Origin of the sequence: Thermogemmatispora onikobensis (genome assembly GCF_001748285.1) — a bacterium.
GTDB lineage: Bacteria > Chloroflexota > Ktedonobacteria > Ktedonobacterales > Ktedonobacteraceae > Thermogemmatispora > Thermogemmatispora onikobensis.
The window spans coordinates 1-57671 of the sequence record NZ_BDGT01000018.1 but is presented as its reverse complement, the minus strand read 5'-3'; the positions used below and the strand labels follow the sequence as shown (position 1 = coordinate 57671).

43 protein-coding genes and 2 tRNA genes (1 of these 45 running past the window's edge) are annotated in these 57671 nt (G+C 59.2%); 15 read left to right on the top strand and 30 right to left on the bottom strand.

Annotated elements, in window-relative coordinates; translation table 11 throughout:
* From BGC09_RS10010 to BGC09_RS09985, 7 genes are all read left to right on the top strand, one after another.
* Positions 1 to 913: the 3' portion of a DUF2705 family protein gene (locus BGC09_RS10010; RefSeq protein ID WP_069803848.1), read on the top strand. The gene continues 734 nt to the left of window position 1, outside the view; the window shows 913 of its 1647 coding nt (coding positions 735-1647); the start codon falls outside the window, past its left edge; its stop codon occupies positions 911 to 913.
* A 263-nt stretch (positions 914 to 1176) separates the two neighbouring features.
* Positions 1177 to 1842 carry a DNA-3-methyladenine glycosylase family protein gene (locus BGC09_RS10005; protein ID WP_069803891.1) on the top strand — a complete coding sequence of 222 codons (666 nt, stop codon included), beginning with the start codon at positions 1177 to 1179 and terminating at the stop codon, positions 1840 to 1842.
* 38 nt (positions 1843 to 1880) lie between these two features.
* A complete protein-coding gene (locus BGC09_RS23400; RefSeq protein WP_069803846.1) occupies positions 1881 to 3308 on the top strand; it encodes a DnaJ domain-containing protein in 1428 nt (475 codons plus the stop codon).
* A gap of 183 nt (positions 3309 to 3491) precedes the next feature.
* Positions 3492 to 4265, top strand: a complete 774-nt coding sequence (locus BGC09_RS09995; RefSeq protein ID WP_069803844.1) for a glycosyltransferase family 2 protein — start codon at positions 3492 to 3494, stop codon at positions 4263 to 4265.
* Between the two features lie 158 nt (positions 4266 to 4423).
* A complete protein-coding gene (locus BGC09_RS09990; protein WP_069803842.1) occupies positions 4424 to 5419 on the top strand; it encodes a 2-hydroxyacid dehydrogenase in 996 nt (331 codons plus the stop codon).
* A gap of 223 nt (positions 5420 to 5642) precedes the next feature.
* A complete protein-coding gene (locus BGC09_RS22535) occupies positions 5643 to 5930 on the top strand; it encodes a hypothetical protein (protein WP_141727721.1) in 288 nt (95 codons plus the stop codon).
* 341 nt (positions 5931 to 6271) lie between these two features.
* Positions 6272 to 7201, top strand: coding sequence for a hypothetical protein (locus tag BGC09_RS09985; RefSeq protein ID WP_069803840.1), 930 nt, complete (start codon positions 6272 to 6274; stop codon positions 7199 to 7201).
* Between the two features lie 156 nt (positions 7202 to 7357).
* Here BGC09_RS09985 and groL read toward each other — a convergent pair whose 3' ends face one another.
* Together groL and groES are read right to left on the bottom strand one after the other, a co-directional pair.
* A complete protein-coding gene (groL, locus tag BGC09_RS09980) occupies positions 7358 to 8983 on the bottom strand; it encodes a chaperonin GroEL (RefSeq protein ID WP_069803838.1) in 1626 nt (541 codons plus the stop codon).
* A 114-nt stretch (positions 8984 to 9097) separates the two neighbouring features.
* Positions 9098 to 9388: a co-chaperone GroES gene (gene groES / locus BGC09_RS09975; protein ID WP_052887780.1), complete on the bottom strand. Its 291-nt coding sequence runs from the start codon at positions 9386 to 9388 to the stop codon at positions 9098 to 9100.
* Positions 9389 to 10807: 1419 nt separating this feature from the next.
* On the opposite strand from groES, the gene murI reads away from it, so the two are divergent.
* Together murI and BGC09_RS09965 are read left to right on the top strand one after the other, a co-directional pair.
* The gene (gene murI / locus BGC09_RS09970) at positions 10808 to 11752 is read left to right on the top strand and encodes a glutamate racemase (RefSeq protein ID WP_176728896.1); all 945 of its coding nucleotides are present in this window, start codon (positions 10808 to 10810) and stop codon (positions 11750 to 11752) included.
* Positions 11749 to 12426 (top strand): phosphatase PAP2 family protein, encoded by a 678-nt coding sequence (locus tag BGC09_RS09965; RefSeq protein WP_141727720.1) that lies wholly within the window; start codon positions 11749 to 11751, stop codon positions 12424 to 12426. Before murI ends, BGC09_RS09965 begins: the two co-directional genes overlap by 4 nt.
* 359 nt (positions 12427 to 12785) lie before the next feature.
* Here BGC09_RS09965 and BGC09_RS09960 read toward each other — a convergent pair whose 3' ends face one another.
* The 14 genes from BGC09_RS09960 to BGC09_RS09890 form a co-directional block, all read right to left on the bottom strand.
* Positions 12786 to 14180: a complex I subunit 1/NuoH family protein gene (locus BGC09_RS09960; protein WP_069803834.1), complete on the bottom strand. Its 1395-nt coding sequence runs from the start codon at positions 14178 to 14180 to the stop codon at positions 12786 to 12788.
* 200 nt (positions 14181 to 14380) lie between these two features.
* Positions 14381 to 15532 carry an NADH-quinone oxidoreductase subunit D gene (locus BGC09_RS09955; protein WP_069803889.1) on the bottom strand — a complete coding sequence of 384 codons (1152 nt, stop codon included), beginning with the start codon at positions 15530 to 15532 and terminating at the stop codon, positions 14381 to 14383.
* Between the two features lie 611 nt (positions 15533 to 16143).
* Positions 16144 to 16869 carry an NADH-quinone oxidoreductase subunit C gene (locus tag BGC09_RS09945; RefSeq protein ID WP_069803830.1) on the bottom strand — a complete coding sequence of 242 codons (726 nt, stop codon included), beginning with the start codon at positions 16867 to 16869 and terminating at the stop codon, positions 16144 to 16146.
* Positions 16860 to 17228 (bottom strand): NADH-quinone oxidoreductase subunit A, encoded by a 369-nt coding sequence (locus tag BGC09_RS09940; RefSeq protein WP_069803828.1) that lies wholly within the window; start codon positions 17226 to 17228, stop codon positions 16860 to 16862. The genes BGC09_RS09945 and BGC09_RS09940 overlap by 10 nt, the downstream gene beginning before the upstream one ends.
* A 247-nt stretch (positions 17229 to 17475) precedes the next feature.
* Positions 17476 to 20181 (bottom strand): protein phosphatase 2C domain-containing protein, encoded by a 2706-nt coding sequence (locus BGC09_RS09935; protein ID WP_069803826.1) that lies wholly within the window; start codon positions 20179 to 20181, stop codon positions 17476 to 17478.
* 59 nt (positions 20182 to 20240) lie between these two features.
* Positions 20241 to 22040, bottom strand: coding sequence for a serine/threonine-protein kinase (locus BGC09_RS09930; RefSeq protein WP_084658333.1), 1800 nt, complete (start codon positions 22038 to 22040; stop codon positions 20241 to 20243).
* A 414-nt stretch (positions 22041 to 22454) separates the two neighbouring features.
* Positions 22455 to 23786, bottom strand: a complete 1332-nt coding sequence (hisD, locus tag BGC09_RS09925) for a histidinol dehydrogenase (protein WP_069803823.1) — start codon at positions 23784 to 23786, stop codon at positions 22455 to 22457.
* A gap of 93 nt (positions 23787 to 23879) precedes the next feature.
* Entirely contained in the window at positions 23880 to 25646 is a 1767-nt protein-coding gene (locus BGC09_RS09920) for an MFS transporter (RefSeq protein WP_069803822.1), read from the bottom strand.
* A 76-nt stretch (positions 25647 to 25722) separates the two neighbouring features.
* Positions 25723 to 26571 (bottom strand): DNA repair protein RecO, encoded by an 849-nt coding sequence (gene recO / locus BGC09_RS09915; RefSeq protein ID WP_069803819.1) that lies wholly within the window; start codon positions 26569 to 26571, stop codon positions 25723 to 25725.
* Positions 26572 to 26642: 71 nt separating this feature from the next.
* Positions 26643 to 26713 (bottom strand) — tRNA-Cys (locus BGC09_RS09910).
* A 5-nt stretch (positions 26714 to 26718) separates the two neighbouring features.
* A tRNA-Gly gene (locus BGC09_RS09905) sits at positions 26719 to 26793 on the bottom strand.
* A gap of 276 nt (positions 26794 to 27069) precedes the next feature.
* Complete coding sequence (locus tag BGC09_RS09900; protein ID WP_069803817.1) at positions 27070 to 27879, bottom strand: 16S rRNA (uracil(1498)-N(3))-methyltransferase; 810 nt, start codon at positions 27877 to 27879, stop codon at positions 27070 to 27072.
* Between the two features lie 14 nt (positions 27880 to 27893).
* Positions 27894 to 28814 (bottom strand): 50S ribosomal protein L11 methyltransferase, encoded by a 921-nt coding sequence (prmA, locus tag BGC09_RS09895; RefSeq protein ID WP_069803815.1) that lies wholly within the window; start codon positions 28812 to 28814, stop codon positions 27894 to 27896.
* A 305-nt stretch (positions 28815 to 29119) separates the two neighbouring features.
* Positions 29120 to 30853: an acyl-CoA mutase large subunit family protein gene (locus tag BGC09_RS09890; RefSeq protein WP_084658331.1), complete on the bottom strand. Its 1734-nt coding sequence runs from the start codon at positions 30851 to 30853 to the stop codon at positions 29120 to 29122.
* A 195-nt stretch (positions 30854 to 31048) separates the two neighbouring features.
* On the opposite strand from BGC09_RS09890, the gene BGC09_RS09885 reads away from it, so the two are divergent.
* Positions 31049 to 32383 carry an MFS transporter gene (locus tag BGC09_RS09885; RefSeq protein WP_069803813.1) on the top strand — a complete coding sequence of 445 codons (1335 nt, stop codon included), beginning with the start codon at positions 31049 to 31051 and terminating at the stop codon, positions 32381 to 32383.
* A 78-nt stretch (positions 32384 to 32461) separates the two neighbouring features.
* On the opposite strand, the gene BGC09_RS09880 is transcribed toward BGC09_RS09885, so the two are convergent.
* The 12 genes from BGC09_RS09880 to BGC09_RS09825 form a co-directional block, all read right to left on the bottom strand.
* A complete protein-coding gene (locus BGC09_RS09880; protein ID WP_141727719.1) occupies positions 32462 to 33826 on the bottom strand; it encodes an AGE family epimerase/isomerase in 1365 nt (454 codons plus the stop codon).
* Positions 33827 to 33848: 22 nt separating this feature from the next.
* On the bottom strand, positions 33849 to 37076 hold the full coding sequence (locus BGC09_RS09875) for a glycosyltransferase family 39 protein (protein WP_069803809.1): 3228 nt from the start codon (positions 37074 to 37076) through the stop codon (positions 33849 to 33851).
* Positions 37077 to 37164: 88 nt separating this feature from the next.
* Positions 37165 to 38571, bottom strand: coding sequence for a tetratricopeptide repeat protein (locus tag BGC09_RS09870; protein WP_069803807.1), 1407 nt, complete (start codon positions 38569 to 38571; stop codon positions 37165 to 37167).
* Positions 38572 to 38639: 68 nt separating this feature from the next.
* Positions 38640 to 39968: an efflux RND transporter periplasmic adaptor subunit gene (locus BGC09_RS09865; protein ID WP_069803805.1), complete on the bottom strand. Its 1329-nt coding sequence runs from the start codon at positions 39966 to 39968 to the stop codon at positions 38640 to 38642.
* Positions 39969 to 39971: 3 nt separating this feature from the next.
* Complete coding sequence (locus BGC09_RS09860) at positions 39972 to 41174, bottom strand: lysylphosphatidylglycerol synthase transmembrane domain-containing protein (protein WP_245688581.1); 1203 nt, start codon at positions 41172 to 41174, stop codon at positions 39972 to 39974.
* A gap of 55 nt (positions 41175 to 41229) precedes the next feature.
* On the bottom strand, positions 41230 to 42255 hold the full coding sequence (locus BGC09_RS09855) for a GDP-mannose 4,6-dehydratase (protein WP_069803801.1): 1026 nt from the start codon (positions 42253 to 42255) through the stop codon (positions 41230 to 41232).
* A 153-nt stretch (positions 42256 to 42408) separates the two neighbouring features.
* The gene (locus BGC09_RS09850; protein ID WP_069803799.1) at positions 42409 to 43203 is read right to left on the bottom strand and encodes a class I SAM-dependent methyltransferase; all 795 of its coding nucleotides are present in this window, start codon (positions 43201 to 43203) and stop codon (positions 42409 to 42411) included.
* The gene (locus BGC09_RS22160; protein WP_084658327.1) at positions 43200 to 44498 is read right to left on the bottom strand and encodes a glycosyltransferase; all 1299 of its coding nucleotides are present in this window, start codon (positions 44496 to 44498) and stop codon (positions 43200 to 43202) included. Before BGC09_RS22160 ends, BGC09_RS09850 begins: the two co-directional genes overlap by 4 nt.
* An 84-nt stretch (positions 44499 to 44582) precedes the next feature.
* On the bottom strand, positions 44583 to 45569 hold the full coding sequence (locus BGC09_RS09840; RefSeq protein WP_069803797.1) for a glycosyltransferase family 2 protein: 987 nt from the start codon (positions 45567 to 45569) through the stop codon (positions 44583 to 44585).
* 378 nt (positions 45570 to 45947) lie between these two features.
* On the bottom strand, positions 45948 to 47135 hold the full coding sequence (locus tag BGC09_RS09835; protein WP_069803795.1) for an acetyl-CoA C-acetyltransferase: 1188 nt from the start codon (positions 47133 to 47135) through the stop codon (positions 45948 to 45950).
* Positions 47136 to 47291: 156 nt separating this feature from the next.
* Positions 47292 to 48338: an anti-sigma factor family protein gene (locus BGC09_RS09830; protein ID WP_069803793.1), complete on the bottom strand. Its 1047-nt coding sequence runs from the start codon at positions 48336 to 48338 to the stop codon at positions 47292 to 47294.
* Positions 48335 to 48961, bottom strand: coding sequence for an RNA polymerase sigma factor (locus tag BGC09_RS09825; RefSeq protein ID WP_069803791.1), 627 nt, complete (start codon positions 48959 to 48961; stop codon positions 48335 to 48337). Before BGC09_RS09825 ends, BGC09_RS09830 begins: the two co-directional genes overlap by 4 nt.
* A gap of 572 nt (positions 48962 to 49533) precedes the next feature.
* Here BGC09_RS09825 and BGC09_RS09820 point away from each other — a divergent pair.
* The 5 genes from BGC09_RS09820 (at position 49534) to nfi (ending at position 56048) form a co-directional block, all read left to right on the top strand.
* A complete protein-coding gene (locus BGC09_RS09820; RefSeq protein WP_069803789.1) occupies positions 49534 to 50169 on the top strand; it encodes a HEPN domain-containing protein in 636 nt (211 codons plus the stop codon).
* Between the two features lie 226 nt (positions 50170 to 50395).
* Positions 50396 to 53143 (top strand): pyruvate, phosphate dikinase, encoded by a 2748-nt coding sequence (ppdK, locus tag BGC09_RS09815; protein WP_176728897.1) that lies wholly within the window; start codon positions 50396 to 50398, stop codon positions 53141 to 53143.
* Positions 53144 to 53546: 403 nt separating this feature from the next.
* Entirely contained in the window at positions 53547 to 54260 is a 714-nt protein-coding gene (locus BGC09_RS09805; RefSeq protein WP_141727718.1) for a hypothetical protein, read from the top strand.
* 252 nt (positions 54261 to 54512) lie between these two features.
* Positions 54513 to 55292: a class I SAM-dependent DNA methyltransferase gene (locus BGC09_RS09800; protein ID WP_084658320.1), complete on the top strand. Its 780-nt coding sequence runs from the start codon at positions 54513 to 54515 to the stop codon at positions 55290 to 55292.
* A 3-nt stretch (positions 55293 to 55295) separates the two neighbouring features.
* Positions 55296 to 56048 (top strand): deoxyribonuclease V, encoded by a 753-nt coding sequence (nfi, locus tag BGC09_RS09795; protein WP_069803781.1) that lies wholly within the window; start codon positions 55296 to 55298, stop codon positions 56046 to 56048.
* A gap of 81 nt (positions 56049 to 56129) precedes the next feature.
* On the opposite strand, the gene BGC09_RS09790 is transcribed toward nfi, so the two are convergent.
* Positions 56130 to 57455, bottom strand: coding sequence for an ATP-binding protein (locus tag BGC09_RS09790; protein ID WP_141727717.1), 1326 nt, complete (start codon positions 57453 to 57455; stop codon positions 56130 to 56132).
* Between the two features lie 15 nt (positions 57456 to 57470).
* Positions 57471 to 57671, bottom strand: a 201-nt coding sequence (locus tag BGC09_RS09785) for a winged helix-turn-helix domain-containing protein (protein ID WP_141727716.1), incomplete at its 5' end; no start/stop codon positions are given.

Below are 57671 nucleotides of genomic sequence, written 5' to 3'. Positions count from 1 at the left end.
CCTGATCGTGGCCAGCACCGTGATCTTTGCCCGCCGCGATCTGGGCGGCGTGGCGCTTCAGCTCGCCCTCAACGGACGACGGCAACCGTCCACCGTCGAACGAGCCCGCTCTCTGGCGCGCGCCGCTGGCGACCCCTTCCTGCGCTCCTTGGGTCTGCGCACCCTGCGCGCGCAGTTCACCGCCCTCTTCTGGTGGACGGTGATCACGGTCTTCTTCGCCGATTTCCTGACCGCGCTCATTCCCAACCTGCTGGATGTCTTCAGGAAGGCGGTCCAGGGCAATGCTGTCATGAGCCAGCTCTTCAGCGGCTACAACGTCGCCACCAATCAGGGTCTTCTGGGAGCGACCGTCTTCACCTTTATTCCCGTCGCCCTGACCATCTTCGCCCTGACGCTGGCCCACAGCTGGAGCCGCGATCTGGATAACAACCGCCTGGAGCTGATCCTGAGTACGCCTCACTCCCGTATCCGCTTGCTCGGCGAGCACGCCGCGGCTGTGGTGGTGGCCTCGCTGATTCCTCCGCTGGGGATCTGGCTCAGCCTCCTGGTGACGGCCAGCAGCATCAATCTGCGCATCGATGTTGGTGACACCGCTGCCGCCTGCTTCGGTATCTTGCCGTTGGAATGGCTGGCAGCCGCCCTGGTCTACCTGCTTGCAACGCGCCTCTCCGCTGGTCTAACCACGGGTCTGGCCAGCCTTCTCGTAGCTCTTTCCTTCTTAATGGAGTTTCTGCAGCCGATGCTGAAACTGCCTGACTGGCTGATCAACCTCTCGATTTTCCACCTTTACGGTGACCCAATCACAGAAGGTATGCGTTGGGGTCCCACCCTGACGGTCCTCGGCCTGGCCATCGCGGTGGCCCTGGCTGCTCTCTTCCACTTCAAGGAAAGCAGCCTCATGGCCAGGGCCTGACGAGCGCCTGCAATGCTCCACAGGCGGAGGAGGAAATCGCATCTCCTCCGCCTGTCTATCTACTTCTTCAGTCATTATCTGCTCCATTGCATCCATCGCCTGCCAGGCCAGAGCGCGCCAGCGGCAGGAGGCCAGCATGTGCTACAATATCAGCGGCTGTGCTGTTTGCCTCAGCGGCCAGCCCCCGGGCGGGGCTAATCCGCCTGGCAATCAGCGAGCAAGCGACTGGTATGAGAGCGTTGAGCGAGCAGAAAGACGGAGAGATGACAATCCAGCAATCCTGGACCGACCTTGTTGCTACAGCCACCCTGGCGCTGCAAGCCGGTGATCCTGTTCTGGCCAGCGCCATTGAGCGCGTAGGGCCGTGTACCCTGGTGCCGGACCCTAACCTTTTCGAGGCGCTGGTCGATGCCATCATTTCACAGCAGATTTCTGTCCAGGCCGCCGACGCCATTATGGCGCGCTTACGCGCTCTGCTTCCTCCCGGCCCTATCCAGGCCCAATTTCTTGCCACCCTCGATGAGCGGCAACTGCAGGCAGTCGGTCTTTCTATGCAAAAGATTCGCTACATACGCGATCTCTGCACCCATGTTCTGAGCGGCGAGCTGGACTTGCAGCAGCTCCCGGAGCTTGACGATGAGGCTGTTATCCGTGCACTGACCGCTGTCAGAGGTATCGGGCGCTGGACAGCCGAAATGATTTTGATCTTTTCGCTGGGTCGCCTCGATGTCTGGCCCGTTGATGATCTGGGCCTGGCCGAGGGCCTCCGCCTCCTCTACGGACTAGAGCAGCGCCCAACGCGCAAAGAGCTGCTGGTCTTCGGCGAGCGCTGGCGGCCCTATCGCACTCTGGCAACCTGGTATATCTGGCGCACGCGACGCCTGTTGATACAAAGCAACCGCGTCAAAACACGCATTGTATCGCTCTAGTACGAGCCGCTTACCTTCAGCAGGCAACAGAGCTGGCTATGGAGAGGGACGAACTGGAAAACTACTACGCCATTCTGGGCGTACCAGCGGATGCCGATCAGGAGACGATCAAACGCGCCTATCGACAGCTGGCACGGCGCTACCACCCTGATCTGGCTGGCCCCGAGGGGGCAACCCAGATGAAGCGCATCAATCGCGCCTACGCTGTCCTGGGTGACCCCCAGAAGCGACAGCAGTATGATGTGGCCCTGCGGGGTGTGCTGGATGTACGCGGCGGCCTGCTGCGACCTCGCCGGCACCCTCAGCGCGTTGACCCACAGGAGGAGCTAGAGTTTGCCAGCCTGAGCATCTTCAGCACACGCGGCCCCTTGCGCGCTGGTGCTCGTCTCCAAACGTCCCTGGGAGTGATCTCGGCCCTGGGTAGCCTCCAAACCGAAGATAAGGACTTGTACATCGCCGCCGGCACACTGGATGGCCAGGGAGCCATTTGGAGCGTGGCCCACAGCACTCAGCTCGCTCAGTTTCGCACTGATCCCGCCCTGACAGTCGAATCGCTGCGCGAACTGCGCTTTTCCCCTCATGGGGAGCTGCTGGCCGGTTGGGGACGCCTCGGCCTGCACGTCTGGCATACACAGAGCGGCTCGCTGATCTGGAGCTATCCTCTGCAGCAGCGCACCGTTTTTGACCACTACACGCTTGATCTGGCTTTCATGGAGGAAGCAAGCGTTGCTCAGCCCTCGCCGGATTCGACAACGGACTCTTCTTCGCCGTGCCTGCGCCTCGCTCTTCCCTATCAGGCCGAGGACCCGCGCACCCCGCGGAAAGTGGGAGCGCGTGCCACCGATGTCCTGCTCTACCAGCCCGGGCAGGGCGCCATTCCCCAGGAGACCCTGGTCTGCATCGAGGAGGAAATCGAGAAGCGCCAGTTTTGGGCCATCCGCCTGCGCGCCCTCTCGCGCGATACGCGCGCCCTGCTGACGCTTTCCTGTGGGCACAGCCCAGGCAGCCGGGAGGAGGTGATTGTTGTCCGGCGCTGGGATCTAACTGCCCGCACCCGCTTTGGGAACCGTCCACGCCCGCGCATTGTCACCTCTGTGCTGGCTGGAGCGTGTAGCGATTGTGCTCCGCCCTATGCCGTCACACCCGATCTGCAGACGGTGGTCTTCGCAGCGCGGCAGGAGCGTAATCGCGTGCGCGTGCAGGATTTGCGAGCCGCCACCTACTACGATCTCGCTGTCGGCACCCTGGGAGGCACTTCGCGCCTGGCGCTTTCCGATGATGCCAGCTGGCTGGCCGTGGCCCGCGAAGATAGCGAGATCAACGAGGGCGTGGTTGAGCTTTGGTCGCTGACAGCAGGGCAACTTGTCCAAAAGCTCTACCACCCCTGGCAGATCAGCGCCCTGCATTTTGCCGATCGTCGCCTGCTCGTCGCCTTGACCGATGGTACGATTCAGCTTTGGGAATGAGTCGAGATCAGGCGGCAGACCTGATAAAGGGCCGCGGTCTGGAGAGGAAAGCGCTCTATTCTTACACCTTACCATCCAGAGACTCGTCATCCTGGATTGGATAAGGAGAGAGAGAAGCAAAAGGGCAGACTGCGCCCCCATGCTCTCCGCTCCACAGCATCGGGAAGTGAGGTTACTGCAAGCATGCGCGTTTCGGTGGTTGTACCCGTCTACAACGAGGAAGCCACGGTGGCCCGGCTCCTGGAGATGTTGGCCCATGTCCCTCTGGATCTGGAGGTGGTCATCGTCGATGATGCCTCCACTGACCGTACCTGGGAGATCTTACAGAGCCTGCGCCAGCAGCCGCCCTTTGATCGCTACCACTACCTACGCCACAGCACCAACCAGGGGAAAGGCACGGCTCTGCGCACGGGCTTTGGCTATATCACGGGCGACCTGGTCCTTATTCAAGACGCCGATCTGGAGTACGATCCTCAAGATATCCCCTTGCTCGTGGAACGTTGGATCTCGGCGGGCCACCCCCTCGTGGCTGTGTACGGCTGCCGTGATCTCTCTCAACAGCCCTGGCTGACACGCTGGGGCAACCGCTTTTTGACAGTGGTCACAAACCTACTCTACGGCTGCCGCCTCTCTGACATGGAAACCTGCTACAAGCTCATGCCACGCGCTGTGGTGCAGGCCCTCCCTCTCCAGGGGCGCCGCTTCGAGATTGAGCCAGAGATCACCATCTATCTCGTACAGGCCGGCCTCACTATCCTGGAAGTCCCCATTCGCTATACCCCCCGCCAGGCGAAAAAGCTCTCTCCCTGGCGTGACGGATGGCCTGCCCTCCTGATGCTCCTGCGTCGCCGCCTGGCCAAACCCTTCCGCCTACCCGCTCCTCCGGCTTACCAACCGACTGATCGCGCCGACGACCAGAGGGATCAGACGAGAGGCTTGTCAGAGGTTATACAATAAAAGGAAAGTTCTAGCCGGCATGGCCAGCGGTCATGCACAGACCGTCTGCGCCTGGTCTGTTAAGCAAGGCTTCCCAGCTTCAATTTATGCTTCAGGCAGGCCGTTGCGCCAGCAAGTCAGCAGCAGCAGCAGTCAAGCAAGATCGGCAGGAGAGTGCTATGGCAGAACGTCCCAAAATCCTGGTGACCCAGCGTGTACCTGATGTCGCCTACCCACCTCTGGAGGCCATCGGCGAGGTAGAGGCCAATAGGGAGGAAGGCGTTATCTGGCCCTACGAAGAGCTGCTCCGCCGCGGCCCCGGCCATGACTATATTTTTTGCTTGCTCACCGATCAGATCGACGCCCGCTTTCTGGAGGCTTGCGCCTCAGCCACGCCACGTCTGAAGATGGTGGCCAATATGGCCGTTGGCTACAACAATATCGATGTCGAAGCTGCCACCCGCCTCGGCATTGCCGTCAGTAACACTCCCGGCGTCCTCTCCGATACTACCGCTGACCTGGCCTTCGGCCTCCTGATCGCCGTCGCTCGTCGCATCCCCGAGGCCGAGCGCTTCGTACGCGCCGGGAAGTTCAAAGGCTGGGGTCCCTTGCTCTTCTGCGGCGCCGATGTGCATCATGCAACCCTGGGACTGATCGGCGTCGGACGCATCGGGAAGATCGTTGCCAAACGGGCCAGCGGCTTCGAAATGCGCGTCCTCTACTACAATCTCTACCGCCTGCCACCCGAGGAGGAAGCAGCCCATCATCTGACCTATGCCCCGCTAGACGAGTTGCTGCGCGAGTCCGATTTCGTCAGCATCCATACTCCCTATCTGCCTTCAACCCACCACCTGATCGGCGAACGGGAGCTATCATTGATGAAGCCAACAGCCTATTTGATCAACACTTCTCGCGGCCCCGTTGTCGATGAGAAGGCCCTGGTCCGTGCTTTGCAGGCGAAGCAAATCGCCGGCGCCGGCCTGGATGTCTATGAGCACGAGCCGGCCATCGAACCAGAGCTTTTGACGATGGAAAACGTGGTATTGCTACCGCATATTGCCAGCGCTTCCTACGCAACACGCAATCAGATGGCGCTGGTGGCCAGTAATAACATTGTTGCCCACCATGAAGGGCGCCGCCCCCCCAACCTGGTCAATCCCGAGGTGCTGGGCTAAGGACCCCGCTCACTAAGGCCCAGCCCAGTACTCCCAGGCACTGGCCGCCGAGGAGAACGAGCAGCCCCAGGCCACCCTGCTCCCGCTTCCTCAAGAAGGGCCGGGAGCAGGGCAGGTCAACAGAGAAGCGCCTTGGTTGCCGGGTGGCAGCATCGTTGACTTTTGCTGCAGATTCTTCTACTATGTCTTTAGCAGGTTGCCATCCTAGTGGGAGAGGAGGACGGTGAGTGAGAGGATTCCCAGAGAGGGGGGCCAGGGGACGGTGAAGCGCACGGGAAAGTTACTCGCTAAGGAATCCGGCTTACGGGCCTCTATTGGCGGTGAGGAGCGTTCTTATGTGCGTTGCGTCATTGCCGATCTCAATGACCCAACACGCCATTTTGAGTGCCGCGTGCTCGATGAGAACGATCTGCCGGTCGCTATTGGCGAGCCAATTACACTGGAGATCATCAGAGCCATCACCGATCGTCGCAGCGGACAGGTTCGCTTTGACTGCCGTTGGGTTCACTAGCTCGCAGCTCATCGGAAGGGGCCAGGAGCGCCTGACGCTCAGTGAGCAAGAGCCCTGATGAATCGCCTGGACAGAACCGGGCCGCACCGATCAGGCAAGGGACTCTGCCCCCTGGTGGAGGAGGCCAGCATCCAAGCCGAGATAGCGCTCGCCGACTAGCCAGCTGGCCTGGCTGGCCAGGGAGAAGCGGCCAAGCGCGAGCGAAGAAGGGGCGCCGGAGCAAGAGGAACAGCCTCACCCGGCTGTAGCCACCCTATCTACCCATCCATTCATCTCTTGAACAGAGGTCATTCTCCGACAACAGCAGCTGTTGTCGGAACGAACACGAGAGAGGTGCAGCCATGACCTGCACACAATGCAAGATAGAACTACCGGTCTCTGCCGTGGTCTGTCCTCAGTGTGGCACGGCAGTCTCATCAGGAGCACAGGCATATTATTCGTACCTCCCTGCCGATACGCCTGCCTGGCCACGTGACCCGCGCGAAGTCTCCAACCCCTTGCTGCTGGCCAACGGTCTTGCTGGTCAGAGCACAGCTATCGCTTTTCCGGGCCAGGCTCGACCAGCAGGACGTTCCAGCCGCTGGCTCACGGTGGTCACCGTGCTGCTCCTGAGCTGTCTGCTCGGCGCTGGTTTTGCCGTGGGACTGTTGTGGGTCCACGGCTATTTCGCCCCCAAAGCGCCCGCGCACAGCGTTCAGCTCCCCAGTCAAGCGCCAGCAGCAACCGCCACGGCAGGCAGTCAGAGCTCGACCACGAACGTTCTGCCCACACCATCCTCTTTCAAGCCCTTGAGCAATGCCAGTAGCCAATCTCTGGGTCTGACCATGAACCTTCCCCAGGATTGGCTTGAGGGCCAGCTCAACACTTCCAGCAGCGGGGTCAAAACGCTCACACTCGATCCTCCTCAGAGTCTCTCAGTTCCATTGAGTCTGCTCGTTGTTCAATTTCCTAGCGATGCCAACCAGGCCTTTTCCAGCGCGCACGAGCTTGACCAGTTTCTGATTCAGAACTTCGCTCAGGCCACCAGCCTGAGCAATCCACAAACGCTGACCAATACGCCCCAGACACGGACCGTCGGGGGCCAGGCCTGGAGCGAGGACGACGTGAGCTTTCCCCTGAACAACAACCAGAGCTTGCACCTCGTCACTCTAAGTGTCATGTATAAGCAACATTACTATAGTCTTCAGTTCTATGCCAGCAACAACGTTTTTGACGAGGCAATGCAAAAATACTACAATCCGATGCTCGCCTCGCTGCACTTTATCGCCTGAGTAAAGCCAGCGTCGGCAGCCAGTCCAGTCAGCGCTCCCACAGCCAGCGAGGCCCTCATCCTCTCCAAAAAGGAGCATCGGAGAGGAAAGAGGGCCTCGCTAGAACCTGGTCCCGCTCCCGTTGCAGAGAGTCGGGGTGAAGCGGTTCGAAGAGTGCTAGTACTCAGGCATAGAAGGAGTAGCAGCTTTCTCTTTCTCAGGCACGTCGGTGATGAGGGCCTCGGTGGTCAGGATCATGGCCGCGATGCTGGCGGCATTCTGCAGGGCCGAGCGGGTCACCTTAGCGGGATCGGTGATACCAGCGGCGATCATGTCCTCATAGCGATCGAGCAGGACGTTGTAGCCATAGTTGCGGTTATTATGCTCGCGCTGGGTGCGCAGGATGCCCTCGACCACCACCGAGCCATCCTTGCCACCATTGATAGCGAGCTGGCGCACCGGCTCCTCCAGGGCGCGGCGCAGGATCTTCACCCCGGTCGCCGCATCGCCGGTCAGTTCCAGCTTGTCCAAAGCTTCGATTGCATTGAGCAGAGCCACACCGCCGCCGGGGACGATGCCCTCCTCAACCGCGGCCCGAGCCGCCGACAGGGCGTCCTCGACGCGCGTCTGACGATACTTCTGCTCGACCTCCGAGCCGGCCCCGACTTTGATCAGGGCCACGCCTCCGGCCAGCTTCGCCAGGCGCTCCTGCAACTTCTCGCGATCGTAGTCGCTGGTCGTCTCCTCGATCTGGGCCTTGATCTGACGGATGCGCGCCTGGATGTCAGCCGGATTGCCGCGGCCCTCGACGATGGTGGTTGTATCTTTGGTTGCCACCACGCGGCGGGCCTGCCCCAGATCGGCCAGCGTCACCGAATCAAGGCGGCGGCCCATCTCCTCGCTAATCACCTGGCCGCCAGTCAGCGCCGCGATATCGCGGAGCATCTCCTTGCGGCGATCGCCGAAGCCTGGGGCCTTGACGGCCAGCACGTTCAGCACGCCACGCACCTTATTCACCACCAGCGTCGCCAGGGCATCCCCATCGACATCTTCAGCGATGATCACCAGCTCGCGCCGCCCCTGCTGTGTGATCTTCTCCAACACTGGCAGGATATCCTGGACAGCACTGATTTTGCGATCGGTAATCAGGAGATAGGGATTCTCAATGGCGGCTTCCTGCTTCTCATTGTTGGTCACGAAGTAAGCCGAGACAAAGCCTTTATCGAGCTGCATGCCCTCGACAAACTCCGTCTCGAAGCTGGTGCCACGAGAAGCCTCGACGGTGATGACGCCATCCTTGCCAACCTTGTCCATCACATCGGCGATCAATCTGCCGATCGTCTCATCCGCCGCGGAGTTGGTTGCAATGTGGGCAATATCTTCGCGCGTCTGTACCGGTACTGCTACCGAACGGATATAGTCGACAACAGCCTCGGTGGCGCGATCGATACCATACTTGAGCTGCATCGGATTGGCACCAGCGGCCAGGTTCTTCAAGCCTTCCGTGACGATGGCCTGCGCCAGGACGGTGGCCGTTGTCGTGCCATCACCAGCCACATCGTTGGTCTTGGTGGCCGCTTCCTTCAGAAGCTGAGCCCCCATATTCTCAAAGGGGTCCTCCAGCTCGATCTCCTTGGCCACCGTGACACCGTCGTGCGTAATGGAGGGAGCACCAAACTTCTTATCGAGGGCAACATTTCGGCCTTTGGGGCCGAGGGTTACTTTGACCGCGGCTGCGAGCAGGTCGATTCCTCGCTTCAGCGAACGACGCGCCTCACTATCAAATACTAACTGTTTGGCCATTTATCGCTTGTTCCTTCCTCTCTATCTCGGCTAAGCGATTGTTCGGTCGACCGCAGCTCTCCCTCTTCGGAGGGGGGAGCGCGAACACATGGGAGAGTTCACAGCGGGGTCCAATCAGCTCAGAACGGCGAGAATATCGCTCTCTTTTAGTACCAGGTATTCCTCGCCATCGAGCTTGAACTCAGTGCCACTATACTTGGCAAAGAGCACCCGATCGCCCTCGCGCACCTCCAACGCCGCCCGCTCGCCATTATCAAGCAGCCGACCGCTCCCTACGGCAACGACGGTCCCTTCCTGGGGCTTCTCCTTAGCTGTATCAGGAATGACGATACCACTCTTAGTGACCTCTTCTTTGGCCGCGGGCTTCACCACCACGCGGTCGCCAACAGGACGGATCTTCGCCACGAACGTCTTCTCCCTTTCTTCCGCTAGTTTTTTAGGGTTGCGCACTTCTCTTGTACAGGACCCATCGCGTCTCTCGCGTAGGTACACAAGCGAACAAAAGGGGCTACCAGGCGAGCTTCCACTCTCAGAAAAGCTTCGCGCCTCCTCGCCGGCCACCTTGTCACAGACCAGACCGCTTCCCTCACGTTGCCTATGGCCTCAGATCGGCGTGGGACGATGCAGACTCCGATTCCACACTCTGTGCGTTCAATCGGCAGCTGCTGCAGGACGGGGAGACAGCAGAACCAGGGGCCACTGGAGCCAACGAGCCTCTCACAAGTACCCTTCTAGCAGCTCAGGACGGGCTTGTTTCCATCCCATGCGGCTGAGTAGAATCTTGCCCCTCATGCTCAGGCATGTAGTGGATCACACCAGCAATGTTGACTGAGCGATACTGTGAATAATCACAGCTGCAAGGGCCCCCAGCAGCACACCCACTACAGCAATAAGCCTTGCCCTGCACGATCGTTGGAGACCAGCGAATCTCGATGTCGCAGTTCGCACAGCGCAACGGCTGCGGTTGCGGCGCCCGCTGAGCACTCTGACCAGCGTTCCCTTGTGACCGATTGCTCGCTGCGTACATGGGTCCTCGCCTCTCCTTGCTGTCCAAGCAACACCTGAGCCTGCTTCGAGTATGCCATACCCCCCATTAGAGCTACGTAGGAAAAGCATTAGAGAAGCGTAGGAAGAGTGTTAGAGAAGCGTTAGAATCACCGCCCGGCTGCATGCAGAATGCACGGCTGCGTTGCGACCTCCCTCTCCTTTCCCAGCGCCTGCTACTGCCGCGGCTCGCGGCTGAGTCATTGATCAAACGGACCCTTGCGACGAGTGGGACAGGTGTCGCCAGTGTGGTTGATCCCTCGTCTGGATCGTTTTATATAGAGTACCCTGACTGATACAACCGGCGTTTGCGGCCCCTGGACGGATGGATCGCTTCACTTGAGAGAAGCACCGCCCCAGGCCGATGGCCACATCCAGCGAAGCGTGTCCTTCGCGGAAATAGCCAATGTCGTCAGTCAGGCCAGTCCGGCTGAGTCACTGCGGCTCGCCGGAAGGGTCTGAGCCAGCCTGCGTGCAAGCGAGCAAGGTAAGGACCAGGCGAGAGCGACAGCCACGCACCTGGATTGCATGGCCTGGGACAGGGGAGTATTCTAACAAAGAGGCCCTGGCACCTCTCTGCTCGCCTCTATCTGGGCCACTCTCCTGACCTTACGGTTGAGAAGCCTGGCTCTTCTGGTCAGCATCCCACCTGCCAGCGCCTCCAGCATGAGACCAGGCGATCGCTATCAGGAGACGTACTTTTCCATGTCATGACTATGCTGGTGAATCTGCAGTAGTGTTATGCACAATAGTGAGTTGAAACAAGCATCTGAGACACCATTGAGTAGTAGACTACAAAGTGCCCATCTCCAGCAGGGGATAGAATCCCAGCCATCAAAGCAGCCGACCCTGCAAGCCCCGGGAGCCGGTCAGGCCAGCGCTCCCATCGGGGTTTTTGATTCGGGAGCCGGCGGCTTGACTATTCTCAGCGTCCTGCGGCAAGAGCTACCCGGCGAGGACTACCTCTACGTCGGCGATACGGCTCACTGCCCCTACGGCCTGCGCAGCGAGGCTGAGATCACCCAGCTGGGGCTGGAGATCAGTCGCTTCCTGGTAGAGCGCGGCGTGAAACTGATCGTTGTTGCCTGCAATGCCGCCTCACAAGCGGCCCTTGCCACTCTGCGCGCCACGTTCCCTGTGCCTTTCGTCGGGGTAGTGCCCGCCGTGAAGCCCGCAGCACGCCTGACACGCAAGGGACGCATTGGTATCATTGCTACGAATCAAGCGGCACGCTCGCCCTATTTGCAGCAGCTCATTGCCGACTTTGCTCGCGATACTGAGACCTATAGCCACGGCTGCTCTGAGCTGGTGACTCTCGTCGAACGCGGCGAGTTGGATACGCCAACGGCGGAGGAGGTCGTGCGCCAGGCTCTGAGGCCCGTGCTCAGCAAAGATATCGATGTGCTGGTCCTGGGATGCACCCATTTTCCGGCTTTGCGCCCGCTGATCGAGCGCGTGGCTGGCAGCGGCGTCCAGGTTATCGATAGCGGAGCGGCGATTGCTCGCCGGACACGCTCGGTGTTGGAAGCCACCGCGCTCCTCAAGCCCTCGACGAAGTCACAGGGCCAGCACCCCAGCGGCAGACTGGAAGTGTGGTGCAGCGGTGACCCGACCTCCTTCCGCCAGGTCGCCTCTAGCATTCTGGGCTATCCTGTCGTGGTGCACCAGGCCAGCCAGCTCGCTCAGATCACAACTGCCGCCGCTCACGAGGAAGGGAAAGAGTGATCGTGATGAATAGCCGCCGTCTGACTCAGGTACTCAAAGAAGACGCCGCCGGCCCTCAACCTGGTGAATTTGGTATGATTGATAGCGAGTCTTTGCGTCTACGGATTGCGCGTCATGTTTCCAATATCCTTGCGCCTTTTTCTATCTCTTTGCCACTGGTAACACTAGTAGCACTTTACCATAGCGCCGACCCGCGCCATGCACTGGCTTGCGCCTTTATCGCTCTTTTTTTCCTAAGCCTGGGTCCCCTGCTCTATATCGCCATCGGCGTTCACACTGGTCGGCTCTCCGATCTGGAGATCACACGCCGTTCCGAGCGCATGGGCCCTTATGTCTTCTCTATCTCTTCCGCCACCGTTGGCCTCTTTGTCTTGCAAACTCTCCACGGCCCCTATAACTTGATGACGCTGCTGATCATTACCATCGCAAGCAGCATCGTGATGCTCTTCATTACACTCTGGTGGAAAATCAGCGTTCATGCCTCCTCAATGGCCAGTGCTGCAACCCTGCTGACCGCCATGTACGGCTCAGTGATGCTGCCGCTTTTCCTGCTGCTCATTCTGGTAAGCTGGTCACGGGTGGTCTTACGCCGGCATACGGTGGCCCAGGTGACCCTCGGCGCTCTCCTGAACATCCTGCTCACCACTGTCATTCTTAAGCTGCGGGGTTTCTAGGAAGGAGCCACTTGCCTGCCCTTCGGCTCGCCTGAGCGGCCTCTTTTCAGGGGAGAATGGGGGAGGGAGAAAAGCAGGACACCAGGATAGGTTAAGGGCATCCCGGCGGGAGAGGCAAGCAAGAACACGGGCCCTGATGAGCAGGGCAGGATGCCTGTCTAGCCGCGTCGGCTCTGACAGGCTCCTGCCCTTTCTTGATCATGCCGCTCTCTTGGAGAGATACCGGCCTGGCGCAGCAGCAGCAGCAGCAGCAGTAGCAGCAGGCCGAACCAGTAGCAATCATCCGCCAGTCGCAACCCTCTTGACTGAAGCCTCTTCCAGCGCCCGATGGTATCTCACTGACTACTGCTGAGCGAACTTTACCTGCCGCCGCCGGCGGCGCCGGTCACGCCGGCTCGCTCTGGCTCAGGGAGCTGGGGTGCGACGGGAGTCGTCGTAAGGGCCGCCAGGCGCTGGCGAGCGCGAATGGCTGGCGCCACCGCACGTCGCGTCGAGGCTGTCGTCGCCCGGCTGACCACCCAGAAGAAGCCAAAGAGCATCAGCCAGTTGACGACCCCCAGGACGATCAGGAAGACCAGGTTCGAGGCCCCCAGAGCGTTCAGAACCAGATAGAGCGCCCCAGTCAGGACAATGTTGACCAGGGTCGTGGGGATCAGAATCAGCCAGGCAAACTGCATCAGCTGATCGGCGCGCAGGCGCGGCAGAGTCGTCCGCACCCAGATGAAGACGCCACAGAGCAGGTAGATCTTGAGGATAAAGTAGAAGAGCGCCAGCAGATTGCCCAGGACTTGCCAGCCAATGGCCATACCGGGAGCCGTCAGGAAGGCCACGCCCGGACCCGACCAGCCACCAAGGAAGAGCATGGCCGTGATCGCTGAGACAATGGTCATGTTGCCATACTCGCCGAGGTAGAAGAGCGCCCAGCGCATGCCGCTATACTCAGTGAGGTAGCCGGCCACCAGCTCCGATTCGGCCTCGGGCAGATCAAAAGGCGAGCGGTTCGTCTCGGCCAATCCACAGGTATAGTAGATCAAAAGGAGCAACGGCTGCACCAGAATAAACCAGGCCCAGGGGGTGAAGCCCTCGAAGATGAAGTCCCAGACTGGGTTGCCCTTGCCCGGCCAACTCTGCGCCATCTGGAGATTCATAATGTCCTTGATAGCGATGGTGCCGAGGCCGTTGTCAAGCAGGATGCTCGTCAGCATCACAATGCTGACCAGAGAGAGAACGAGCGGTAGCTCGTAAGAGATCATCTGGGCCGCAGAGCGCAGGCCCCCAATGAGGGCATACTTGTTGTTCGAACCCCAGCCTGCCATGACCACGCCCACCACATCGAGCGAGCTCATAGCGATCAAGTAGACAATGCCCGTCGCCAACGGCCCCCCTGGCAGGCTAATATAGGGCGAGAAGGGCAGCACGGCAAACGAGGCAATCACCGGGGCGAGAAAGACCGAAGGGGCCAGGATAAAAACAGCCTTATCGATTTTGCCAGCATGAATATCTTCCTTAAGCAGCAATTTGCCCACATCGGCCACTGTCTGCAACAAGCCCCAGGGTCCCGTGTGCAATGGGCCATAGCGATCCTGCATCCAGGCCATGACCTTGCGCTCGGCCAGGATCAGAATCACTGCACTTGTCAACACGAAGCCAAAGATGGAAACAAACGCCACCACGAACTGGAGAAACTCCCAAGAAAGGATGCCGTGGAGGAGCTGCTCCCACCAGACTTCGGCTAATACAACTCCACCGGACATAGGATACACTCCACTCTCTTACCTTGCATCAGCGGGCTTACAAGCAAGACACGCGCACCCTTCTTTCTTCAGAGCAGGCTACCAGCCGTGGTCACCGCTGCCAGGCAGGAGCGATTGCCCAGCCTGGAGCCAGCAAGCGTTTGAACAGCTGGCAGCTCTTGCCTCGCGAGAAGAGCGGCTTATGGCCTTGCCCGCGCGCGTTAACGATCGACCTCTCCCAGCACAATATCCAGGCTTCCCAGAATGGCCACGACATCGCTCATCTTGTGGCCGCGCAGCAATTCGGGCAGAATCTGAAGATTGACAAAGGAAGGCCCACGAATCTTGGCCCGCCACGGGTACTCACTGCCATTGCTGATAAAGTAGATCCCCAGCTCGCCCTTGCTGCTCTCAATGGCAAAGTAGGTTTCGCCGCGTGGTGGACGGAGCGCAATTGGTGTCCGCGTCGAGATTGGGCCACCCGGCAGCTGATCCATTGCCACCCGTACCAGGCGCAGGCTCTCCGCCATCTCCTGCATACGCACCCGATAGCGCGCATAGCAGTCACCTTCCTGCCGCACCTGGGGATTGACCTTGACTTCCCGATAGGCCATATAGGGGCGATTGACCCGCAGGTCCCAATTCACGCCACTGGCGCGCAGCATGGGACCAGTCAGTCCATAGGCAATGGCCTGCTGAGGATCAACATAGCCAACGCCCTGGGTACGCGCCTCGAAAATCTCGTTTCCCGTGATCAGGGTCTCTAGCTCTTGCAGGTTCTTTTCGAACTGATTGCACCAGGCTTCACACTGCTGAAGCCAGCCCTTGGGAAAATCATGGAGGACGCCGCCCACGCGCATGTAGTTGACATTAAAGCGGCTTCCTCCCAGGGCCTCGAAGAGCGAGAGAATCCCTTCACGATCGCGAAAGGTCCATAGAATCGGCGTAAAAGCACCCAGGTCGAGCAGATAGGTGCCAATGGCCACCAGATGGCTGGCGATGCGCTGCAGCTCATTGGTGATCAGGCGAATGTATTGGGCGCGGCGCGGCGGCTCAATACCCATTAACTGCTCGACCGCCCCTACATAGGCGGTCTCGTTGAGCATCGGTGAGAGATAGTCGGCATTGTCCATATAGCGAATGCCGGCCATCACCGTGCGATTCTCCAGAATCTTCTCAATGCCCCGATGGAGGTAGCCAATAACCGGCGTACAATCCACCACCGTCTCACCTTCGAGGGTGAGGACAAGACGGAGCACGCCGTGAGTGCTCGGGTGCTGCGGCCCCATGTTCAGGATCATTTCCTCGGAGCGCAGCTCACCGGGCGCAACCCCTTCGAGAGGAGGTCTATTCACACCTTGATTGGTCGCCATAGCTTCCTCGCAGCTCTTTGTCTCACTCAGCAGGTAGTAGAGGTAGTCAGTGTTCAGTGTCCGCAGTGAGCAAGCCTGGCCAACGTATCGCTCCACTAACTGCACTGTACCTGAACCTCGATGCAGCTCTCCAGCCACTCAGAGCAGGATGACTCTTCCCTCTTGGTTTTTCGCTGCTAGCTGGCTGGCCGACCGCTTGACAGGCAGGGCAGCAACCAGGCCCAGATGATGGGCGAGGCAAACCTTGCTTTAGATAGCTACCGGGCGAGCGCCTCAGCGCCCTCGCCTTCGGGAGAGGCGGAGACAGAAGTTGACAGTCCAAAGCAGTCCCAGGAGCGCCGCCATTGCAGCGTAGAGAACGCGGTTCGGATCTCGCTCCAGGCTCACATAAAAGATGATCGCCAGGCACCAGAAGGCCAGCGCCAGAAAGAGAGACCAGAGCAAGCTCCGTAGCTCGGACGGCGAGCGGGCAGGCAGCGGTCGCTCCCGCTGCGCTGATAACCCTCGCCCCGAGCTTGGCCCTTGTGAAGGCTGCTCCTCCTCAGCGCGCCGGGCGGCCTTCGCTGAGGCTCTGGCTTTGGTTCCTTTGCTGCTCCCCCTGCTGCTGGCCATTAGCGAGCCTGGCCCTCCGTCGAACTCGAACGCGCCTCTCCTTCTTCCTCTTCGTGCTCGTGAGCATGGGAGGCATGGCCAAAGGTTGGCGTTCCTGGATGCAGTCGCTCTAGTTTGCCCTGGCCAAACTTCTTCTGCACCACATGCTCGACCCCACGCTGTTGATACTGGCCAGCAACCGCCATATTGGGATCAACCTGGGTCGTGGCTGGCGGTTTGACCGTCAGAGGCACCTGATGGAAGCTCTTCAGCAGGGGGTACCCCTCAAAATCGTCATCTAGCAACATGCGCCGCAGATCGGGATGCCCCGTAAAACGGATGCCGAACAGATCGTAGGTCTCCCGCTCCAGCCAGTTCGCCGTCGGCCAGACCGAAACTACGCTATCCACCTCCGGGTTCTCGGCCTCCAGGCGCACTTTGATCTGCAAGAGCGAGCCGCGCGTGGTCGAACGCAAATGATAGACCGTTTCCAGATGGTCAAGCATGTCAACCCCGGAAACGCAGCTGAGCAGGTCAAAGCCAAGCTGATCGCGGAGAAAGCGACAGACAGCCACCAGATGGGCGCGATCAACCTCGATGCCCAGATAATTGCCTTTCATCACCCGCGACACCACCGGCTGACCGGTGATCTGCGCTAGCGGCGCCAGGTCGCGCGCAAGCTCGTTTAGCTCGTCACTATAGTCGGAGGCGCTCGGAATCTGCGAAACACGCGGTACTATATCCATCGGATCACTCCCTTGCGCCAGGCATAGACCAGACCGAGCGCAAGTACAATAATAAAGAAGAGTATCTCAAAAAAGCCAAAGATACTCAGGCTTTTGAAAAGGACAGCCCAGGTGACAATAAAGACAATATCGACATCGAAGGCAACGAAGAGCAAGGCAAAGATGTAGAATCCCAGCGGATACTGGACCCAGGCCGAACCGATCGGCACCTCGCCCGACTCATAGGTCTGCAGCTTTTCTGCTGTCCTACGTCTGGGAGCCAGCAGATTCGCGACCGTCATTGTGATCAAGACAAAGGTGAAGCCAGCGGCCAGCAGAATCGCGGCATAAAGATAACCAGTACTGGTAGTTAGTGACACACGCCTTCCTCCAGCTGTCGGACCCTTGTTTACAAAGGAAAAGAGGGTCAGAAGATGCTGCAAAGATTATAGCACAGGGTTGAACAGGCGACAAACTGACCGGCTGACTCTACCCCTCTCTGGCCTGGCAGAACCGGACCACTCCCCGACCCAAAAAGCAAGCGCCAGGAGGATGCTTCTCCTGGCGCGCCTCTGCTCGCCTCTGCTCGCCTCTGCTGCTTTCGATCGCCGCCGTGCTGCTGCGGTGTCAGCTCTGTGGCAAGGTAGGTAGAGCAAACTGATCCGGCTGAGCAAGGACTTGCAGGACTGTCGAGCCTTTCGCGCGTGTACTTTCGACGAGCTGGACGACAATGACGGAAATGTTATCCTCTCCGCCACCATCGAGCGCGAGCTGCACCAGATCGTTAACGAGCTGTTGAGGATCAGCGGACTTGCGCAGCACAGACTCAATGTAGGGATCACGAGTCATATCCCAGAGACCATCGGAGCAGAGCAAGAGTTTATCGCCAGGCAGCAGCTCCTCGCGGAAAGGATCGACCTCGACGATTGGCTTTTCGCCTAAGCTCCGATAGATCTGATTGCGCTTCGGATGGGTGTAGATATCCTCTGGTTTGATAATGCCTGCTTCTACCAGGCTGGCAACTACCGAATGATCTTGTGTGACCTTCTTGAGGCCTCCACCCTCTCGATAGAGATAGGTGCGGCTATCACCTACATTGGCAACATAGGCCACGGAGCCGACAATCAAAGCTGTGGTCATGGTGGTTCCCATGTCGGCATGCTCGCGCTGGTTCTGCTCGTGAACAGCCTGATTGGCCGACTGCACTCCCTCTACCAGGAGGCGCTGGTAGTCATTGCTACTCAGCTCGTGCCCGCGTAGGAGCGAAGGGAGTACGTAGTCGACAATCGTTTGAATGGCCAGGCGGCTGGCATCCTGTCCATTGGCATGGCCCCCCATGCCGTCAGCCACAACGAAGAGGCCCCAGGGCTGCACCTGCCCACCGCCGAGTTGCCGCCCCCCAAGAATGGCCAGCAGACTGTCCTCATTCGGCTTATGGCGCCGTTTAATGCCTGGATCAGTGCGATGACCAACCACCAGCTGAAGGCTCTTCATCCGCTGTCTTCCTCTTATGACCTGAGTTTTGCCCTCTGACCTCGAAGCGGCAGGGGCAGCGATCGCTTGCGTTGGTTGATCGCTGAGTGGGGGCAAGACAAAGGTGGGTTGATCGCTGAGCGGGGTCACCGAGGCGGATTGAGCAGGGGAAGGGGACGTCGAGAAAGCCGCCGCCGGCATCTCGTTCTCGGTCGGCGCCTCTGTCCCCGGCATGGGTGCTGCTGGCTGAGGAGCCGCAGCCTCGGGCGGCACGAGCGCACGGAGGCGCAGGCCCGAGGTCGATGGTGAGAGCAACACACCACATGAGGGGCAATATTCGACACCACGACTGACCTGCTGCTTACAGCGCGGACATTGCAGCAGGGCCGCGGCTCCAGCTGTCGACGCCGAGGCCACCGCTCTTTCTTCCCTCTCCAGCTGGCTCTGTTGGGGTCTCGCTGCAGGAACTGCGGCTTGCGGCTGCGGCTGCGCCTGGAGAGTTCTGACCCGCTGCCGTTGACGCTCCGCTTCCAGATCTGCCTGGCGCTTGGCTTCTTCCTCTTCTTTGCGGAAGCGCTCCAGCTCCTTGCGCCTCTTGACGCGCCCCACCGTGAGAGTGATCAACAGCAGAATGACTACCAGGAGGAGCAAGCCGACGATGCCTCCCCAGACAAGCAGCGGGAGCCCCGCGAAACCGACCTCGCTGCCTGCCCCCTGCGGCTGGGCCTGACTACTTGTTGGAGTCTGCAGACGCTGGTTGATGAGCTGGAGGAATTGCTGGGCCCCTCGCAGCTGGTTTTGGCTGAGCGTGAGGGTTTGCTGAAACTCCCCTTTGGCCTGCTGATACTGGCCACGATAATAGTCCTGGATGCCAGCTCGCCAGTGAGCAAGGAGCGGATTAGCGGGCGCCTCTAGCAGGTTGAAGCTGTTGAGGAGAGCACGCACTTGACTGGCGTCGCTGGCCTCGCCGCTGAGAAGCTGCAAGCCAACGACCTGCCCAGCCTGATTAACGATTGGCGTCCCCCCCTCCTGCGGCTCACCAGGTGTCGAGGTGGCGGTGTTTACAGGTCGCTCCTGGCCCCCAATCAGCTCGGGAGTGAGAAAGTTTGGCGCCTGGCTGGCCTGAGCAGGCAGGGCGCCGCTGGCGTCAGTAAGCTCCAGTCCAAAGGTCGTTGTCTGCTCCCCCGAGGAGAGCGATGCCAGGTCGGCAGAAGGGAGAGCATAGGCGCTATGGAAAGGAACAAGCACGAGAGTATGAGCACAATTATCGAGTGCTATCGGGCAACTACTGCCACCCTCTGGGAACAACGGGCCACGATTCGAGCAGCTCAGCGGTAAGCCAGCACAAGCAATGCGAGTCAACAGGGTTCCCAGCCCGGTTGAGCTGCTATAAATATCAATCGAGGTTAATTGGCCCGGGAGGCTGCCACTGTTTCCACAGAGGCGCAACCTGCTCACCAGGTCTCCGTCGGTTAAGACCCAGGCGTTGAGGTCATTTGCTCCCCGCGGCTGCCAGCTTCTGACAAGCACCCCCAAGCCTGTGCACTGAACATCAGGCGGACTCAGCGGGGCCGGCTCATCGGACAGCTCGCTTCCCACTGAGGTCCGTGTGAGAGGTAGCTGACCACCACTCGCATGATCAGAAGTATAGGTCACCAGCAAACGAACGACTGCAGCCCCCACCAGGTCAAGCACCTGACTTTTCCCGACGTCGACGCTCCCACCTCCAGGAGCAGCGACTGCAGCAACAGGCCACAGGAGCTGTAAGGCGATGAGAAGCGCGCCAAGCAAGAGGCCAATTCTGGTTGACAGCAGGCCGATGTTTTTCCTTTCCGCGGAACACAGGTGATACGTACTCATCGGCACTTTCTCCCTTACATCCAAAGCTGACGAAATGCGCCGAAGGAGCAAATAGTCTCTCATCGTCCTAACCTGGCTTGCAGGCGCTGTAACATGGCCTGAGCCGCCTGATTGGTGGGCATGGCCCCAACGACATAGCGGCACTCGCGCAGTGCATCGCCGAGCTTGTTCTCCCGCTCATAGACCTGGCTCAAGAGGAAGCGCGTCTGATGATCCGCGGGATTGATAATCAGGACCTGCACAAAGCTCCGCTCAGCCAGTGGTAGCTGATTGAGTCGCCAGGCCAGCTGGCCGATCTCATAGTGCAAAGCGACGAGCAGATTCGGAACCTTGGGAGCGAGCCGCAGGGCTTCTTGAAACTCCCGTAAGGCAGGCTCAAACTGATTCAGCCGCTCGTAGCACTGCGCCAGGCGTTGGTGGGCTTCGAAATCATTGGGATTCAGGCGCAGAGACTGCGTATAGGCTGTGCTGGCATCACCTGGGCGCATGAGGATGAAATGATAGACATCCCCAACCAGCTTATGCGTCTCAGCATCATTGGGATTGAGCTGAACTGAGCGGTTGTACGCTTGAATCGCCCGCTGAGGATCAGGCGGCTGACGGCGCGCAAAAACCTGCCCAAAGATCTTATGGACCAGGGCATTGTTTGGCTCCAGGGCATAAGCCTGCTGGACAGCAGCATAGGCAGCTTCGATTCGCCCAGCCTGCAGCTGAGCCTGCGCTGTGAGAATGAATTGCCCGGCTGGGCCGGTGGTACCACCGACTGGCAGCGCCACCTGCCCCGGCGTCGCCGGCACAGCTGCTATTGTTGGCGGCACGCTGCTCGCCAACGGCGGCGTCACTTTGATCGGCGGCAGACTCAGAATCGCCCGCTCCATCTCCGCCGCGTTCGACCAGCGCTGCTCTACGCTGGGCGCCAGCGCCTTCATGATGACTTGCTCAAACTCGGGTGAGACATCGGGGCGCAAGCTCCTCACTGGAGGGAACGAGAAGATCGTCGGCCTATTGTTGGCCGCATCGTGATGCGTCAGGAGGCGATGCAAAGTCGCCCCCAGGGCATAGATGTCGCTGCGCGGTTCCGGCATCCCATGCAGCTGCTCCGGAGGCGCATAGCCAATGGTCATGATGATGGTGGCCTGGCGCTGCGACTGGAAGGTACGCGCAATCCCAAAGTCTATGAGCTTGATCTCATCACGATCCGTGACCATGATGTTCGACGGCTTCAGATCACGGAAGATAATCGGCGGATTCTGGCGATGCAGGTAGCTCAGAACGTTGCAGATCTGCTGCGCCCAGCTCCTGGCGCGCGCCTCGGGGACACCCCGCGCACCGTTAAGCCCCACAACATTCCCTTCCTCCTCCAGCACTTTGGCCAGCGTGCGCCCTTCAATGAAGTCCATCACCAGATAATGGCGCCCCTCTTCCACAAAGAAGTCGCGTACGCGCGGGATACAGGGATGATTCAAATCAAGCAACAGGGTTGCTTCTCGTTTGAACCACTCGACTGCCTGGTTCCTCTCCACCTCGCTCTGAAAATCGTCCAGCATTTCTTTGACCGCACAGGGACGCTCAAAGCGCAGATCGATCGCGCGATACACAGCTCCCATACCGCCCGCCGCCACCAGATGCTCAATTCTATAGCGCCCATTCGACAGCAAGACCCCAGGGCTGAGGCGCATCACCCCAGCCCCCGATGCTGCTGACCCGGCACTCGCCGGCATCACACTACCAGCCCCAACCGCCGCCGGAGCTCCCGGCGGCGGGGGCAACCGAGGTCCGCTCTCGCCTTGCCCGCTTGAAGGTGTTGCTGCATTCCCGGCAGACACGACTTCTCTGGGATCAGAGTGATTGCTAGCCATCTTTCCTTACACCGCTTCTTAATGCAGCCCAGAATTCTCTTGAAAGGGTCGCCCCTTGCCCTTGCATTCACGCAAGGCGTATCGACCCTGCTCTGCTGGCCTGTCCACCACTCCGTTGTCTCCAAGCCCCTGCCACTGGCTATCCTCTTTATCAGGTTCGCCCCTGCTCCCCTCTCGACCCTTCTCTCGCCCCCAGCCTACCAGCTCAGGCTTCCTGGTTTTCCAGGAAAAACGCTCGCTCGTTGCTCATGGTGCTGGGCGCATTATAGCACATTTTCACTGAACAGGAAGTAAGCTATTGTACTATCTCTATGTGAACCCTGCACAGCTCAGCCGCCCCATGCCCGGCAAGTCCGCACTGCTCCACCTTCCTGGGGACCGGCTGAGCCAGCCACAGCCCATAAGGCCGCCACCTTACTCGCCAGCTTCTGGCCACGTCGGCAGGGCACGCTCGCTGACGGCAGCCGCGTGAGCTGGGAAGCCTTCAAATTCTGCCAGCGTCCGCGTTGTCTCTTCTAACGCACGGTACCCTGTAGCTGTCACATAGGCCACGCCCGTGCGCTTGAGAAAATCGTGAACCGAGGTTGCCGAAAAGGTGTGAGCAAAGCCGCCGGTTGGCAGAATGGCGTTGGTGCCTATGCAATAGTTGCCGAGACAGATGGGGGTCGCAGGTCCTACGAGAATCTCCCCCGCGTTTCGTAGGCGCGTCAGTAGAGCGAATGGCTCACGTACCTGAACCTCCAGATGCTCAGGGGCATATTCGTTGACAAAGTCCACAGCCTCATCCATACTGCCCGTCAGGATGATCCCCCCTGTCCCTTTCTCTTCCTCCAAGACCGCGCGGCAGAAGGCGCGCCGCCACTCAGGCAGGGCCGCAATTTTGGCCGGCAAGAGCCGGCTGACCTCCTCCGCCAGGGTTCGAGCAGGGGTGACCAGGAGACTGGAAGAATCGGGTCCGTGCTCGGCCTCGATGAGCAGATCGCGCGCGACCAGCTCGGGGTCAGCGCTGTCGTCGGCCAGGAGAATAGCCTCACTGGGTCCTGCCGGGAGTCCGACGTCAACGACCCCGTAGAGCAGCCGCTTAGCAGCCGCGACATAGCCGCTGCCAGGCCCTGTAATCTTATGTACCCGCGGGATGGTCTCAGTACCATAAGCGAGGGCCGCTATGGCCTGCGCACCACCAACGCGATAGATCTCGTGCACACCGCAGAGATCGGCAGCCACCAGAGAGGCGGCATCGATCTCACCATCGGGACCAGGTGGGGTACAGACAACGATCCGCGGTACGCCGGCAATGCTGGCAGGGGCAGCCAGCATATACATGACGGAGGGGAAAGCCCCTTTGCCACGTGGGACATAGAGGCCGACACTGCTGATCGGCGTCACCAGCTCCCCGGCCATGACCCCCGGCATTACCTGGGTATACCATTGCTCTTGCGGCAATTGCCGTTGATGAAAGACCTTGACATTGCGAATGGCCTGTTCAAGCGCAGCGCGCACACGACTATCGAGTTGACGATGAGCGCGCTCTCTCTCCTCAGCACTCACTCGCAGACGCGCTGCGCTCAGCTGAACGCCATCAAAGCGCGCTGTATACTCCAGAACCGCGGCGTCGCCACGCGCGCGCACATCCTCCACGATTGGCCGCACGCGCTCCGCTACCTCTTCTATGCGCAGCTCGGCGCGACGCAGTAGACGCCGGCGCTGAGCTGCATCCATTGTCGCCAGCTCATAGAAATGCACCATTACCTACCAGCCTCTGACGAAAAGATTCCGTTTTCTGCTTGCTGCTGATCTCCCTACGACGTTCGCTCGTTGAAGATCTCTCCTCTCTTCGGCTCAGACCATTGCAGCACCTGAACCGCGCGCCTGAGAAAGGGCGTCGGCACGCTGCGCGGCAGCAATATCGCGCTTCATCCAGCGAGCCCCGAAGATGCCAACCAGTCCGGCCAGCGTCAACATCGGTACACAGGTCATCAACAGCGCCAGGCGTAGATCCTGGCCAGCTACATCGTGCGCAAAATGACCACCGTTTGTCGGATCGAAATGCTGGGCCAGCACCCCTATCAGCGATGGGGCAAAGGCGTCGCCGAGCAAGTGAGCCAGAAGCAGCGCCAGAGCAACCGCCGAAGCGCGCAAGGCCGAGGGCACAGTATCCTGAATGGCCGCCGTGCAGGGCCCATTATAAAGCAAGATGAGCATCGCCGTAATAAAGAAAAAGACCATAAAGGCGGTGGTACTATGCACGGTTACCGCCAGGGCGAAGCTTGGGGCGCAGAGCAAAAAGCCAATCCCGCAGACAAGAATACGCGCCCCCGGGTGGAAGGTATTCAGAATATCTGCCAGATAACCACCGATGATCATCCCCGCAATGCCCGCGATGACTACCACCACGCCTGAGAGCGTCGCCGCCTGCGCCACTGTCAGCCCCAGAGCATCCTTCTGATGCAGATAGATCGGCAAAAAGGAGACACTCGCTCCCTGAGCGTAGAAGGCAAAGACCTGGACAAGTGTCAACACAACCAGGCTGCGAATGCGCAGCAGGGAAGTGAAGTCCCCCCAGAGCTGTCGCCAGGAGAAGGGCAATCGCTGCCCTGCTACCACAGGCGGAGAGGACTCAGTGACCACTGCCTCTGTAAGAGAAGAGCTTCCTTCTTCTCCGGCGTTGGCCCCTGTCTCTTCAGCCTGGGCAGTGCTGGCTTGCCAGCGCAGCACCAGAAAGAGGCCGCCGATGGCCAGCAGGGCAATGACCAAGACCAGCACCAGCCCGATAGTCATAAAGGTCAAGGCTACCTTCCAGTCCTTGAGGACCATGCCAGTGACTACTCCACCTAAGATGAAGCCTCCTAAGAGATAGATCAGCGCGTTGACCACTGACCTCCAATGCGTAAGCACAAGATCGTAGCCGGCCCGGAGGCTCTCCTCCTCTAACTCCTGTGGCTCATCGACCTGCCCCCCCTCTTCCCCCTCCAGTTCATCAGCTTCATTGCGTCGCGGCTCACGTAAGCGCCAGGCCAACAGGGCGAGCACGAGGCCTGGAATCCCTGAGATAAGAAAAGCGAGCCGCCAGCTCCCTCGCCCCAATCCTGCAATGACGCCACCGAGGATGAAACCCACCATCAGACCAATCAGCGAGCCTGCTCCCCAGCGACTCATGACCCGGGCCCGCTTCTTACGACTATAGTAGTCGCTCAGTAAAGCTGTGCCCGCTGGATAGTAACCGGCCTCGCCGACGCCCAAGACCATGCGAGACAGAAAGAGGGCAATAAAGTTGCTGGCCAGGGCAGTAAAGGCCGTGGCCAGGCTCCAAATAGCCACGCAGAGCGCCACTACATTCTTGCGCCGCGTGCGATCTGCCCAGATGCCAAAAGGCAGCGTCCCTAGCGTGTAGACAATCAGAAAGGCTGAGGCAATGTAGCCAAGCTGGTCTAAGCCCAGTCCCAGCTCTTGGCCAATGGTCGTAGAGGCTCCTGTGAAAACATAACGATCCATGTAGTTGAGGAAATTAATGGAGAACATGATCGCAAAAGCGTAGGTCGCATAGCCCGAGGTGCGCCGTTTCGCGGCTCCCAGGTCGGCACTGACTGAGGGAGCAAATGGTTTCATGGACAACCTCCTCAGAGGGAGATAGGCAAAGAAGCCGAACGACAACCGCAAAGGGACTGACCTGAGCACCACTCTATCACAGATTTGGGACGGTGGGAAGGGAGGGACTATCAAGATTTCGTTCCAGGCGCAGCATTTCAAGAAAACTCCAGGTTTTCAAGTCGCGTTCCAGATGAAATCGGAGGAGATCATGCATCACACGCTCGATCTCTAGCAGCAGCGGAGCATTGAGACGCCAATGAGGAACAGCCTGCCACTCACTACGCTGCAGGACGCGCAGCACGTGCAGCGCCTTCACAGAGAGGGGACGAGTCCAGAGGCGCGAGCAGCGAGGACAAAGGGCGCCGCCCAGGGAAGGAGAGAAGCCATTTTGTTCGGGACGCAATTCGGCAGCACAATGAGCGCAAGCGCGGAAGGCCGGCTCGTAGCCAACCTGACTTAAAAGATGGATCTCGAAGTAGCGCAGCAGCAATTGCGAAAGTGTGTGGAAGGAATCATCTGCCTGACCAGTTGACTGCTTCTTCTGAGAGTGGGCGGCATCGGCATCGAGCGCACGCAGCATCTCTAGCATAAGGAAGTAGACCCGACTCTGCTGCGTATGCTCCTCCAGAAAACGGTCCACCAGCTCAGCCAGATAGAAGCCGCAGGTCATGTGCCATTGGCTCATGCGCAGATCAAGGAAGCTCTCGCGGCTCTCTGCCTGCGTCACAATATCCAGGTCGCGCCCGAGGGCGAGCTGCAACTGACTATGGCAGAGGAGTTCTAGATGGCCAGCAAGCTTACTGGTCGGGCGACGTATCCCCTTGGCCACTGCCTGCATCTTGCCATGAGTTGGAGTGAGGAGAGTTACAATGCGGTCTGCCTCACCGAGGTTGATCCGTCTGAGGACGATTGCTCTTGTGGAGTAGCTACGCTGCTGTCGCATGCGCTGGAGTCCTTAGCAACAAAAAAGACGTGATCGCAGAGCATCACGCCTTTCCATGAGAGAAGAGGAGGAGGCGACGAGCGGATTCGAACCGCTGATCGGGCTTTTGCAGAGCCCTGCCTTACCACTTGGCCACGTCGCCGCACCTGGAGCGGGAGACGGGATTCGAACCCGCGACATCTTCCTTGGCAAGGAAGCGCTCTACCACTGAGCCACTCCCGCATATCTGGTTAGAGGGAGTTCTCTAACCTTGTGCCATTAAGATAGCACATCTCCGGTGATTTGTCAACGGGTTTTGGCCCAGATTCCAGAAATTTCTCAGCTAGCGTTGGAGAGGGAGACCTGTTTGTTCCGAGAGCCAGGGCCACTGTTGGAAGTAGCGCGGCGATTGCTGGCCCATCAGGTTACTGTCAGCGTTTTGACTGGTGGAGTTCCCGCAGGTGGAGGCGCTGCAGATGTGTTGACAGGAAGGGATCGCCTCGTATCAACCAGCCTCAGCTAGCCAGAGAGAGCCTCGTCGGCCTGCTCCTCTCCATCCTCGTATTCGTAAAGTATGCTGGCAGCGGCCACCAGAGCCGCCGTTTCCGCCCGGAGGATACGGGGGCCGAGTGAGACAACGAGAGCGCCATGCTCACGAGCCAGAGCCACTTCCTCGGGGGCCAGTCCGCCCTCGGGTCCGATAAAGAGGGCCACAGTGAACGGCCCATGTAGCCCAGCCTGGCGTGTCTGTCGCAGCCGAGTGCGCAGAGCTGTGCGCAGACTGAGCTTTCTTTCTTGCTCCCACGGCATCACGATCAGGGCGTCAGGAGGAAGCTCAGCTAAAGCCTGGGGGAGGCTGCGTACGGAGAGCAATTCGGGGAGACGGGACCTGCCACATTGTTCCGCCGCTTCCTGGAGAATACGTTGCCAGCGCTGGACCTTCGTCGTCCCCAGCGCCTCCTGTCCACTCTGCGATCGCTGGCAGCGGAGCGGGACAAAAGCGCTGACACCCAGCTCTGTCCCTTTCTCCAAAATCCACTCGAAGCGGGCTGACTTCAGCAGTCCCTGATACAGCACTAGCCGGAGGCAGCCCTCACTACGGCCCTTACGCCGCTCGACGACCTCCACCTCAACCCCAGAGCGCCCAGTGTGAACAATCCTCGCCTCGATTTCGTCACCACTGTTATCCAGCAGGACCACACGCTCACCGGGGGTGAGTCGCAAAACATCACGAACCTGATGAGCTACTGCTGCGGGCAACATCACCCGGTACAACGAGGAATGGTTAGTCTGGGCTACTAACTCAGGCGAGACAAAGAAACGGTGCATGATCGCCTATCAGGTTAGGCTGGCTTGCGCATGACAAAAAGCAACCAGTCGTTGGTCTGCACAGTGGCCATTGGACAAAGCCCGGCTGCCTGGAGCGCCTCCTCAACCTTATCTCGATGCTCCTGCAGTACCCCGCTGGCTAGCAGCAGGCCACCAGGAGCCAGGACGGTCGCCATAAAAGGGGCCAGAGAGCAGATCACGCCAGCCAGAATGTTCACCACCAGCAAATGATAGCGACCGGCCAGGGCCAGGCTGCTTTCTTCGTCGAGTGTTCCGTGAATCACCCGAATGCGTTCGCTGAGATGGTTGCGCTCCACATTCTCGCGGGCGCTCTCGACAGCAACATCGCTAATATCGTAGGCGTCGACTTCGTCAGCCCCCAACAGGGCGGCGGCCAGGGCCAGGATGCCCGAACCAGTTCCCAGGTCAAGGACACGCATACCCGGCTGTACGCGCCGTTCCAGCTCTTCCAGACACATTCTGGTGGTCGGATGGAGACCAGTGCCAAAGGCCATGCCCGGATCGAGCGTCATGACCACCTCGCCCTCAGCGGGCCTGTACTCGCGCCACGAAGGGCAGATGACCAGGCGGCGGCCAATATGTGTCACATGATAGGACTCCTTCCAGGCGTTGGCCCAGTCCTCTTCGCGGATCAGGCGCGTCTCTAGCTCTCCAACAAGCCCGGCTCCGATGCTGGCAAGATGCCATAGCCCCTCAGCAATCCGCTGTTGGGCCTCCTCCTCTTTGCCATCAACCGCCAGATAGGCATGAATCTTGACAGGATGGCCAGGGAGAATGCGATACTCCTGCCCATCATCAAGCAGTTCGATCGGTTCTTCAATGGCCACACCACCATGCGTATAGCGCATGAGGAGTTCACTGACGGACTCAACCGCCTCGGGGTGCGCCTGCACCGTTAATTCTATCCACTGCATCGCATCTCGATCCTCACCTTAAATCGGGTAATGCCCTCTCACTCTTATCCCAAGGGTCGCGCGATATTCTATTATGCCATCAGGAGAGCGCGCACGCAACGCGCTTCCCCACCCCTGGCGGATCAGGCAGGGAGATCGGTGACAATCCCTGCCACCCAGTCTGGCCCTCCTATCTCTGGGGCTTGGCCTCCAGGAGACCAGCCAGGTGGCAGCGCGATTCTTTAATTCTACCCGCCCCTCGCCCTTCCTGGCAGCCTCTCCAACTACCAGGCAGCGCCAGGCACCCGGCTAAGGCCCTCGCCTGGCTAAAAAACTGTCGGTTCTGTATACTCACCAAAGACCGAGCGGAAGACATCCATGATCTCGCCCAGAGTAGCATAGGCTCTCACGGCCTCAATAATGGCCGGCATCGTGTTCTCTCTTCCTTCAGCCACGCGCCGCAGGTTGTCGAGAGCTTTCCTGACTGCCGCTTGATCTCGCTCTCTGCGCACACGGTTTAAGCGCTCCAGATGGACGCGCTCCCCCTCACGATCGATGTAGAGCGTGGGAACCTTCATCTCCTCTTCCATGACGTACTTATTCACGCCAACAATGATGCGTTTGCCTTGCTCAATCTCTTGTTGATAGCGGTAGGCTGATTCGGCAATCTCTCGCTGGAAGAAGCCATTCTGGATACAGGCCAACACTCCCCCCAGCTCTTCGATCCGCCTGATATACTCCCACGCCGCCTGCTCGGTCTCATCGGTGAGCTTCTCGATAAAGTAGGAGCCTCCCAGCGGGTCAACCGTGTTGGCGACCCCACTCTCGTGGGCAATAATCTGCTGGGTACGCAGAGCAATCAGGGCTGCCTTCTCGGTGGGAAGCGCCAGCGCTTCGTCGAGGGCGTTGGTGTGGAGCGACTGCGTGCCTCCGAGAACTGCGGCCAGCGCCTGAATGGTTGTGCGTACGATATTGTTCTCCGGTTGTTGAGCGGTGAGGGAGACCCCCGCCGTCTGAGCGTGACAGCGCAGCAGCCAGGAACGCGGATTTTTGGCTCCGTAGCGCTCGCGCATGAGTTTCGCCCAAATGCGGCGCGCCGCGCGGAATTTGGCGATCTCCTCGAAGAAGTCATTATGGACATCGAAGAAAAAGGAGAGTCGCGGCGCGAATTCGTCAATCTTGAGGCCACGCTGAAGCGCCGCTTCTACATAGGTCATGCCATCGGCAATGGTGAAAGCCAGCTCCTGGACGGCAGTGGCGCCTGCTTCGCGGATATGATAGCCACTGATGCTGACGGTGTTCCAGCGCGGCATGTGGCGCGCGCCAAATTCGATGGTGTCGACGACGAGCCGAAGGGAAGGCTCGGGAGGAAAGAGAAACTCTTTCTGAGCGATGTATTCTTTGAGGATGTCGTTCTGTAGAGTGCCTCCCAGCTTCTCACGCGAATACCCCTGCTTCTCGGCGTTGACGATGTACATGGCCCAGATGACTGCCGCCGGGCTGTTGATGGTCATGGAGGTGGTAATGCGATCAAGCGGCAGATCCTTAAAGAGGATTTCCATGTCGGCCAACGAGGAGACTGCTACGCCACATTTGCCAAACTCACCGGCTGCCATCGGATGATCAGTGTCGTAGCCGTAAAGTGTGGGCATGTCAAAGGCGGTTGATAGACCTGTCTGTCCCTGCTGCAGGAGATACTTGAAGCGCGCGTTTGTATCTTCAGCTGTGCCAAAGCCGGCAAACATCCGCATGGTCCAGGGCTTGGCCCGATACATTGTCGGCTGTACACCGCGGGTAAAAGGGTACTCGCCCGGCAGGCCGGTATCGCGCATGTAATCCAGGTGGGCCACATCTAGCGGGGTGTAGACGCGCTTGATGGGTACACTGGAGGTGGTCATGAGGTGCTCTCGCTCGGGCATGCGCTCAAGCGACTGTTTGAGCGTGGTCTCTTCCCAGCGCCGTTGCTCGGCTGCCAACCGTTCTAGCTCAGCTGTATCAAAGAGGGTCCCCTGCACAAGGCGGGGTTCCTTACCAATATCCACAGATTCCTGGTCTAGCATGCCGCTCACTCCTCTTCATCGAGAACCCTGCGGGACGGCCTGAGCCGTTGACATTGCCGTCCCCTGGGACGATTTCCACAGTTGTATTGTACCATAGGGGTGGCCTCTAAACGCCCCTCTTCTCCCCAGCGATGGCCCTTTTCTTCTCTATCTCTCCCACTTCCCTCCGTGTTACACTGAGTTTGGAGGGATCATATGAAACAAGCAGAGCAGAAATCGACGGCTGGTCCAGGCCAGACGGCCATGCTACCGGAAGAGCAGATTACTGCTTTGCCTGCCGCAGGCCGCGACCTCTTTCTGGTCAGTACAGCTCATGCCTTTATTCATGCTATTACAGTCTTGATGCCTCTCGTTTACCCCCTCATCCAGGAGGAGTACCATCTCAGCTATACCCAGATTGGCCTGGTAGTCGCTCTTCCCAATGCTCTCGGGGGCCTTCTCCAGGTGGTTTTCGGCCTGGCGAGTCGTTATATCCTGCGCAAGGTGTTGCTTGGCGTCGGCGCTATCCTCGGTGGCCTGAGCACCTTGCTGACAGGGACCATCAACGGCTTCTGGCCCTTGATGGTCTGGAGTACGGCTTTTCGGCTGGCTACCGCTCCTCAACACCCCGTTGGCAGCTCTTATCTGACTGATCGCTACGGCCAGCGCCGGCATGGCTATGCTTTGGCCTGGCATATCGCCGGCGGCAATATCGGCACGCTGGCCGTCCCTTTTATCGCCGGCCCACTGCTCGGGCTTTGGGGCTGGCGTCCTTTGCTCTATGTGGCCGCTTTGCCAGGCATTTTGATTGGCATCGCTATTCTGATTCTGCTTGAGGAGAGGGGACCACTCGACCGGCGTAGCCGCCTCCGGCAGCAGACAGCAGAAATAGGGCCTCAACCTGCTCACAGCCTGGCCTTGCGCGGGAGCGAGCTGCTCCAGACAGGCAAAAGTCTGCTGCTTCCGCTGCGCGACCGTACACTGCTGATTATCATGGCTGTCTCTATTATTGCCGCTGGCGGTCGTGGTCTGGGCAATGTTACGACCTATGTCCCCCTTTATTTACAGAATGTGCGCCATGTTGATAGCCGTCTCCAGGGTCTCCTTTTGACTTTGTTACTGCTCGGAAGCGTCATTGGCCCACTGCTAGGTGGCCGCCTCTCCGACCGCCTGGGGCGCCGCCCGATGCTCTATCTCTTCTATGGAGCCTCGGCTCTAACGACGCTCCTCTTTATTGAGCTGGCTCGCCCCGGTATGCCTTTCTGGCTGATCCCACCGGCTTTGTTGCTGATGGGCCTTGCTGTCTACGCCGAAGCTCCCTTACTCCAGGCTTACCTGGCAGATTCGGCCAGCCGCGATTTGCGCGACAACGCCTTCAGCCTCTATTTCGCGCTGGCCTTTGGCGTTGGCTCCGCCTGGGGTGGCATCGTTGGCTGGCTTATTGATCAGTTTGGCTTCCAGTTTGCCTTTATGGTGATGGCCCTCTCCTATCTCCTGGCAGGAAGCTTGCTGACTTTGATTCGTCAACAGCCAATGGCCAGCCAGCGCTGACCGATGCGCTGGCTCTTTGCGATTCGTAGCCGGAGCGTCTCCTGGGTCCTTCTGCTACAACGCACGCAAGGAGGGCTGCTAGACAGGCTGGGTCACCGCTAGCAGCGCGTTCACGACGCATCCCATTGCCTCTGAGGTGAAATAGTCTTCTGTGCCGATCCCGGCACCCGGTTTGCTGACGTAGATCTGAAAATCGGTTCGCAGACGGTAGAAGTAGCCATGATAGGTATGCTCATAAAATGGTCCCAACAGTAAGGCGATAAGAGTACGTTCCTCGTTGAGGAAGGGGAGTGTGACCTGGGCATTATAGAGCTGTAGGCCGCTTAGCGTGAGACACTGAGCACGTGTTTCTTTATAATCCTGGATAACGCTCCCATTACTCAGATGAAGAGCAAAGTAAAAGCCGCCTCGCTGCTTGTCCCAGAGACCACTGGTGGCGAAGAGGCTCTGGAGCAACGTGCTTGCGAGTGAAAGATACTGGCGTTGGCCGGTGAGATGATAGGCCAGGGCCAGTGCGGAGACCGCCTCTCCTTCGGAAGCTGCTCTGACTTGATCGCTTTGGGGCTGGTCAGGGCCTGCTGGCTCGACCACCATGCTTTCGTAGAGTAAGTGTCTGTGAGGATCAAAGGCGACGCTGACGACGTGTTGCAGGGTTCGCTCGCCGGCCTCCCTCCAGGCTGGCACCCGCCAGCGCTTTCCTGCATCGATGAGAGCAACACCACACTCTAGCGTATGGACTGTGCTATAGTCAGGTAGTCGATGACGTCGGTCATAGACTGTCCCTACCAGCGGATCATACCAAAAGCGATAGAAACGCTCGGCCAGAGCACGGGCCTCTTGCAGTAGAGGAGCATCCGGCAAGGTGAGCGCCGCTGAGAGGAGCGAGAAGTAGATCCAGCCTTTGGGCAGGTTGTAATGCTGAAAATCGATCCTGACCACAGCCAGTATTCGCTGCAGGTCGGCTTGATAGGTTCTTTTTCCAGGGTTGCGATGCTGATAGGTGCTCAAGGCATTCAGATAGAGCAGATCAACCTGGGGATCATGCTTTTTCAGCGTCTCTTCTTGCGGCCCAGGCCCAGGTCGAATGGCATTGACACGCTCTGGATGGGTCATCTTCCAGTTGATGAAGAGACCGCCAGTGCGCTGGCCATGCGTTTCGGCCAGGGGATTCCAGGCATGCTGATGCATGCTCTCCAGCACCTGGTTGATCACTGTCTCAACCTGCTCGCGCCACCCAGGCAACAAGGCCAGAGAGGTCGCGGCTGCGACAAGGTCCTGGCCTGAGCTGGGGGTGAGACTATCCCCCACGAGCAAGGGTGGATGAGGGAGCTGCTCCCAGAGTGGCGCGCAGCTCACAATGTAGCCAGCCGCGGTCATGATTACCCAGAGCACAATCAGAATCCACACGATAGTCCGCAATAATCGGTATAGCTTCATTTGCATAGAACTAGACCCTCCGAAATAGCTAACCGCCACGCAGATACAGAGCGGATGCATACCCTTCAAAGACCAGGTGCACATCGGGCGGAAAGAGAAAGCGCTTTTTGACAGCAGACTCATATGGCCCGCCATCTGAAACTATCCAGACCCGCGGGTGCTCAGCCAGCACCGCCGCGAAGTCCTCTTGGTTGAGGAGCGCCTCCGCCGCAGAGGCGGTCTCTATGATATGCCCGCGCTGCTCCATGAGATAGAGGGCGCGGTCGATGGAGAAAAAGTAATCGACCTGCCCCACATAGTAGCGCACGCAGTTGGCAGGTGCTACCGCAATTACCACGTCCCCTCGGCGCAGATGTTGCCGTAGATAGGCTCCGACGAGATCATAGTCGGCGTAATGACGGTGATAGGGCAGGCCCAGCAGCCGGCTCAGAAACAGGTTGCTGGCGCTCATCGCTTTCAACGGCGCAATCAAGAGGAGGGCACACAGCAGACCCGAGCTTCCTATCAAGAACAGGCGCTGTACCGTCGTTACGCGCTTCCAGCTCTGGTCAGGCGGTAAGGGGCTTGCCTCTTTCAAGGTCATTGTGAATCTTCCAACAGCCTGTATGAGCTCGCTCGCTCCATAGGCGCTCAGCAGGTAATAGCAAGGGAGCAATGGATAGAGGTAGCGGTCCGCCTGAAGCGTAAAGCCGTAGATCAGCGTCAGCCAGGAAGCTAGCAAAAACAAGAGACAGTAGCAGGCGCGTGGCTCCTTTCTACGGATAGCTTGCAAGCAGCCAAGTATCATGCTCACCGAATTCAGGAAGAGCCAGGGCATTCGTCCATTTGCATCGGGCGAAAGTAGCATTTCCGTATAGAAGATGACATTATTCAAGGTGAATTGGACAAGAGGGCGCTGCGAGGCATCTGTTCCGAGGAGAGGCGGATGGCTCCCATGAGCTAGCAGGAGCTGAATGCCGATACCAATGCCAGCGAGCAGGCCAGCTCGTTGCCAGGAGGGCGAGCAACAAAGGGCTGCCAGGCTGAGCCGGGCCCGGTCTCTGCAGCAGAGAGCGCAGAGCAACAGGGCTGGCAGGATGATAAAGGTCTCCTCATGGCTCAGGTAGGTTGCCAGCAGGCTGAGCGCCACTCCATAGATGAGGCGAGAGCGCGCCTGGCGTTGTAGACAGCTATAAAAGAGCAGCAAGGTCAACAGGGTGAGAAGCTGTGCTTGCTGGTACATGCGCATCTGACGCGACCAGACCCAGGCCAGGGGTGAGCAGGCCAGCATAGCCGTAGCTAACCAGGCTACGCGGCGGGAGAAGAAGTAGCAGCCTGCCAGGTAGAGCAGGGGCAGGCAGAGAAGGTACTCTCCAACGCTGATGGCGCGCGTTATCTCTGGACGGTCTCCGAAGAGCAGGCTCCAGCCGGCCAATAGATAGGAATAGAGTTCTGCCTTGGTGTAGAGAAAACCCGAAGGGAAGCTTGGCCAGCCGGTGGTCAAAATGCCGCGCGCTGCATAGTAGCTAGAAAGCTCATCTTGCCAATAAGGCTCATAAGAGAGTTGATAGCCTGAGAAGAGGACGGCTATGGCCAAGAGCGGGAGCATGGCCATCCAGAAGCGCCAGGACTGCCAGGAGGGATGATGGCGCCCCAACAGATAGCCAGACAAACGCTCCCGGCCTTGAGAGCCTACCTCAACGCACTTCTCTTTCTCGACCTCGCTGAGGCTGCTCTCTTTTCTCTGCTCGGCAGCTGTCTGACCGGCCTGCAATCGGCGACCGGCTCTCCAGATTGCCCAGGCCAGCACAGCGTAGTCAAGCAAGAGGAATGCGCCTAGAAACCAGAGCCAGAACCAGGTATACGGCCAGAGGTGTGGGAGAGCCGGAACGCAGGCCAGTACTATCAAGAGTGCTGCCAGAGTGAGCGGTGGGACCACGGCCAGACTCAACCGCCGCCAGATCACTCGCGGTACTGTAGAGCATCCAATCGCGAGCCACAAACCTGATCCAAGCCAGGGGAGCCAGACAGTGGCTATTGCTCCGCCAAGGGCGACCCAGCCTCTGGTGGGCATGGAGAGAAGAGAAGGCGAAGCGACCGTCACAGTGGTCAGGTATGGCAGGAGCAAGGGGGCCGAAGGACTTTCGAGAGGGGCTGACGGCCAGCGCTTCAATAGTTGTTCCGCATTCAACTGTCCACAGGCCTGATGATTGGCCAGGCGCCAGGCCACTGATGGCTCCAGCCACAGCGAGCGACCCTCGCTCTTCTCAAGAACAAGATCGGTCAGCACTGCCACCTTCGTGAAGAGGTGCTCCCCCTGCCCTTCGACTGGCGGCACTTGCAGAACCGCATGGATGGCAAGTGTATTATGTCCCGTGTGCAGCCAGGGCGAGATGTCATAAAGCGCGACCGGAAGCCCGGCCAGATAGCCTTCTGAAGAAGGAGACTGCTTGAAAGGCAGAGACTGGACTCCTCCGCTCAGGGTCGTCAGCAACTTCCCATTGAGATAAACACTCGTCCGATCAGGGCTTCCCAGGCGGAGCCAGGCCGTGGTCACTCCCTCGGGCAGATCAAAGAGCCGGGTAAAGCAGGAGTCAGGACTGTCCGCTCTTAGCCAGAGGTGAGGCAAGGGCTGCTCATAGGGACGGGGATCAAATGGGAGATGTGGCTCAGTGCCGGCTGCTTCTGGAAGCACTCTCGCCTGGTGCCAGTCAGTCGCGTCGAAGCCGGCCAGGCTCCAGGCATTGACCGTCACTGCATCACGGCGATGGGCCAGACTGCTTTGAGCAGTGGCGCGCCAGGCCTCTCCCGAGCCATAGCGGTAGGTCCCTGCCTCATTCCTGATCTCTAGTAAGGCCCTCAGAGCCGGTACCTGCAAGTCTCCATTGGCTACGCGCACAGCAATGACGTTTACGCCGATCCGCAACGTGCGGCGTAGATCATAGAGAAAGGCACGAGGGGTGAATTGGCCGCTAGTGTTGCTCAGCGACACGCCATTGACAGCCAGGGTGAAAGTCTGCCGTGCCGCTACCGTCAGCAGCGCTTCCTCCGGCCACGAATTGAGCCGCAGGCTGTAACGGAAGTAGGCGACCGGTGCGCTCCCATCTGCTGCGGTAATCCAGCGGGCTCCTCCCCAACCGGGGTCAAAATCCCCCGGCTGAGGAACCACCGTAACCTGCCAGGTAAACCAGACCGCCGCCAACATCGCCAGCAGCAGGAGGCAGAGAGCACCAGGGCAGGGAAGGAACTGGCGGCACAAGTACCAGCGTTCAAACATAGAACCCTACGACCATCCCTTCTTACTTGCTTATTTGCTGCTCATACAGCAAAATAATCATTTGCTATATTATATTGCTCAATACACTTTAGTGCAAACCAGAGAGAGCCTCTCGCGCCGTGTTATTGTGATAGTCGGGATCAAGCGCGAGTGCTCTCAGCAAAGCCTCTCGTCCCTGAACGGAGCGGCCTAAAGCAATCTCAGCCAGACCCATGTAGGTATAGGCAGACGAACGGAGGTCATTATCGGCGGAGAGCGTCGACGCTCTTCTCATCTCCGTCAGGCAGTCTGGATAGTTGCGAAGCTCGTAGTCAGCGCGCCCAAGAAGGTAGTGAGCATAGAGACTAGCTGGATTGACTTGCGCGAGTCGTCTCAGCCAGACCAGAGCCATACTCAATCGGTGGTTTCGCTCCAGCATATCCGCTGAGAGCGTCCTGGAAGGCCAGGCAGCCTCGACCAGCCCCTCCAGGGCTTCGCTGAGGGCAGTAGTTAGCCACGACTCAGGGGGATCTTGCTGCCGCTGGGTATGGGCCAACCAATGCGGGAAGAGCAGCTGATAGGCACGCAGGTAGGCTCGCTGCTGCAGCAAAGAGTGAGCCGCCGCAAAGCTCACTGCCTCCCTCTGTGAGTGAGCCTCTAACCCGAAGAGGGACTGACCGAGCTGCTCCTCATAGGTCACAGAGTCGACAGTGCCAGGAGCCAGCCAGCGGACTGTCTCCAATCGTCCGAGAGCCTGCTGATACTCACCGGAGGCGATGGCCAGGCTCGCCTGCCATGTAGCCAGCAGAGACCAGAGCGGAGCGCTGAGAACTGGTAGCAGGCCCACTCCTAGCGCTACCGTCACCCAGAGCGGGTGCCAGGCACAGCCCCGGGCAAGCCGCCGCGGCCTTACCTTATCGTCTGATCGTTTGGGGTCTGGCTGCTGGAGAGGGAACCAAAGGCTCAGGCCAATCAAAGGAAGCACAGCCCCTGGGCGAAGCTGATCCACCAACAAGACGAGGCGCCAGTGGAGTGCCGTCATATCGAGGGCGAAAGGAGCCGTCACAGGGAGCCAGTCCCGGGGAAGATTGTAGCCCAAGTGACGCCTGATAAGCAGAGCTTCCAGCTTATGATAAGCCAGCAGATCACCCTGTCGAGTGTCGACAGCAGTAAAGTGCAGCAAGAAGAGGCAGAGAGGCAGTAAACAGCTGGCCCCTGCCAGACGATAGCGCCACAGGCCCTGATGAGCAGAAGGTTTCAGAGCGCAGCCCAAGCAGAGCAAAGCAGCCATGAAAGAGCCTGCGCCAACGCTTGTCAGTGCCGCCCCGATCGTATCGGGAGCGGCCAAAGACCAGGCTGGCACCAGCGGCGTCTGCCAGGGAGAACATCCTCCCTGCAGAGGGTCTGCTAGCCAGGGCAAGCCACTCGCTCCCAGCATCAAGAGGCAGGCCAGCAGAAATCTGCCACGATCAGCTTTCCCTTCCTGCCAGGGCCACTGTCCCAACCACTGCACCAAGGCAGCGATCCTTTGGTGTCTCATTATCATATCCCATCCCTTCCCACGCTGATACAGCGAGTGAACCATCAACCCTTCTCAATCCCTACTACACGTACCTCTTGTCCATCGCGAAGGTCGGCCAGTCCCACCAGGACGACCAGCTCCCCACGGCGCAAGCCAAGGTCAATAAAGATCCGGGTGAATGAGCGAGCGATTACATGGACTGAGCGCAAATAAGCGCGCTCTTGCTTCACAACGAAGACAGCCGGAGCCAGATCCAGATCGAGCACCGCCAGTCGCGGCAGTCCCAAGGCGCTCCCCTTTACAGCAATGCGTACAAAGACACTCATGCCCGGCAAGAGAATCCCGCTCCGGTTATCCAGTACTACCCATACCTCGAAGGTATCGGTCTGCGGATCGGCACGCGGCACAATGGTCAGCACCGTGCCACTAAGAGTCGGTGTCGGCCCTGCGACCGTAAAGACCTCCGCCGCCTGCCCTACATGGACCAGGCCGAGAGCCTTCAGCGGCAGTTTAGCGTGGACTATCACCCTCGATTGATCACTGATTGTGAGCAAGGACGCATTGGCCGAGAAGGACTGACCAGCCACGACATTCACCGCTGCCACAACTCCCCTCAGCGGAGCCACAAGGCAATTCTCCGAAAGGAGGGAAGAGGAACGAGCCTGCATGGCCTCATATCTGCTTCTGGCTAGCGCATAGCGTTGACGCGCTTGAGCCACAACCGTTGCATTGCCGCTGGTCATCACTTCCTGCAAGTAACTTTCCGCAGCTGTTAGCTCGTCCCGGGCCAGCTTTAGCTGTACAGACAACTCAAGTGGATCAAGGCGCAACACGGCCTGACCAGCGCTGACAGCGTCGCCCACCTTGACCAGTACAGCATCAACTTTGCCCGAGAAAGGCAGAGAAAGCACAAGCTGTCTTTGGGGATAGACCAGACCTTCCCCTCCCAGACTCTGATCGTAGTCCTGACCTTGAGGCTGATAAAGGACCACTTCCGGTACAGAGGAGCGCAGGAAGGCCAGCCAGCCAACTAAGAGCAAGACGAACAGGCCACAGCTCGCAAGAACCAATCGTAAGCGCTGACTGCTCCGACGCCGCCAGCTTCCCGGCAGCACCCGCAGGTGCAGAGTGGTGGCCAGCCAGATTGGCTGCTGCGGCGACTCCCCAGCATCCAACAGTGGCAAAGACTGAGGGATGAAGGCCTGTCGAGGCTCCGGAGCAGCGTCCGGACGGGAGCTAGCGCGCTCGCCAGATGCAGCCCCCTCTGCCGACTTTGGAAGGAGAGGCAGAACACGGGTAGTTTCCTCATCGTCGAAGCAAAAACGTACTTGAGACGAAGGCATTCCAACGCCCGGCTTAAACTGGCGCTTTTTGGCAGGCGGCTGAGTCATTGTTTACTTCCTCTCCCTTCTTTGCAAGGCTTGCAAGGCATAGGCCAGCCAGCCCCCAAGCGCCAGAAGCACCCCCTGGGCATCCACACAGGCCGCCAGGACCAGAGCCTTACTCGCAGGTACGTGGTAAAGGGCCAGGATAGCGACAAGGCTCCCCTCACGTATCCCAAGTCCATTGAATAAAGAGAGTGGGAGGGCAGCGGCGAGAGCTACCAGCGGAATGGCGACAAGGTAGCAGGGCAATGGCAGATGGATATCGAGGGCCAGACCATAGCTATAGTAATTCAGCGCAGCCACAACCCAGAAACAGAGGCTGAAGCCCAGGGGAGGCAAGAGAGAAAACGGTTTGGCCACCGCTGCTGTCAGGGCAGCGCCCACAAGACCCAGCTTCCTACCATAGGGAAGGCGAGACAAGGCGCCCGCTTGAGCACACCAGCCAGGCCACCGCCGCTTGCCGCTCAGCCTGGCAACCATAAACAGGCCCGCCAGAGCAAGCGTAATCACCAGGCTGACAGCAGCAGCCACAGCACCCAAAGGGGCAGGCAGGAGCTGCCTCCAGACACAGAGCACCCCCCCAAGCAGCAGACCCAGAGCCAGCAAACCCAGCAAGCGGGCAAGGACCAGGGTGGCTGCCGCCAGCGGATAGGAGCCGAGCGCTTGACCCGAGTAGAGCGCTTTGATGGCATCGCCCCCCATCCCTAGAGGGAGAGAGTGGCTAAAAGCCAGACCTATCAGATAGAGCCTAATCAGCTCGGCCAGATCCAGCTGTCTGCCCTGGGCATGTAACAAAGCACGCCACTGATAGGCACTGATCACTACACCGAGCAGCCCTCCTGACCCTCCCAGCAGCAGACAGGCACAGCTCACCTGACTGTGCGCAAGCTCCGCCCAGTCCGCGGAAGCAGCGAGAGGCTTCCAAAGCAGCAAACAGATGGCAGCCAGGGAGACAGCTCCCAACGCCTGCACACCCAAAGCGCGCCGCCAACCAGGTCCCCTACTCAAGGCCGACCCCGCAAAGCAGCTACTCTGCCCGGCACCTTTGCCCTGGGAGAGGCAGCCTCCAGGCGGAACAGAGACAGAGGAACCATCGGCTGCCGCTCCTGTGCGCTCAGCAGGGGAGGGGAGGGAAGTCTCCTGCTCCAGCGGGCACAGTCTGATACGCGCTAATCTCCTCGCCGATGGGGGGGGAGGTGGGGACGAAGGCATCGTCCCCACCCTTTTGAGGGGCCCAACAAGGATGGACAAGGATGGAAATGGTGGTCTACTTATCATTGTCGCTCTCCCCCAGCCGTTGGCTGATAGAGTCCAAAGGCCAGCCGAGATAGGGCCGAGAAGCCAGGCCGCGAGTGTACGAGATCACATAATCCAGCTCGCGTCTCAACCCTTCGCGCAGCCCTATCCGTGGAGAGAAGCCCAGAACATAGTTGGCCTGTGAAATGTCTGCGAAGGTATCATGGGCCTCGCCCCGCTGGTCATCGAGGAACTTCACCGGCAGAGGCATGCCACTCATCTCCTTCAGCAGATCGATGACCTCGCGAATGCTGACCCGAGCGCCCCCCGCAATATTAAAGACCAGGCCCACCGCCGCCGGGGCGACTGCCGCCAGCAAATTTGCCTCTACAACATCATCCACATAGGTCACATCTCGTGTCTGGCGACCATCGCCGTAGACGAGAGCCGGCTGCTGGTTGATCAGTGCATAGCAGAAGCGGTAAAAGGCCATATCGGGGCGCTGGCGGGGGCCATACACAGTAAAGTAGCGAAGAATGACCACCGGCAGGCCACAGTTACGGTGATAGAGCATACACAACTGCTCGGTGGTCGCCTTGGTCACCCCATAGGGCGAGACAGGCCGCAAGGGAGTCGCCTCCTTCACTGGCAAGCTGGTCGCCTCACCATAGACGGATGAAGAGGAGGCACAAACGAAACGTCGCACGTTCCCTACGCGGACAGCATCCTCCAGCAAGCGCTGGGTCGCCAGCACATTGGCATCAACATAGCGCACAAATTCATTACCCCACCCCTGGCGTACCCCAGCCTGAGCAGCAAGGTGAAACACCCAGTCCACCCCATCCAGGAGTGAGACCAGAGGCAGTCGGAGCAGATCGCCCTCGATAAAGTCGAAACGATTGGATGTCAGCATCCCTTGAATATTTCGCTCCTTGATCTGGCGCGGATAAAAATCAGTAAAAGCATCGATACCACAGACCTCATGTCCCTCAGACAGCAGGCGTTCAGCCAGATGGGAACCAATAAAACCAGCTACACCTGTAACAAGACAGCGCATACGTTCACCTCCACCACATAGTTTGGCTCACAAAATGAGCCACAGAAACAATCAAAAGGATACAAATCCTACAATATTTAGAAAATGAAAAAGGGAACTACTTTGCATAGCGTTAGAGCACATACTGCTCACCTGGCATTGGCTCCTCGTCATTCAGCACCTCACCGCCAGGAAAGCCAACTCGCTTCCGACCCGCCGAATGCAGCGAGAAGAGAGGCGAATGAGGGGCAGAAAGAGAGGGCCTAACAGAGCGAAGCAGGGGCCACGCAATCGACCACTGTTGAATACCCCTGCCAGCAGCCAGGCGCAGAGGGACCAACAGTACAGCAAGTTGAGGGGATCACGTGAGTCATCTCTGAGCACGCGGAAGCCGCTGGCTTCGAGCAGGGCATAGATCTCAGAGAGGGCATAGCCGGGGCGGACATGCCCATCCTCCTCTTCGGCAGCGGGGAGCACCTTGCGGCGTGCCGAAGGCACCTGCAGCACCAGGAGACCTCCGGGGCGCAGTACAGCGGCAATCTGCCGAAGCAAAGCGAGATCATCGACAATATGTTCCAGTACAGCCAGACAACAAACTCCATCGAACGACCCAAGCTCCAGCTCTGTCAGCTGGCAGACATCAGCCGCCAGAAAGCGCGCCTGATCCAAACGAGCACGAGCCGCCACAGCCGCAGCACGCTCTACACGTCTTGGATCACGCTCGATCCCGACCACCTTGGCGCCACAAGCAGCCAGGCGCAACGTCAGATCGCCGATGCCACAGCCGAGATCTAGCCAGCGCTCTCCTCTCACGCTGTAGCCACGCAGCACCGAGCGCAGCAGATCGAGACGGATCGTCTTGCCAAGCGGTGGCTCCAGTAGAGTCAGGTAAAGGCGCATCAAGCAGCGAGGCAGCCGTAACTCCTCCGCAGCCGCCTCGGCGAAAAGATCGCGCAAATAGCGCTTCATCGGGAGCACCTCCCCACCTTATCGGCAATCACATCAGCATAGAGGCACTGTTGCTGTCTCACAAAGGTGGGCCAGCTCCAGCGCCTGGCGGCGAAACGCTTGGCAGCACAGGCTAGAGCGCGCGCATAAGCGGCATTCTCCAGGAGGAGGAGCGCACCGGCAGCCAGACCCTCTGGCGTTGGGGGCACCAGCAGGGCCACTTCCGGGTTAAGGACTTGCGTATGGGCTGCAATCGAGGTGGCCAGCACGGGTTTACCAGAGTGCAAGTAGCTGGCCAGCTTCAGCGGCGCATTTGTCCCTGTGCAGCGCGGGCTCACCAGGATGGTGGCCTGCTCCATATAAGCAGCCATCTCAGAAGGTGGCCGCTGACCAAGAAACTCCACACACTCCTCGATTCCCAGACGACTACAGAGCGCCCGCAAAGTCGCGACTTGATCCTGTCGTCCGCCAATAATCCGGTAACGGACGGTAGGGCAGCGTTGCCGCACCATGACAGCGCTCTCCAGGAGCAGCTCAATCCCCTGGTAGCGTTCAAGCGTGCCGGTGTAGAGCAGCAAGGGCGCCACCTCCAGAGAGGCCGATCGAGCGTCAGGGTGATCCACCGCACCCCTGGTTTTCTTGTGGGCCTGCGTCAGAGCAGCCGGCTCACTCGACTCAGCTACGGTCGCTGCCGCGGCAACCTGCTGTAGGCGTGGCTCCTCTGCGCTCCCTCCATCTGCAGGCAGCAATTCCTCCGGCAAGGCCACATTCTCTATCACATAGGTCTTGCCATGAGCCCCCATCAGCCAGGCTTCTCGCTCCAGAGCCGGGCAAATCGCCACCACGGCACCGGCATGGCGGAGGATCCAGGCTTGCAGACGATGCAGGCCCCAGAGCAGCCAGCGCTTGTGCCCATACCCCAGGCAGGCAGCCTGCTGCGCAAGGTGAGAATGCATATAATAGACATGCCGACAGCGGAAGAGCGCCGCGAGCACAACACCGAAGACGCCAGCTTCCTCATGTGTGCACATGCAGTCATAGTGCTGACCACAAAGGCGCCAGCAAGCCCACAAAAAGAGCAGCAAGTCAAAGAGGAGCTTTGCAGGCGAGGGACCAACAGGGACCTCGCGCACGAAAGGTAGACCGGGAATGCGCCAGATGCGCACACCGGGCAGCGCCACTGACTCCCCAAGAGGATAGGTCACCAGGTCTACCTGATAGCCCAGTTCGCTCAGGGCACGCAGCTGGGCGTAAACACTGAACGGCACTCCACGGGGGACAAAAAAGGGTTGAGGAGCAATCACCAAGATCTTCATTTTGTGCTACCTACTTCTTCCCTCAAGCAACTTCTCCACAAACATCAGACAGATGAGACGTGGGCCATCAATTCATGCGAGACCCTACCAGCATTCACAGCGCTCCGTGCCCGAGACAAGGCAGCGCACCACATAAGGCTGCTTGTTCTGAGACTCATAGTAGGTACGCATCAGCATCTCTGCCAGGACACCGAGCTGGAGCGAGAGGAGGCCGAAGCAACAAGCGCCAAGTACGCCTAAGAACAACGGCCCCGACCAGGAGGCCACCCGCGATCTACCAGCCAGCAAGACAAGAATCAGGACAAGCGGCAGAAAGGCTACACCAAGGGCAAGCGCCAGCAACCCAGGCAAGCCTAACAGCTGCTGAGGACGAGTGGCAAAACTCCTGTAGAACTTCAAGAGCAAGAGATCGAGAAGCACCCTCAGTGTGCGGTCCAGACCATAGTGCGAACGCCCAGCATAGCGGGGATGGTGCCTCACTTCAACCTCGGCAATGCGCGCGCCAGCCAGAGCCGCATAGGCCGCGAGAAAGCGATGCATCTCTCCATAGAGGGGAACATGGGCAAAGACCGCACGGCGATAGACCTTCAGCGTGCAACCGAGATCGTGGATGGGAATGCCAGCAGCCCTGGCGGCAAGAAAATTGGCCAGACGAGAGAGCAGGCAACGCAGCCAGCCATCTCCCTGCCGCTTGCGCCGCCAGCCACTGACGAGATCATACCCCTCTTCTAGCTTGACAAGCAAGCGCGGGATATCGGCAGGATCATTCTGCAGGTCAGCATCGAGCAGAATCAGTACCTCGCCTCTGCTGTGAGCCACTCCAGCAGCCAGCGCCGCCGTCTGCCCAAAATTGCGGCTTAACCCCACCACCTTTACATGGAGATCGGTTGCAGCCAATTGCTCTAATACAGAGAAACTACCGTCGGTACTACCATCATCAACATAAATGACTTCATACCGATCGTTCATACTAGACATAACGTCACGAATTCTCCGATGCAAAAGCATCAGGTTCCCCATCTCATTGTGTACAGGGATAACCAAGGATAAAGAGCTAGCTTGTTTAAACATGTTTATATCATACAACCTTCCAGTTTTTTATTTTTCCTAGCATCTGTCTTAACGATTCACTTCGAAGGAGGTAACTACTTCTTTGTGATTTATTGAATATTGACCATCTTAAATGTATGGTTGCCACAGTTATAACAAAGGACGCTTGGAAGGTAGAGGAAGAAGAGTAGCAAAAAAATTAAGCATTGCAGTGACAAAAAGGGGAGAGAGGAGGAGGGGAATCGTCTCAGCGGGGAGGTCTGCCGGCCTCAGCGCAGGCCTGGCCAGATCAAGCGGCCAAACTGACTAGCGCTCCTCCTGCTCCTCGCCCATCCTGGTCCTAGTAGTCGACAGAACAGACGAGGAGCGGAGTGGAGACCACATGCAGGCTGGTGCCGTTCACGAGACCTCAACGGCCAGGGCCACAGCGCCGCCGCCGCCCAGGCAGAGTGTCGCCAGGCCCCGCCCACCGCCACGGCGCCGCAGCTCATAGATGAGGGTAATCAAGATGCGCGAACCGCTGGAGCCAATAGGATGACCAAGAGCAATCGCCCCCCCGTTCACATTGACCCGGTTCCAGTCCCAACCAAGTTCTTTCCCATTGGCCAGCGTTTGAGCAGCAAAAGCCTCATTCACCTCGATCAAATCGAAGTTGCTCAGCTGCAAACCGGTCAGCTCCAGTAGCCGCTTGACAGCGCGTGTTGGGGCTGCAAAGATATAGCGTGGCGTAATGGCAGCCGAGGCATAGCCAATAACACGCGCCAGCACGGGCAAGCCCTGCTCATGAGCAAGGGTTTGCTCCACCACCACCGTCGCCGAGGCTCCATCGCTGAGTCCAGGAGCATTACCAGCCGTGACCGTGCCCTGCTCCTGGAAAGCCGGCTTGAGCCTGGCCAGGGCCTCCAGCGAGGTGTCAGGGCGAATCGGCTCATCGCTTTCAACGAAGAGACTGGTGCCCTTCTGCCTGACCTCGATCGGGACAATTTCGTCCTTGAAGCGGCCAGCGGCTGTAGCTGCTGCTGCTTTCTGATGGCTGGCAAGTGCGAACCGATCCTGCTCATCACGGGAGATCCCAAAGGTCTCGGCAATGACCTCTGCCTCGTTCCCCATATGGACGTGCTCGAAGGCACACCAGAGACCATCGTGAATCACGCCGTCCACCAGCTCAGCATGGCCCATGCGGTAGCCAGTGCGCGCTTTCGGTAGGAGATAGGGGGCATTCGACATACTCTCCATGCCGCCGGCGACAAAGGCGTGCCCATCGCCTGCCCGAATGGCCTGAGCTGCCAGCATCACAGCCTTGAGGCCAGACCCACAGACCTTGTTGACAGTAAAGGCAGGAATCTCAACTGGCAGGCCAGCCCCGATTGCTGCCTGGCGCGCCGGGGCCTGGCCTACGCCCGCCGAGACCACATTGCCCATAATCACTTCATCGATGGTTTCGACAGCGATGCCCGAACGACGCACCGCTTCCTTGATCGCAATTGCCCCCAGCTGGGGGGCCGTAAAGTTCGCAAGCGCCCCTAAGAATTTCCCTGTCGGGGTGCGTGCCGCGCCGACAATCACAGGCACTGGTTCTGTTGCCATGATGCTTGCTCCTGCTGCCAGTGCAGCCTCTCGAGTTGCTTCATCGCTGGAACAGCCACCCTTCGCAAGGCCCTGCTGCTCCTCCGTTTTCCCATTGTAGCCTCCCGTTTCGAATCGATGCAAGCAAGCAAGCAAGCAAGCAAGAATGAGGTGAGGTCAAGGCTCAGCGGGAAGGTGGCCCGGCAGAAAGTCCGCGGGGGGGTGCATGTCCCAGAGGCGTTCAGAGACCTGGTCTTCCGTCAGCAAGCGCAGACTGTCGTACACCGGCTGACCTTGCTGAGCACCATCGGCATACAGGAGGTTGACCGGATGGTAGTGCTGATCCAGCACCAAAATATAGCCACTGGGCAGCCAGATACGGTAGACCGTTTGCCCTTGTAATCGGCTTTGACCAAGATAGTGGGCCCTACCCTGCTGAAGATCGTGGCGCAATTGCTCAAGATCAAAGGCCGTGTCCTGGACAGTCCAACGGGCAGGATTCCACTGCACCACGTGATGCATCATGTCCAGTCCAAGGACCATCTTCCCATCGCTGATCAGCACTACATCCAGCTGACCAGGCATGGTGGCCTCCACGTGCAACTCACCGGTTCCCAGGTTGTGATAGGTTTCGACGCGATAAGGTCGCCCTTCATCACTCATCCTGGTTTGACGATGATAGAGGACATAGCCACTCCAGGAGAGCCCCGCCGGCAAGGCAAAAGCCTGCGACGGTCGCCAGATGGCGCTTACCCCCAGAGAGGCCCCCAGGACCAGCAGCACCAGGGCCGCTACTGCCGGCAAGAGTAAGAGGCGGCGACGCACAGAAGAGGGACGGATTGGGGATCGCCACACCCGGCGGTTCGGCTGAGTACGAGATACTTCGGCCTGCTTGCGGAACGCTCCTGCCCCGTCCTCCCGAGAGGTAGCGGCTGGCACCCCCCAACGAGCCGCAATCGCCTGATAGACAGCCCGGTCGACGCGCGCTGAGGGACGTGTTTGCTCCAGGTTACTCCGCAGCAGCTGCGTCGCCTGGCTCAAGAGACGATAGGCCCGCAAGCAGGATGGGCAATCGTAGACATGCTCCAGCACCGCCTGCGCTTGCTCAAGGTCCAAGTCATCGAGAATGGCCAGGTAGAGCTGGATGGTTTCGCAGACCTGCAGCCCGCGCTCACGAGCCAGGGGTAACGGCGGCAAATCAGATTCGTGCATCGCCTCACTCATCGCCGGCGCTCCTCCCCCTTCAGATGCTCTCGCTCGATTCGCGTGTAACGTTCGATAAACATCTTCTTTGCCCGAGATATGCGTGTTGCGGCAGCATTGGGGGAGATTCCGATGATGGTAGCAACCTCTTGATAGGGAAGGCCCTGAACGGTGTTCAGCACGAGCGCGATAGCATAGTCCAGCGGCATCGCCGCCAGCGCGGCACGGATATGCTCGCGCTCTACGATTTCGGGGATGCCTCCGCTATCAGCCAGCAACAGAGTAAACTCCTCAGAGATCGAGCCTTCATCATGGTCGCCCTGATGACTACTCAGGGAGAGAGGCCACCAGGCAATACGTTTCCGCCTGCGCAAGAGGTCTACGCAGAGATTGGTCGCAATACGATAGAGCCAGGCGCTCAGGTTCTCACGGTCATGCAGATGATCCCAGGCCAGGCAGGCTCGGATAAAGACCTCCTGCGTCATATCATCGGCGTCCTCACGGTTCCCCAAGAGATGATAAATATAGGAGTGAATTGGCCGACTGAACCGCTCATAGAGCCTGCTTAAGGCCAGGGCACTCTCAGCATCGGCAAACGTTTCAGGGCCGGCTCTCTGCGAATGCGCAGGCGTTTTCTCTGTCATGCTGACATGTACTCTTTCTCTCCGGGCCTCTGCGACAGCGGCGACATCAGCGTTACCAGCAGTTAATGCGCCCTCGCCACCTTCACTGACCTTGCTAAAAGCATGCATATGTATACCTAGTATAGCAGGAACGCCCGGTGAATAGAACATGCCAGTAGGTGCTGAGGAGATGCTCCCCACTCATCAGACCCACAGGAGCCACCACCTCGCTCTCTCCTTCTCCCTCTCACGAGTCAACAGGCCAGCTTTTTCAGCCAGTTTTTCCAGCGCAGCCCATCTCTACCAGCGGTGGTGGCTCGCCGCCAGGCGGAGGACGAGAGGGGACACGAGCAGCAGGAATAGCCCGGCAGGAGGCCGGCAGAGACCACTCTCGCTCTTCTCTATCAATGATTGGTGAAGCTGCATTGACACCACGCGCTGACAGGACTAATATAGAGGAGAAACACACAGAGGTATCGATAAGCGGAAAGCCTGGTACGTTACGGGCAGGGGACAGGTCGTTTGAGCTAAGAGAATAAGCCGCCCGGGGCGCTCGCTGGCCCCTGGGCGGGCACTGGGGAGAGCTTACTCAGATGTCAGAGCGCCACACAGCGGGTGACGCCCCTCAACCACATGAGCCTGAGGAGGATCTGGAGCGGCTGCTGCTGGAAGGCGTCAGCCCGCAGCAGTCGGAGCAGGCTCCTCCCTTCCACACCAGGGAAGAGGGCAGCTCAACGCCAGCCAACAGAGGAACGGGGCGCCAGAGCAACAAAGGAGATGGAGCGGAGGCGGAGACAGAGGACGAGGAGGAGACAGAGACCACACAGCCTGCAAGAGGCGACTTGCAGGGGGCCCTGGCTCTGTTCGCCGAGGCCGCCCAGGACATGGCCACCGCAAGCCTGGAGCTGAACCTCGGTCGGCACTTCGCCTGCGTCGATTACTGTAACCAGGTGGCTGAGAAAGCCACCCAGGCAGTGAGCCTGCTCCTTTTCGGACGTCGTTCCCCTTATAACCATGATCTGCGAGCCTTGGGCGAGCGCGTCGGTGCACCAACGGAGATCCTGCACGATATGGAGGCTCTCACTCCTTTCCATCCCGAAACCTTTTATGCCGATACGCCCCCCGAGGAGGCCGATGAGGTCATTAGCGCCTCCGAGGCCAACGACCATGTGCAGCGTGCCCGCCGTGTCTTGCGCTGGGCCAGGGGAAGAATCTTTACCAGCGCCTGATTGACCAGCCGACTGAACACGCGCCTTCTCCAGCGCAATCCAGCGGCGCGGGTCAGCGCCGACCCGGTTGCTTGCAGCGCTACGTCCTACCCATCCTCTATGAGGAGGATTCCCCTGGCGTCGTGATTCGGCTTCTATAGATCCTGAGTATTCTATCAACTGGGAGGAGTATTTCGTGACGCAAGCAATCACAGGAGGGCAGCCCCAGGGAACGCCCTTTGAAGAGGTGGTCAAGCAATCGCCGCGCAAGTGGGTCTATTTGTTCACTGAAGGCAGCGCCAGCATGCGCGACTTGCTCGGCGGCAAGGGGGCAGGCGTCGCCGAGATGACAAAGGCTGGCTTGCCAGTCCCTCCAGGCTTCACTATCACAACTGAAGCCTGCAATGCCTACTACGATGCTGGTAAGCAGTTTCCACCGGGGATGTGGGAACAGGCCCTGGCCGCTCTGCGTATCGTCGAGCAACAGACCGGCAAGACCTTTGGCGATCGCCACAATCCTCTGCTCGTCTCCGTGCGCTCGGGCGCGAAGTTCTCAATGCCAGGCATGATGGATACAGTGCTGAACCTGGGCCTCAACGATGAGACGGTTCAGGGGCTGGTAGAGCAAACCGGCGATGAGCGCTTCGCTTACGATGCCTACCGACGCTTTATCCAGATGTTCAGTAAGATTGTGCTCGATGCCGATCCCCGCGAGTTCGAGCAGAAGCTCGATGAGTATAAGGAGCGCACAGGGGCCAAGAGCGACGCAGAGCTGCCGGCTTCAGCTCTCAAGGAGCTGGTGACCGAGTTTAAGCAGATTGCCGAACGTCAGTCCGGTCAGCCCTTCCCCACCGACGTCTACGAGCAGCTCAAACGCGCCATTGAGGCAGTCTTCGCCTCCTGGAACAATAAGCGGGCCATCGATTACCGCAACTTTAATAAGATCCCTCACAATTTGGGCACCGCTGTCAATGTGCAAAGCATGGTCTTTGGCAACATGGGCAATGACAGCGGTACCGGCGTGGCCTTCACACGCAACCCAAGCACCGGTGAGAAGGAGCTGTACGGCGAGTACCTGCTCAACGCTCAGGGTGAGGATGTGGTGGCTGGCATCCGCACACCTTCGAAGATCAACCGCCTGAAGGAGGAGCTGCCCCAGGTCTATGAGCAGTTCCAGGAGATCGCCCGCCGTCTGGAGCGGCACTATCGCGATATGCAGGATATGGAGTTTACGGTGGAGCGTGGCCGGCTCTATATGCTGCAGACACGCTCGGGCAAGCGCTCGGCCAGGGCAGCGGTGAAGATTGCTGTGGACATGGTCGAGGAAGGGCTGATCAGCGAGGAGGAGGCCATCCGCCGCTCCGATCCAACCCAGATCTATCAGCTGCTGCTGCCACGCTTTGATGAGGAGGCGAAGGCGCGCGCTCACCAGGAGGGGCGTTTTCTGGCCCGCGGCTTGAATGCTTCACCCGGCGCCGCCGCGGGTAAAGCGGTCTTCGATGCCGATCGCGCTGAGGAGTTGGGAAAGGCTGGCGTGCCAGTGGTCCTGGTTCGTCCAGAGACCAGCCCCGACGATGTCCACGGAATGCTCGTCTCTAAGGGGATCTTGACGGCCCGTGGCGGCGCTACCAGCCATGCCGCGGTGGTGGCCCGCGGCCTGGGTCTGCCATGTGTAGCCGGCTGTGAGGGAATCCGCGTCTACGAGGAAGAGAAGCTCTTCCGCGTGGTCGGCAGCGATGTGGTCATCCGCGAGGGCGATGAGATCTCTATCGATGGCGACACCGGCGAGGTCTTTGCCGGGGTGATCCCCACGGTGGAGCCGGACTTCGAAAAAGAGACCGAGCTGCAGAAGCTCCTGAGCTGGGCGGACCGCATCCGCAAGCTGGGGGTCTGGGCCAACGCCGACTACCCGCGCGACGCTCAGCGCGCGGTAACGTTCGGCGCCGAGGGTATCGGCCTCTGCCGCACCGAGCATATGTTTATGGAGCAGGAACGCCTGCCCATCGTGCAGAAGATGATCCTGGCGAAGACCGCCGAGGAGCGCCAAGCCGCTCTCGACCAGCTGCTGCCTTTCCAGCGCAGCGACTTCATCGGGATCTTTGAGACAATGGTCAATCCGCGCACCGGGGAGTGTTATCCGGTGGTGATCCGCCTGATCGATCCGCCACTCCACGAGTTCCTGCCGAACTACGAGGAGCTGCTGGTCGAGGTGACTCGCCTGGAGGCCACTGGCGCCGATCCAGAGGCGCTCAAGGAGAAGAAGGCCCTGCTCGATGCTGTGGCCGCGATGCGCGAGATGAACCCGATGCTCGGCCTGCGTGGCTGCCGCCTGGGCTTGCTCTTCCCGGAGATTACCATTATGCAGACGCGCGCGATCCTGGAGGCCGCGCTGGAGGTGGCGCGCAAGACGGGGAAGAAGCCACAGGTGAAGATCATGATCCCGCTGGTCGGGCATGTGAACGAGCTGCGCGAGGTGCGCCGCCAGCTAGAGGCTGTGGCCAAGGAGATTACGGCAGAGGCCGGCTCCGCGGTCGAGTATAAGTTTGGTACGATGATCGAGTTGCCGCGCGCCGCGCTGACCGCCGATCAGATCGCGACGGTGGCCGATTTCTTCAGCTTCGGTACCAACGATTTGACGCAGACAACCTTTGGCTTCAGCCGCGACGACGCCGAAGGCAAGTTCTTGATGAAGTATGTCGACGGTCTGGAGGCTCCTGGCTTGCCCGAAAAGGTGAAGATTTTGCCAGTGAACCCCTTCCAGACGATCGACCGCGACGGTGTGGGTCAGCTGGTACACATGGCGGCGGAGAAGGGACGCGCCGCCAATCCGCAGATTGAGCTCGGAATCTGCGGCGAGCACGGTGGCGATCCGAGCAGCATCGAGTTCTTCCATGAGGTTGGCCTCGATTATGTGAGCTGCTCGCCCTTCCGGGTGCCAGTGGCCCGTTTGGCCGCCGCCCAGGCCGCTTTGAGCAAGTCTGAAAAGGATAAATAGGTAGGTCAGGCCCGGGCCTGTCACGTTCGTCGCACTGTGACGCTGGCCCGTGGGTTACCTTTGAAGCGCGCAGCATCGCAGCATCAAGGAAAGCGGGCAATTCCTCGCCGATCCCAGCTCCTCAGCTCAGGGAGCGTCAAGGGGAATTGCCCGCTTTTCCTGGCCTGCGCAAGAGCGCTGCTGGCCGCCGGGCAGACTCCTCCTTTCGCTGTGCGGCACGCTCAGGCAGGCACTTGTGGGTGGAGGCCAGGCAAGCTGTTACAGGGTACAGCCCGGGAAACAGCGTTGCGATCTTGCCAACTATACCCAGGTCCATTATACTTATCTTGCCCTACGGGGAGAGGCTTGATTGAAATCCTGCTACTAGCTATCTGGCTCATCAGGAGCAGGAGGATAAGGTTCAATGCAATCAGATCCTCAGCAACAGAATCAGCCCGAGCAGTCACCACTCGCTTCTCCGTGGCCTCCCGCAGCGCCAGGCCCGCAACCCTGGTCCGGCGCGCCGAACATGGTGCCTCCGACCTGGTTCCCTCCACCCCCATCGATGGCTTTTCCCGCCGGCATGAGTATGGCGCCATTTCCTCCTCCGCCCTATGGCGGTCCTGCGCCGCTTCCAAGACCATTACCAGCTCCTCCGGCTCCGCGTTTGACCCGTCAGCAACCGTGGTGGCTGCCGCTGGCCATCACCTTCTTCATCGTAGCCAGTCTGGTCAGCTGCGGCCTCGCCGCCTTCCTTGCCTTCCAACAGGCCAGCCAGAACCTCACCCAGGGCCTCGCACAGAACGTCTCGCCTGCCACGCTCGAAACGGCCCACCGCACGGTCGTGCAGGATTATTACACGGCTATCCAACAGCAGCAGTATCAATTAGCCTATATCGAGCTGGCAAGCAACGCCACAGTGAAAGGGCAGCATCTGGATCTGGATGGCTATCTTCAGCTCGCACGCGCGCAAGATCAGCGCTTCGGCACGGTCTCTGAATTCTCAGTGAATGAGCTGGACCCCTACCATTTCACCGTCACGGTCTGGCGCGACCTGGCAATCTATGATGTTCATCTGACTTTCGCTACTCAGACCCTGCCCACCCTCGACCGCATCACCTCGGCGGATGGGATTTAGCCTTTCCCGGTTCCAGAGCCGCCCATTGTCGAGGACCTCACCAGCACGGTCTGCTAGCCTGCTGCCGGCAGGCGAGAAGAGAGGTCATGGCGCCTCAGCTCCTTCCTTGTGCTTGTGGTCACCCCGCCCCGGCAGACCTTGTTTGCCTCTCCGCTTTTTCCCCTCTTGCGGCTCTTTTGCCACCGTGCTATCATCGGGAGAGTATTCTAGAGGCAAGCGCCCATCGCCGAGCCATGCGGAGCGGATCTTCTTATGCAAAGAGATACAGTGAACGATTACGATGCCTTTGCAGCTTTTTACGATATCGAGCATGCCCACTTCCTGGAGGACCTGGACCTCTATCGGGACTTCGCCGAGCTGTGCGGCCCCTACGGTCCTTTGCTGGAGGTGGCCTGCGGCAGCGGTCGCCTGCTTCTACCACTGGCGCGCGAAGGCTACGAGCTGACCGGGGTCGATATCTCGGCCAAGATGCTGGAACGTGCACGCCAGCGGCTGGCCCAGGAGGGCCTTCTGTCACGAGTGACGCTGGTGCAGCAGGATATGCGCGCCTTACACCTGGAGCAGCGCTTTCGGCTGGCTTTTATCGCACTCGGCTCCTTCGCCCACCTGACCACACGCAAAGATCAGCAGCAAGCACTGGCCTTACTACGCGCTCACCTGGTGACCGGCGCCACACTCATTCTTGATCTCAGCAACGCCGATGCTCGCGCGATGGAAAATCTAAGTGGGCAGCTTCTGCATCAGGGGACCTGGACATGCGAGGATGGCAGTCTTTTAACCCATTTCGTTTCTCCTGCCGCGTCCAACACTCGCCACATGTTGGAGCTGGTCCACTTCTATGATCAGTACTGCCAGGGGGAAACGGTGCGGCGCACAGTTACCCGCACCACGTTTTACCTCTTCGAGCGCAGCGAGCTGGAATTGATGCTAGAGCAGGCGGGTTTTGTCGTCAAGGATGTCTACGGCAATTATGAGATGGCCCCCTACGAACTGCAAAGCCCGCGCATGATTTTCATTGCGGAGGCACGATAGCCCATGCGAGCAGTACGCCCCCTGCACGAGTGGAACCTGCAACCAGAGCAGGCCATCGCTCTGCAGAAAGAGCTTGCCAGCCGGGTGATCCGCGAGGATCGCCTGCCGTCCCAGATCCAGCACATTGCTGGCGTCGATTTGGCGATCAATGAAAATAATGGCCTGGCGCGCGCCGCTGCTGTTCTTCTCTCTTATCCTTCCTTGGAGCTAGAGGAGCAACATGTCTACGAGGAGCCAGTACGCATGGAGTATATCCCGGGCCTGCTCTCATTCCGTGAGCTGCCTTGCGTGCTGGGAGCGCTCCATCTGCTGCGACAGGAGCCAGATCTGATCATGGTCGACGGCCAGGGAATTGCTCACCCGCGCCGATTGGGCATTGCCTCCCACCTGGGCCTCTGGCTGGACCTTCCCACAATTGGGTGCGCCAAATCGGTCCTGCGTGGCCACTACAACGAGCAGGAGCTAGGCGAAACAGTTGGCTCCTGGATTCCCCTGCGCGATCATGGAGAGATCATCGGCGCCGCCGTGCGCACACGCGAGCACGCCAAGCCAATGATCATCTCTCTCGGCCACCGGATCAGCCTGGAGACAAGCATCCACTATGTCCTCTCCTGCTGCCGCGGCTATCGCCTGCCCGAGCCAACGCGCCTGGCCGATCGGCTCTCGAAGAATAACGCCTATCGAGAACCAACCAGCGGCCCCCAGGGAGCAGAGGGACCATCGAACGGAGCCGTTCAGAACTCGCTTTGGCAGTGAGCACGTTCCAACGCCTCACCTGCACCTTTTCCAGCCTCGTTCAGAGAAGCAGGCTGTGCGGCGAATAAATCTCCCGCCTGGCTAGCTGTTATCGCTTCTCCCTCCTTCTAGCACTGTCTGTTCGCGATAGAGAGGGAGGGTGAAATAGAAGGTGGTACCCCGATTCGGGACCGTTTCAAACCAGATCCTTCCTCCATGTTGTTCAATGATGAGGCGGGCAATCGTCAGCCCCAGCCCATAGCCCCCCATACGGGACTGCATACTGTGCGTGGCCTGATAGAAGCGCTCAAAGACATGAGGCTGATCCTCGGGCGCGATACCAAAGCCAGTGTCTTTCACGGAGAGCAGCGCCATCTGAGGATCATCGGGATCAGGACGGGCGCGTAGGACCACCGTTCCCCCCGGTGGGGTGAACTTAATGGCGTTCCCCAGCAGATTAGAGAGTACCTGCTTAAGGCGCTGCGGATCAGCATGCAAGAGCGGAGCAGGCAGCTCTATCTCCTTGCTCATGACGATCTCAGCCTTGCGCGCCAGCGGTAACAAGCTTTCCAGAACCTGTTGAGAGAGGACCTCAACGTTCACCTGCTGGAGCCGGATCTCAAAATGGCCAGCATCGGAACGTGCCATGAAGAGGACATCCTCGGCCAGCGAGAGTAGTTGCTGCAAAGCCTCGCTGGCGTAGCCCAGGTATTCACGCTGGGTATCGTTCAAAGGTCCCATCTGACCGCGCAAGAGCAGCTCGATAAACCCATGCACGGAGTTGAGCGGCGTACGTAGCTCATGCGAGACCATCGATACAAAGTGCTCTCGCATGCGATTGGCCATTTTGAGCGCAGAGACATCGCGCGCCAGGAAGAAGACATAGCGCTCATCGACAGCTTCGATAGGAGTGACACTGACCGAGGCTTCCCAACCCTGCACAGTCTCGGGACCAAGAATGATTTCTTCGTTGGCAAGCGGCTGCCCTCCCTGCAAGACACGCACCAGCGGACAGCCAGAGGTGCCACAGAGCGGCATATGATCCAGGTTGCGACACCTGAGTACCTGGGCACAGCCCTGGCCAATGGTGGCAGCCCCTTCCCAGCTTAAGAGAGCCGCCGCTGCAGGATTGAAGGCACGGAGGCGAAAACAGCTGTCTAGAAGAAAGGCGACATCAGTCGTGGCCGCCAGCGCCTTCCCGGCACAGTCCGCCAACAGCTCCATATCCGCCCGCCCCCCCTGCTCGGACGGATGCCGCTCACGCACCACCTTCTTCCTCCCTGCCCTTCCTCCCTGCATCCGTGCTTGATCCTCAGACAACAACTGATCAGGCTGGTCAACGCCGTCAACGTCGCGTACCTGCCGGACTTCGGTCCCGGCAGGCGCACGCTCCTTTACCCGAGAGCGGCGAGAGGCCGATTTCACCACGTTCCCCCCTTTTCCTTACTTACTGACAAACTTATATCCGATACGGCGCACAGAAATAATATGGCGTGGGTGAGCCGCATCCGGCTCTAATTTTTTGCGCAAACGGCCAATGTAAACATCAACAATATTACTATTATTCTCATTATCATTCCAGACTGAAGAGAGAAGCTGATCGCGGCTGACCACTTGATCGGGGCAGCTCATCAGGATGCGCAA

What these genes read in the sequence shown, in the direction of transcription:
- BGC09_RS10005 (WP_069803891.1), top strand. Translation starts at nt 1,177, where the DNA reads ATGACAATCCAGCAATCCTGGACCGACCTTGTTGCTACAGCCACCCTG.
- BGC09_RS23400 (WP_069803846.1), top strand. Translation starts at nt 1,881, where the DNA reads ATGGAGAGGGACGAACTGGAAAACTACTACGCCATTCTGGGCGTACCA.
- BGC09_RS09995 (WP_069803844.1), top strand. Translation starts at nt 3,492, where the DNA reads ATGCGCGTTTCGGTGGTTGTACCCGTCTACAACGAGGAAGCCACGGTG.
- BGC09_RS09990 (WP_069803842.1), top strand. Translation starts at nt 4,424, where the DNA reads ATGGCAGAACGTCCCAAAATCCTGGTGACCCAGCGTGTACCTGATGTC.
- BGC09_RS09985 (WP_069803840.1), top strand. Translation starts at nt 6,272, where the DNA reads ATGACCTGCACACAATGCAAGATAGAACTACCGGTCTCTGCCGTGGTC.
- groL (WP_069803838.1), bottom strand. Translation starts at nt 8,983, where the DNA reads ATGGCCAAACAGTTAGTATTTGATAGTGAGGCGCGTCGTTCGCTGAAG.
- BGC09_RS09960 (WP_069803834.1), bottom strand. Translation starts at nt 14,180, where the DNA reads ATGTCCGGTGGAGTTGTATTAGCCGAAGTCTGGTGGGAGCAGCTCCTC.
- BGC09_RS09955 (WP_069803889.1), bottom strand. Translation starts at nt 15,532, where the DNA reads ATGGCGACCAATCAAGGTGTGAATAGACCTCCTCTCGAAGGGGTTGCG.
- BGC09_RS09945 (WP_069803830.1), bottom strand. Translation starts at nt 16,869, where the DNA reads ATGGATATAGTACCGCGTGTTTCGCAGATTCCGAGCGCCTCCGACTAT.
- BGC09_RS09935 (WP_069803826.1), bottom strand. Translation starts at nt 20,181, where the DNA reads ATGAGTACGTATCACCTGTGTTCCGCGGAAAGGAAAAACATCGGCCTG.
- BGC09_RS09930 (WP_084658333.1), bottom strand. Translation starts at nt 22,040, where the DNA reads ATGGCTAGCAATCACTCTGATCCCAGAGAAGTCGTGTCTGCCGGGAAT.
- hisD (WP_069803823.1), bottom strand. Translation starts at nt 23,786, where the DNA reads ATGGTGCATTTCTATGAGCTGGCGACAATGGATGCAGCTCAGCGCCGG.
- BGC09_RS09920 (WP_069803822.1), bottom strand. Translation starts at nt 25,646, where the DNA reads ATGAAACCATTTGCTCCCTCAGTCAGTGCCGACCTGGGAGCCGCGAAA.
- recO (WP_069803819.1), bottom strand. Translation starts at nt 26,571, where the DNA reads ATGCGACAGCAGCGTAGCTACTCCACAAGAGCAATCGTCCTCAGACGG.
- BGC09_RS09900 (WP_069803817.1), bottom strand. Translation starts at nt 27,879, where the DNA reads ATGCACCGTTTCTTTGTCTCGCCTGAGTTAGTAGCCCAGACTAACCAT.
- prmA (WP_069803815.1), bottom strand. Translation starts at nt 28,814, where the DNA reads ATGCAGTGGATAGAATTAACGGTGCAGGCGCACCCCGAGGCGGTTGAG.
- BGC09_RS09890 (WP_084658331.1), bottom strand. Translation starts at nt 30,853, where the DNA reads ATGCTAGACCAGGAATCTGTGGATATTGGTAAGGAACCCCGCCTTGTG.
- BGC09_RS09885 (WP_069803813.1), top strand. Translation starts at nt 31,049, where the DNA reads ATGAAACAAGCAGAGCAGAAATCGACGGCTGGTCCAGGCCAGACGGCC.
- BGC09_RS09880 (WP_141727719.1), bottom strand. Translation starts at nt 33,826, where the DNA reads ATGCAAATGAAGCTATACCGATTATTGCGGACTATCGTGTGGATTCTG.
- BGC09_RS09875 (WP_069803809.1), bottom strand. Translation starts at nt 37,076, where the DNA reads ATGTTTGAACGCTGGTACTTGTGCCGCCAGTTCCTTCCCTGCCCTGGT.
- BGC09_RS09865 (WP_069803805.1), bottom strand. Translation starts at nt 39,968, where the DNA reads ATGACTCAGCCGCCTGCCAAAAAGCGCCAGTTTAAGCCGGGCGTTGGA.
- BGC09_RS09860 (WP_245688581.1), bottom strand. Translation starts at nt 41,174, where the DNA reads ATGCCTTCGTCCCCACCTCCCCCCCCATCGGCGAGGAGATTAGCGCGT.
- BGC09_RS09855 (WP_069803801.1), bottom strand. Translation starts at nt 42,255, where the DNA reads ATGCGCTGTCTTGTTACAGGTGTAGCTGGTTTTATTGGTTCCCATCTG.
- BGC09_RS09850 (WP_069803799.1), bottom strand. Translation starts at nt 43,203, where the DNA reads ATGAAGCGCTATTTGCGCGATCTTTTCGCCGAGGCGGCTGCGGAGGAG.
- BGC09_RS22160 (WP_084658327.1), bottom strand. Translation starts at nt 44,498, where the DNA reads ATGAAGATCTTGGTGATTGCTCCTCAACCCTTTTTTGTCCCCCGTGGA.
- BGC09_RS09840 (WP_069803797.1), bottom strand. Translation starts at nt 45,569, where the DNA reads ATGTTTAAACAAGCTAGCTCTTTATCCTTGGTTATCCCTGTACACAAT.
- BGC09_RS09835 (WP_069803795.1), bottom strand. Translation starts at nt 47,135, where the DNA reads ATGGCAACAGAACCAGTGCCTGTGATTGTCGGCGCGGCACGCACCCCG.
- BGC09_RS09830 (WP_069803793.1), bottom strand. Translation starts at nt 48,338, where the DNA reads ATGAGTGAGGCGATGCACGAATCTGATTTGCCGCCGTTACCCCTGGCT.
- BGC09_RS09825 (WP_069803791.1), bottom strand. Translation starts at nt 48,961, where the DNA reads ATGACAGAGAAAACGCCTGCGCATTCGCAGAGAGCCGGCCCTGAAACG.
- BGC09_RS09820 (WP_069803789.1), top strand. Translation starts at nt 49,534, where the DNA reads ATGTCAGAGCGCCACACAGCGGGTGACGCCCCTCAACCACATGAGCCT.
- BGC09_RS09805 (WP_141727718.1), top strand. Translation starts at nt 53,547, where the DNA reads ATGCAATCAGATCCTCAGCAACAGAATCAGCCCGAGCAGTCACCACTC.
- BGC09_RS09800 (WP_084658320.1), top strand. Translation starts at nt 54,513, where the DNA reads ATGCAAAGAGATACAGTGAACGATTACGATGCCTTTGCAGCTTTTTAC.
- nfi (WP_069803781.1), top strand. Translation starts at nt 55,296, where the DNA reads ATGCGAGCAGTACGCCCCCTGCACGAGTGGAACCTGCAACCAGAGCAG.